44 protein-coding genes (1 of these 44 running past the window's edge) are annotated in these 57671 nt (G+C 69.0%); 18 read left to right on the top strand and 26 right to left on the bottom strand.

Annotated elements, in window-relative coordinates:
* Positions 1–1280: the 3' portion of a serine/threonine protein kinase gene (locus ACJ8AT_RS26410; RefSeq protein WP_407740636.1), read on the top strand. Its footprint begins 226 nt before the window's first position; the window shows 1280 of its 1506 coding nt (coding positions 227–1506); its start codon lies off the left edge, out of view; the stop codon is at positions 1278–1280.
* 276 nt (positions 1281–1556) lie between these two features.
* Here the strand turns inward: ACJ8AT_RS26410 and ACJ8AT_RS26405 are convergent, their stop codons facing one another.
* From ACJ8AT_RS26405 to ACJ8AT_RS26390, 4 genes are all read right to left on the bottom strand, one after another.
* Complete coding sequence (locus tag ACJ8AT_RS26405; protein ID WP_407740635.1) at positions 1557–2873, bottom strand: FAD-dependent oxidoreductase; 1317 nt, start codon at positions 2871–2873, stop codon at positions 1557–1559.
* A gap of 10 nt (positions 2874–2883) precedes the next feature.
* Positions 2884–4338 (bottom strand): UbiA family prenyltransferase, encoded by a 1455-nt coding sequence (locus ACJ8AT_RS26400; RefSeq protein ID WP_407740651.1) that lies wholly within the window; start codon positions 4336–4338, stop codon positions 2884–2886.
* Positions 4339–4428: 90 nt separating this feature from the next.
* Positions 4429–5469 (bottom strand): methyltransferase, encoded by a 1041-nt coding sequence (locus ACJ8AT_RS26395; RefSeq protein ID WP_407740634.1) that lies wholly within the window; start codon positions 5467–5469, stop codon positions 4429–4431.
* Positions 5469–5837 (bottom strand): MXAN_6627.5 family MYXO-CTERM protein, encoded by a 369-nt coding sequence (locus ACJ8AT_RS26390; RefSeq protein ID WP_407740633.1) that lies wholly within the window; start codon positions 5835–5837, stop codon positions 5469–5471. The genes ACJ8AT_RS26395 and ACJ8AT_RS26390 overlap by 1 nt, the downstream gene beginning before the upstream one ends.
* 98 nt (positions 5838–5935) lie before the next feature.
* Here ACJ8AT_RS26390 and ACJ8AT_RS26385 point away from each other — a divergent pair, with 98 nt between their 5' ends.
* The gene (locus tag ACJ8AT_RS26385; protein WP_407740632.1) at positions 5936–7261 is read left to right on the top strand and encodes a response regulator; all 1326 of its coding nucleotides are present in this window, start codon (positions 5936–5938) and stop codon (positions 7259–7261) included.
* 10 nt (positions 7262–7271) lie between these two features.
* On the opposite strand, the gene ACJ8AT_RS26380 is transcribed toward ACJ8AT_RS26385, so the two are convergent.
* Together ACJ8AT_RS26380 and ACJ8AT_RS26375 are read right to left on the bottom strand one after the other, a co-directional pair.
* Positions 7272–8012 carry an acyltransferase family protein gene (locus ACJ8AT_RS26380; protein ID WP_407740631.1) on the bottom strand — a complete coding sequence of 247 codons (741 nt, stop codon included), beginning with the start codon at positions 8010–8012 and terminating at the stop codon, positions 7272–7274.
* A 30-nt stretch (positions 8013–8042) separates the two neighbouring features.
* Entirely contained in the window at positions 8043–8684 is a 642-nt protein-coding gene (locus tag ACJ8AT_RS26375) for a hypothetical protein (protein ID WP_407740630.1), read from the bottom strand.
* Positions 8685–8737: 53 nt separating this feature from the next.
* Between ACJ8AT_RS26375 and ACJ8AT_RS26370 the strand changes: the two genes are divergently transcribed.
* Positions 8738–9262, top strand: coding sequence for a hypothetical protein (locus tag ACJ8AT_RS26370; protein WP_407740629.1), 525 nt, complete (start codon positions 8738–8740; stop codon positions 9260–9262).
* A gap of 51 nt (positions 9263–9313) precedes the next feature.
* A complete protein-coding gene (bcp, locus tag ACJ8AT_RS26365) occupies positions 9314–9895 on the top strand; it encodes a thioredoxin-dependent thiol peroxidase (protein ID WP_407740628.1) in 582 nt (193 codons plus the stop codon).
* 33 nt (positions 9896–9928) lie between these two features.
* On the opposite strand, the gene ACJ8AT_RS26360 is transcribed toward bcp, so the two are convergent.
* Positions 9929–10243 (bottom strand): ubiquitin carboxyl-terminal hydrolase 14, encoded by a 315-nt coding sequence (locus ACJ8AT_RS26360; protein WP_407740627.1) that lies wholly within the window; start codon positions 10241–10243, stop codon positions 9929–9931.
* 261 nt (positions 10244–10504) lie between these two features.
* Between ACJ8AT_RS26360 and ACJ8AT_RS26355 the strand changes: the two genes are divergently transcribed.
* From ACJ8AT_RS26355 to ACJ8AT_RS26345, 3 genes are all read left to right on the top strand, one after another.
* Positions 10505–11893: a sensor histidine kinase gene (locus ACJ8AT_RS26355; RefSeq protein WP_407740626.1), complete on the top strand. Its 1389-nt coding sequence runs from the start codon at positions 10505–10507 to the stop codon at positions 11891–11893.
* A 138-nt stretch (positions 11894–12031) separates the two neighbouring features.
* Positions 12032–12394 carry a hypothetical protein gene (locus tag ACJ8AT_RS26350; protein ID WP_407740625.1) on the top strand — a complete coding sequence of 121 codons (363 nt, stop codon included), beginning with the start codon at positions 12032–12034 and terminating at the stop codon, positions 12392–12394.
* A gap of 102 nt (positions 12395–12496) precedes the next feature.
* Complete coding sequence (locus ACJ8AT_RS26345) at positions 12497–12844, top strand: hypothetical protein (protein ID WP_407740624.1); 348 nt, start codon at positions 12497–12499, stop codon at positions 12842–12844.
* Positions 12845–12859: 15 nt separating this feature from the next.
* Here ACJ8AT_RS26345 and nagZ read toward each other — a convergent pair whose 3' ends face one another.
* Positions 12860–13960: a beta-N-acetylhexosaminidase gene (nagZ, locus tag ACJ8AT_RS26340; protein ID WP_407740623.1), complete on the bottom strand. Its 1101-nt coding sequence runs from the start codon at positions 13958–13960 to the stop codon at positions 12860–12862.
* Positions 13961–14154: 194 nt separating this feature from the next.
* Here nagZ and ACJ8AT_RS26335 point away from each other — a divergent pair, with 194 nt between their 5' ends.
* Positions 14155–15828 (top strand): RIO1 family regulatory kinase/ATPase, encoded by a 1674-nt coding sequence (locus ACJ8AT_RS26335; protein ID WP_407740622.1) that lies wholly within the window; start codon positions 14155–14157, stop codon positions 15826–15828.
* Positions 15829–15845: 17 nt separating this feature from the next.
* Here ACJ8AT_RS26335 and ACJ8AT_RS26330 read toward each other — a convergent pair whose 3' ends face one another.
* Genes ACJ8AT_RS26330 through ACJ8AT_RS26315 form a run of 4 tightly spaced genes read right to left on the bottom strand, consistent with a single transcriptional unit; the run spans position 15846 to position 22444 of the window.
* Positions 15846–18407, bottom strand: coding sequence for an ATP-binding protein (locus ACJ8AT_RS26330; protein WP_407740621.1), 2562 nt, complete (start codon positions 18405–18407; stop codon positions 15846–15848).
* A 15-nt stretch (positions 18408–18422) separates the two neighbouring features.
* Complete coding sequence (locus tag ACJ8AT_RS26325; protein ID WP_407740620.1) at positions 18423–20522, bottom strand: BatA domain-containing protein; 2100 nt, start codon at positions 20520–20522, stop codon at positions 18423–18425.
* Positions 20519–21400: a DUF58 domain-containing protein gene (locus ACJ8AT_RS26320; protein WP_407740619.1), complete on the bottom strand. Its 882-nt coding sequence runs from the start codon at positions 21398–21400 to the stop codon at positions 20519–20521. Before ACJ8AT_RS26320 ends, ACJ8AT_RS26325 begins: the two co-directional genes overlap by 4 nt.
* Positions 21401–21412: 12 nt before the next feature.
* Positions 21413–22444, bottom strand: coding sequence for an AAA family ATPase (locus ACJ8AT_RS26315; RefSeq protein WP_407740618.1), 1032 nt, complete (start codon positions 22442–22444; stop codon positions 21413–21415).
* A 288-nt stretch (positions 22445–22732) separates the two neighbouring features.
* On the opposite strand from ACJ8AT_RS26315, the gene ACJ8AT_RS26310 reads away from it, so the two are divergent.
* Positions 22733–24154, top strand: a complete 1422-nt coding sequence (locus tag ACJ8AT_RS26310; RefSeq protein WP_407740617.1) for a hypothetical protein — start codon at positions 22733–22735, stop codon at positions 24152–24154.
* Between the two features lie 25 nt (positions 24155–24179).
* Here ACJ8AT_RS26310 and ACJ8AT_RS26305 read toward each other — a convergent pair whose 3' ends face one another.
* The 3 genes from ACJ8AT_RS26305 to ACJ8AT_RS26295 all read right to left on the bottom strand — a co-directional run bounded on the left by ACJ8AT_RS26305 (position 24180) and on the right by ACJ8AT_RS26295 (position 27887).
* Positions 24180–25181 (bottom strand): alpha/beta hydrolase family protein, encoded by a 1002-nt coding sequence (locus ACJ8AT_RS26305; RefSeq protein WP_407740616.1) that lies wholly within the window; start codon positions 25179–25181, stop codon positions 24180–24182.
* An 8-nt stretch (positions 25182–25189) separates the two neighbouring features.
* Positions 25190–26728, bottom strand: coding sequence for a tryptophan dimethylallyltransferase family protein (locus ACJ8AT_RS26300; RefSeq protein WP_407740615.1), 1539 nt, complete (start codon positions 26726–26728; stop codon positions 25190–25192).
* Between the two features lie 814 nt (positions 26729–27542).
* Positions 27543–27887, bottom strand: coding sequence for a PilZ domain-containing protein (locus tag ACJ8AT_RS26295; RefSeq protein ID WP_407740614.1), 345 nt, complete (start codon positions 27885–27887; stop codon positions 27543–27545).
* Between the two features lie 218 nt (positions 27888–28105).
* Here ACJ8AT_RS26295 and ACJ8AT_RS26290 point away from each other — a divergent pair, with 218 nt between their 5' ends.
* The 6 genes from ACJ8AT_RS26290 to ACJ8AT_RS26265 all read left to right on the top strand — a co-directional run bounded on the left by ACJ8AT_RS26290 (position 28106) and on the right by ACJ8AT_RS26265 (position 36027).
* Positions 28106–28792: a DUF1684 domain-containing protein gene (locus tag ACJ8AT_RS26290; protein WP_407740613.1), complete on the top strand. Its 687-nt coding sequence runs from the start codon at positions 28106–28108 to the stop codon at positions 28790–28792.
* 233 nt (positions 28793–29025) lie between these two features.
* The gene (locus tag ACJ8AT_RS26285) at positions 29026–32247 is read left to right on the top strand and encodes a TIGR02266 family protein (protein WP_407740612.1); all 3222 of its coding nucleotides are present in this window, start codon (positions 29026–29028) and stop codon (positions 32245–32247) included.
* Positions 32247–33941 (top strand): alpha-amylase family glycosyl hydrolase, encoded by a 1695-nt coding sequence (locus ACJ8AT_RS26280; protein ID WP_407740611.1) that lies wholly within the window; start codon positions 32247–32249, stop codon positions 33939–33941. The genes ACJ8AT_RS26285 and ACJ8AT_RS26280 overlap by 1 nt, the downstream gene beginning before the upstream one ends.
* A gap of 142 nt (positions 33942–34083) precedes the next feature.
* Positions 34084–35193 carry a hypothetical protein gene (locus ACJ8AT_RS26275; RefSeq protein WP_407740610.1) on the top strand — a complete coding sequence of 370 codons (1110 nt, stop codon included), beginning with the start codon at positions 34084–34086 and terminating at the stop codon, positions 35191–35193.
* A gap of 35 nt (positions 35194–35228) precedes the next feature.
* Complete coding sequence (locus ACJ8AT_RS26270) at positions 35229–35447, top strand: hypothetical protein (protein WP_407740609.1); 219 nt, start codon at positions 35229–35231, stop codon at positions 35445–35447.
* Positions 35448–35523: 76 nt separating this feature from the next.
* A complete protein-coding gene (locus tag ACJ8AT_RS26265) occupies positions 35524–36027 on the top strand; it encodes a hypothetical protein (RefSeq protein WP_407740608.1) in 504 nt (167 codons plus the stop codon).
* A gap of 21 nt (positions 36028–36048) precedes the next feature.
* On the opposite strand, the gene ACJ8AT_RS26260 is transcribed toward ACJ8AT_RS26265, so the two are convergent.
* The 9 genes from ACJ8AT_RS26260 to ACJ8AT_RS26220 form a co-directional block, all read right to left on the bottom strand.
* Positions 36049–37029, bottom strand: coding sequence for a glucodextranase DOMON-like domain-containing protein (locus tag ACJ8AT_RS26260; protein ID WP_407740607.1), 981 nt, complete (start codon positions 37027–37029; stop codon positions 36049–36051).
* A gap of 81 nt (positions 37030–37110) precedes the next feature.
* Positions 37111–39297 (bottom strand): hypothetical protein, encoded by a 2187-nt coding sequence (locus tag ACJ8AT_RS26255; RefSeq protein ID WP_407740606.1) that lies wholly within the window; start codon positions 39295–39297, stop codon positions 37111–37113.
* Between the two features lie 89 nt (positions 39298–39386).
* Positions 39387–40193: a glucodextranase DOMON-like domain-containing protein gene (locus ACJ8AT_RS26250; RefSeq protein WP_407740605.1), complete on the bottom strand. Its 807-nt coding sequence runs from the start codon at positions 40191–40193 to the stop codon at positions 39387–39389.
* A 28-nt stretch (positions 40194–40221) separates the two neighbouring features.
* Complete coding sequence (locus ACJ8AT_RS26245) at positions 40222–41100, bottom strand: sugar ABC transporter permease (protein ID WP_407740604.1); 879 nt, start codon at positions 41098–41100, stop codon at positions 40222–40224.
* Positions 41100–43160 carry a carbohydrate ABC transporter permease gene (locus ACJ8AT_RS26240; RefSeq protein WP_407740603.1) on the bottom strand — a complete coding sequence of 687 codons (2061 nt, stop codon included), beginning with the start codon at positions 43158–43160 and terminating at the stop codon, positions 41100–41102. Before ACJ8AT_RS26240 ends, ACJ8AT_RS26245 begins: the two co-directional genes overlap by 1 nt.
* Before the next feature lie 104 nt (positions 43161–43264).
* A complete protein-coding gene (locus ACJ8AT_RS26235) occupies positions 43265–44491 on the bottom strand; it encodes an extracellular solute-binding protein (protein WP_407740602.1) in 1227 nt (408 codons plus the stop codon).
* Positions 44492–44510: 19 nt separating this feature from the next.
* Positions 44511–45605 carry an ABC transporter ATP-binding protein gene (locus tag ACJ8AT_RS26230; RefSeq protein WP_407740601.1) on the bottom strand — a complete coding sequence of 365 codons (1095 nt, stop codon included), beginning with the start codon at positions 45603–45605 and terminating at the stop codon, positions 44511–44513.
* Between the two features lie 53 nt (positions 45606–45658).
* On the bottom strand, positions 45659–47251 hold the full coding sequence (locus ACJ8AT_RS26225; RefSeq protein ID WP_407740600.1) for an alpha-amylase family glycosyl hydrolase: 1593 nt from the start codon (positions 47249–47251) through the stop codon (positions 45659–45661).
* Between the two features lie 205 nt (positions 47252–47456).
* Positions 47457–47894 carry a hypothetical protein gene (locus tag ACJ8AT_RS26220; RefSeq protein ID WP_407740599.1) on the bottom strand — a complete coding sequence of 146 codons (438 nt, stop codon included), beginning with the start codon at positions 47892–47894 and terminating at the stop codon, positions 47457–47459.
* A gap of 360 nt (positions 47895–48254) precedes the next feature.
* Here ACJ8AT_RS26220 and pulA point away from each other — a divergent pair, with 360 nt between their 5' ends.
* Both pulA and ACJ8AT_RS26210 read left to right on the top strand, forming a co-directional pair.
* Complete coding sequence (gene pulA, locus ACJ8AT_RS26215; RefSeq protein WP_407740598.1) at positions 48255–51680, top strand: pullulanase-type alpha-1,6-glucosidase; 3426 nt, start codon at positions 48255–48257, stop codon at positions 51678–51680.
* A gap of 276 nt (positions 51681–51956) precedes the next feature.
* On the top strand, positions 51957–53357 hold the full coding sequence (locus tag ACJ8AT_RS26210; protein WP_407740597.1) for a DUF2254 domain-containing protein: 1401 nt from the start codon (positions 51957–51959) through the stop codon (positions 53355–53357).
* Positions 53358–53417: 60 nt separating this feature from the next.
* On the opposite strand, the gene ACJ8AT_RS26205 is transcribed toward ACJ8AT_RS26210, so the two are convergent.
* Positions 53418–55145: a glycoside hydrolase family 44 protein gene (locus ACJ8AT_RS26205; RefSeq protein ID WP_407740596.1), complete on the bottom strand. Its 1728-nt coding sequence runs from the start codon at positions 55143–55145 to the stop codon at positions 53418–53420.
* 340 nt (positions 55146–55485) lie between these two features.
* Here ACJ8AT_RS26205 and fliB point away from each other — a divergent pair, with 340 nt between their 5' ends.
* Positions 55486–56778, top strand: a complete 1293-nt coding sequence (gene fliB / locus ACJ8AT_RS26200) for a flagellin lysine-N-methylase (RefSeq protein WP_407740595.1) — start codon at positions 55486–55488, stop codon at positions 56776–56778.
* A gap of 6 nt (positions 56779–56784) precedes the next feature.
* Here fliB and ACJ8AT_RS26195 read toward each other — a convergent pair.
* The coding region (locus ACJ8AT_RS26195; RefSeq protein ID WP_407740594.1) for a tetratricopeptide repeat protein at positions 56785–57671 on the bottom strand (887 nt) is incomplete at its 5' end.

Raw genomic sequence — 57671 nt, 5'->3', positions numbered from 1 at the left:
AGAGCCTCCACGTGCCCCGGCTCCATGCGCACGGAGTGTGGCAGCACCCCTCCGGAGCCTTTCCGTACCTCGTCATGGAATGGGTGGACGGGGAGGCCCTGTACGACTGGGCCTCGCGGCGCAACCCCAGCTCGCGCCAGGTGATGCGGCTGCTGGCCCAGGCGGCGCGAGCCCTGGCGGCCACGCATGCGGCGGACGGTGTGCACCGCGACGTGAAGGGCGACAACATCCTGGTGAGGATGGGAGATGGCCGGGTCTTCCTCACGGACTTCGGGGCGGGGCGCTACCGAGGCGCGGGCACGCTCACCTCGAGGCTGCTGCCGCCGAGCACCCCCGCCTACCGCAGCCCCGAGGCGTGGGGCTTCGTGGACGTGTTCCGCCGCCACCCCACGGCGCACTACCCGGCCAGCGCGTGCGATGATCTGTTCGCGCTCGGGGTGACGGCGTACCGGCTGGTGACGGACGAGTACCCACCGCTCACCCAGCCCGGAGAGCCCGGAGCGGAGGTGTGGCGCGAGGGCGGGCCGGGGCCTCGGCCCCCGCGCGAGCTCAACCCGCGCGTGAGCCCGGAGCTGGAGACCGTCATCCAGCGACTGCTGGCGATTGCTCCCGTCGAGCGCTTCAGCGGCAGTGCCCAGGAGGCGGCGCAGGCGCTGGAGCAGGCGGCGGAGGCAGCGGGGCCCGAGGCGGACGCTCCGCTGTTCATGGTGGGGCATGAGCATGGGCGCCGGTGGCGTTCTCCGGGCGGTCTGCATCTCGCCGAGAAGCACGATGCCGCCGCCCGGGAGGAACTGGAGAAACAGCGAGCCAGGGAACGGGAGCGACCCGTGAAGGTCACTCGTCCAGTGGCGTCTCGTGCCTTCGCGCTGACATGGCGAGCGGCATGGGCGGCATGCCTGGCAGTGGGGCTCAGCTTGGTCGTCGCGAGGTGGACTCACCGAGAGCCGCAGAGGGCTCCGGCCCCAACGCCGAGGGAGTCCCGCGAGGATCGCAGCGTCGCCGTGGGAGACAGCGCGAGGATTGCCCCCGCCGAGAGCTCTGCGCCGGAACTCGGAGGGAAGAGTGGAACTCCGGTGGGCCGAGCGCTGCCAGAGAAGCCCTTACCCGGGCAGCTCAAGCCACCATGTAGTCCCAATGGAGAGGTAGTGATCCGCGGCGGGTGCTGGCACCGCATCGCCGACGCCCGACCGCCATGCGGGGAGGACATGTACGACTGGCAGGGAGCCTGTTACACGCCGAGGTTGTCGGGTCAGCGCCAGCCCACCTCGGATCCACCGTGAAGGAGCAGGCTGTTCCCCACGAGTTCAACCGGTTGATTTTCCAAGGCATGCTCCGCCAACACACGTTTCCCTCCGTCCCAGCGGTGAGACAGTGTGAGCGCGGCCCGGGCGTTCCATCGCCGCGGGAGGCCCCGGATCTGACCGGTCAGATCTGGCCCCCCCTGGATCTGACTGGTCAGATCTGGCCCCCCCCCGGATCTGACTGGTCAGATCTGGCCCCCCCCGGATCTGACCGGTCAGATCTGGCCCCGGCCTCAAGGTGCGCACTGCGGACACCTACGTCATCCGCCGCCAGAAGGACGACGAGAAGGCAGGGTCCACGTAGGGCTTGAAGCGCTCGAGCCGCGGGAAGTACGCCGCGAAGTTCTCCGCGCTCATCCGCGCATCCTTCGCCGGGTACACCGCGCCGCCCGCCTGCCGGGTAATGCGGTCCAGCTCCGCCAGCAGCCGCAAGGTGCGCTCGCCCCGGTTGGCGAAGTCCAGCGCCACGGTCACCCCAGGCCGTGGGAAGGACATCCACCCCGGCGAGGGCACGCTCCCGAACGTCTTCAGCACGTTCAGGAAGCTGGGCACCTCTCGCGCGCTGCGCTCCAGGATTTCCCTCAGCGCGTCACGCGCGGTGGAGTGGGGCACCACGCACTGGAACTGGAAGAAGCCCCGCCGCCCGTAGATGCGGTTCCACCGCTGCACCGCGTCCAGCGGGTAGAAGAACGGATCGTAGTGCTGCAGCCGCGCGCCCTGCTTGAGCAGGTTCACCCGGTAGTAGAGCCAGTTGAACGCCGCCACCGACAGCCGGTTGAGGCTGAAGCCCGGCAGATCAAACGGCACCGCCAGCCCCGAGCCCTGATTCAGGTGGCTCTTCTTCAGCGGTAACCCGTCCAACTGGGGCGGGGAGAAGTTGCCGCGGTAGTAGAGCCCCTTGCCCAGCCTGCGCCCTCGGGCCAGCCCGTCCAGCCACGCCACGGTGAACTCGTAATCCGGCTCGGACTCGCGAGACACCTCGAAGAAGGCGTCCAGGTTCTCCAGCGGCACCGTCTCCGTGAGCACGAACGGGTTGTGGATGGGCCGCAGCTGCACCTCGGCCCAGAGGATGAGGCCCGTGAGGCCCAGGCCCGCAATGGTCGCCTCGTACCAGTCCGGGTTCTCCTCCGGAGAGCACACGCGCCGGCTGCCATCCGAGCGCAGCAGCTCGAAGCGCCGCACGTACCGCCCGAACGTCCCCGCCCGGTGGTGGTTCTTTCCGTGCACGTCGTTGGCGATGGCTCCGCCCACCGTGACGAACTTCGTGCCCGGAGTCACCGGCAGGAACCAGCCGCGCGGAACCGCCAGCCGCAAGATCGTGTCCAGCGAGACGCCCGCCTCGCAGCGCACCACGCCCGTGGCCGCGTCGAAGCCCAGCAGCCGATCCAACGTGGCGGTGGTCAGCAGCGTGCCGCCCTCGTTGAGGCACGAGTCCCCGTAGCTCCGCCCCAGGCCATGGGGCAGCAGCGAGCTGCTCGAGACAGGCAGCGAGTCCGTCTGCCAGACGATGGGGTGCGCCTCCTGCTGTGTGACTCGCGGGAAGCGCCCCCAGGATTGATGCGCGTTCGTCATCCGAGCCTGCTCACGTCGCGGCCAGCAGCACCAGCGCCGCCACCAGCCCCACCGCGTAGCTCACCTTGTCCCGCAGCGCAAAGACGAGCGGATCCTCGTTCACCAGCCCCCGGTGCGCCAGCAGCCACACCCGGCTCACCCAGTACAGCATCACCGGGCACAGCAGCCACAGCCGCTCGGGGTGGGCGTAGATCACCGTCACCTCCTTGCTGGTGATGTAGAAGGCCAGCACCAGCACGGAGATGTAGCCGGCCGCCACGCCCAGGCTCGCCAGCTGCTCGTAGTCGCTGGCCAGGTAGCCCCGGCCCGGCGTCGCCGCCTCGTTGGAGAGCCGCAGCCGCCGCACCTCGGACAGCCGCTTCACCAGCGCCAGCGACAGGAACAGGAACATCGAGAAGGTGAACAGCCAGCTCGACGTGGGAACCCCCGTCGCCAGCGAGCCGCCAAAGATGCGCACCGTGTACAGGCCGGCCAGCACCAGCACGTCCAGCACCATCACCTGCTTGAAGTGCAGGGAGTAGGCGAGCGTCGCCACATAGTAGGTGGCCAGCAGCGCGGAGAAGGTCAGCGGCAGCAGGAGCAGCGCCACGGAGAAGCCCGCCACCAGCAGCACGGGCGCCAGCACCGCTCCCACCTTCACCGGCAAATCTCCCGAGGCGAACGGGCGCTGGCGCTTCGTCGGGTGCTGCCGGTCCGAGTCCAGATCCAGCAAGTCGTTCAGCACGTAGACGCTGGAGGCGCACAGGCTGAAGGCCACGAAGCCCAGCACCGCCTCCTTCAGCAGCCCGAGGTGCAGCCCCTTGTGCGCCGCCAGCGCCGGGACGAAGACGAGGATGTTCTTGGCCCACTGGTGCACGCGCAGCGCCTTCACCCACTTGCGCACGCCCGTGCGAGGCGCCTCGAACACGCGCACCTCGCCGCGGCCCAGCGCGCGCACCTTCCGCTGCAGGCCCGGCGAGCCATGCACCACCACCGCCCGGCGAGCCTCGCGCCACAGCGCCAGGTCCACCTCTCCGTCGCCCGCGTAGTCGAACGCGGGGTGCGCCTGCTTCAGCCTCGCCAGCTTGCGCGCCCCCGAGAGGTTCACCACCCCGTCGCTGGCGTACACCTCGGCGAACAGGCCCAGGTGCGCCGCCACCGCCTCGGCGATCGTCTGGTCCGCCGCGGTCGCCAGCACCAGCCGCCGGCCTCGCGCCTTCTCCTCGGTGAGGTAGGCCAGCAGCGGCTCGCTGTACGGCAGGCGCGCGGCATCGAGCCGCACCCTCCGGCCCACCTCCGCCTTGAAGGCCGCCTTGCCCTTGAGCATCCACAGCGCCGCCAGCACCAGCAGCAGCGGGTTGCGCTTGAGGAGCACCAGCAGGCTCTCGTGCAACGTGTCCGTGCGCACCAGCGTCCCGTCGAGATCGACGACGAGCGGCACGTCCACGGCGGAGTCCGAGGCTGGGGCGGGCGAGACAGGGGACATCACGGAAGGCCGGAGGCTACCGCAGTGGGCCCCCGGCGCGGGACCCATTTGGCGCGGGCTGCCGGCCCGCAGGTGGGGGAGCAGGCGGCTTCACTCCGGTTGCGCCAGGATGAGCGTCTGGAGCGGCAGGCGCCGGATGGGCTGCGTGCGGACGATGCGGTAGCCCGCGTCATCCAGGAAGCCCTCCATCTCGGCAGGGGTGTACGCCGCCGCCTTCGAGGTGAGGAAGTAGTGCAGGCCAATGAGCGCCGAGGCGCTCGGCTCCGCCTCTACCTCTTCGCGCAGGTACTCCAGGACGGCGAGCGTCCCCTTGGGCGCCAGCGCGGTGCGCACCCGGCGCAGCAACGCCACGTTCTGCGCGGGCGACAGGTGGTGCACCACCTGGAAGAGCAGCACCGCGTCATAGGGGCCGCCCAGCTCGGCGGTGAGGATGTTGCCCTCGCGGTGCGTCACCAGGTGCGACAGCCCCGCCGAGGCGATGATCTCCCGCCCCACGCGCACGCTGCCCTCCAAGTCCAGCACCGTGGCCTTCAGCCCGCGGTGGCGCTGGCACAGCTCCGCGGCGAACCAGCCATGCGCGCCGCCGAGATCCAGCAGGTGCTTGGCGCCCCGAGGCAACGCAATGGCCGAGGCCACCTCCGGCGCCGCCAGCCGCGCCAGCTGGTGCATGGCGTGGATGTAGTCCCGCCAGCGCGGATCCTCCGGAGCAAACCCGTGGATGTCCACGGACTTCCCGGTGCGCACCATGTCCTCGAGCTGGCTCCACCACTCCCACTGGGAGTAGTTGAACTCGATGAAGCCGCCGATGTACTGCGGCGAGCGCGGATCCAACCAGCGCCGCGCCCGCTCATCCAGCCAGTAGCGGCCCCGCTTGCGCTTCACCACCTCGCAGGACACCAGGCCCTCCAGCAGCACGCGCGTGCCCTCGGTGGAGAGCTTCAACCGCTCGGCCAGGGCCTCCGCGGTGCTGGGGCCGTCCGCGAGCGCCGCGTACACTCCCAGCCGCACCCCGGCCATCATCGTCCGGGAGCTCATCATCCCGAAGAAGACATGCACCACGGGCAGCGGGGCGAGGTTCAACCAGTTCGCCACGCGCTCCAGCAGGTTGTCCGCCCGGAAGCCGAGTCGCACTACCTCCTCCTCCGCCACACCGACACCAGCCCCAGCCCCGCCAGCACCAGCGCGCCCTCGGGGCCGAGCAGGCATCCCACGCGCGTCGCGTCGCGAACGCCGGTGTAGCGGCACTTGCCATCGTCGCAGCTGAAGCGCGGGGAGCAGTCATTGCTGCTGCGGCAGTTGGTGACGACGCGGCCCGTGTTGTCGTCCCCCTCGGGGTTGTCGCGATCGGCGCCGCCCCCGCCCACCGAGGCATCCGGGGTGGAGACGCCTCCATCCTCGTCGGTGCCGGCATCCTGGGCCCAGGCCAGACTCGGCGCTCCCAGGCCCAGGCCGAGCAGGATCGCAAGCAGGCAGGTACGCAAGGGGGTGAGGTGCGTCATGGGGGGCTGAACCTATACCCGCCCGGCGGCCCGGATGCACCCTTTGGGATCAGACTTTCCTGATCCTGCCCCGGGGTTTTGATAGGTTACGGCCACCGATGGCCCCTCGAATCCTCGTCGTCGACGACAACCAGGAACTTTTGTCCCTGCTCACGCAGCTGTTCGAGGATGCCGGCTACGAGGTGACCGCTGCCAGCCGAGGCCGGCAGGCCGTCGAGCTGGCTCGGGGGCAGCCTCTGGCCGCGGCGGTGATCGATATCCTCCTGCCCGACATGATGGGCTACCACCTGGCGGACACGCTCCGGAAGGAGCTGCCCCAGCTGCCGCTGATCTTCATCACCGGTGTGTTCAAGGGTGGGAAGCACGCCCTCGAGGCGCGGCAGAAGTACGCGGCGGCGGGCTACTTCGAGAAGCCCTTCGAGGCGCAGAAGCTGCGCGAGGCGGTGGCCAAGCTGGTGCCTGTGGAGAAGAAGGCGCCGCCCGCGGCCAAGAGCCCGGACGCCTTCGAGGTGGAGCTGGACATCGACGTGGAGGAGGAGGGGCCGCAGGACGCGATGGAGCTCACCGGCCGCATCAAGGTGACGGGGGGCGGCAACCTGTCGGCGGAGATCCGCGGCGCCAACCTCACGGCCAACCCGATGCAGAAGGGGCCGGTGACGGTGGTGCGAGCGCCTCCGCCGGGGCGGCCCGCGGAGCCGGTGCCCGCGGGAGCGGGCGGGCCGGGCCTGCGCCGGGGCGAGCTGACGGACAACCTACCCTCGCTGATTACGGCGTTCTACCTCTCGCGAGAGACGGGCGAGCTGGGCGTGCAGCGCGGCAAGGTGAAGAAGGTGGTGTACTTCGAGCACGGCACGCCGGTGTTCGCGCTGTCCAACCTGCTGTCGGACCGGTTCGGCCAGTTCCTGGTGCGGGTGGGCAAGATTCGCCCCGAGCAGCTCCAGGACGCGACGACGGTGGCGACGCAGACGCAGCGGCGCACGGGAGACGTGCTGGTGGAGCGCGGGCTGCTGAAGGACACCGAGCGGCTGTACTACGTGGGCCAGCAGGTGAAGGCGATCATCTACTCGCTCTTCTCGTGGGAGGACGGCACCTACGTGATGAGCTTCAAGGAGAAGGCGGCCGCCGAGTCCATCAAGTTGGACTTGCACCCGGCGAACCTGATCGTCCGCGGAGTGAAGAAGCTCTACAAGCCCGAGCGCCTGCGAAGGTTGCTGCGGCCGGAGGATCGGCTGATCCCGGCGGTGGCCCCGGCCTACAACCTGAACGAGGTGGAGCTGGAGCGTTGGGAGGCGGAGCTGCTGCCGCGCATCGACGGGAACCGGACGGTGGCGGAGCTGCTGGCGTACGCCAACCGGCCCGAGCAGGTGGTGTACGGCTTCCTGGTGGCGATGCTCTCGCTGGGGATCCTGGACCGGCGCACGTAGGCGGCCGGGCTCACGCTTGAGCCGCGAGCCGCGGGGCAGGGTGCGCCCAGCGCTCGCGCAAGCGGAGGAAGGGACGCTCCACTCCCAGGTGCAGCAGCGTGGCCACGGCGAGGATGCACGCCGCGGACGCCAGCAGCGTGACGGGGTGATAGGGGCCCAGCTCGTACTTCGCGAGCGCCCCATGCACGGCATGGATCACCAGCTTGTGCGAGAGGTAGAGGCAGTACGTCACGCTCGCCAGCCACCGCGCTCCGGGCACCCGCCCGAGGAACCGCGAGCCCACCTCCGTCGCGAGGTAGAACTGCTCCTCGATGCACAGGGACCATGCGTGGGAGAACGCGCCGCCCTCCAGGTTCAGGTTCTGCGTGAAGGTGAGCATGCTCCAGAGCGGCGCCAGGTTCGGCTGCTCTCGCGCATCCGGGACGAGGGCGTAGACCGCCAGCACCACCCAGTAGGCTGGGACGACCCGCATCAATCGGCGCATGCAGAAGACGCCCAGCCGCGGCCGCTCCCCCACCGCGAGGGGCGCCAGCAACTGCCGGCCAATGAGGAAGCCGCTGAGGACGAAGAAGAGATCAACGCCAATCCACCCGAAGTGCGCGACCGACTCGAACCACTCCGGCGCCCCATCGTGCGGATAGTGAAAGCTGACCACCATCAGGATGGCGAGCGCCCGGAGCGTGTCCAACCCGGGCGCGTGGCGAGCAGGCTCCCCGAGGCGGGAATCACTGAACGTGGGCTCGCCAGCCATGAGAGGAAAGATCCTCAAGCGCGACGGTGGCTACAGCCGCGAGCCAATCCAGAAGAGGCCCAGCGCCCCGGAGCCCACGGCGACGGCGCGGTGCACCCAGAGGGCCAGCCGGCTGCCCAGGCGGGACATGCCCTCGGCGAAGAGCAGGCCCACGGCGCCCATGCCCAGGAGGATTCCCAGGGCGAAGCCCGGCAGGTAGCTCCACGCGCCCAGGCTCATGCTCCCGCCCATCAGCAGCGGAGGCAGCGCCAGCAGCAGCGAGCGCACTCCGCTCACGGCCATGAGGGCGCCCGCCGCGGTGCTCACGCCCTCGTGGGCGTGCGAGTGGGGATCCTCGGTGTGGCCGGGCAGGTGCGGGTGGCCGTGACGCAGGCTGTTGGGGAACAGGAGCGCCGTGACGGCCAGCGCGATGAGCACTCCGCCGCCGAACACCTCGGCCCAGCGCTCGAAGGCCTCGGACAGGCCCACCCCGGCCAGCAGGCAGACGGTGGCCACCCCGCCCAGCACGGCCGCATGCCCACAGGCGAAGCGCAGCGCCGTTCGCATCGCGGCTCGGCGGCGGCCCTCGCCCAGGGTGTTGAGCGTGGCCATGGCGGCGCAGTGGTCCGGCCCCACCGCGTGGAGCAAACCCTGGCCGAGACCGACGGCGAATGCGAAGAAGGTAGGAGACACTTGGCGGCGCACCCTACCCGTCCGCCGCTTACGTGGCCAGCATGGGAGAGACCATGGTTTCCAATTCTTCGCATCGCCGCCTTGCCGCCCTCCTGTGCGCGCTGGGCCTGCTGGTGTTGCCGGGCTGTGACAAGGGGCCTGAACAGCTCGCCAAGGCCGAGGCCCAGTACTCGGAGCTCGTCCAGCGCGGGGTTCCTCCGAGAGACCCGGCCTGGGACGCGGTGATTGCCGCCTATGACGCCATTCCAAAGGACTCGAAGGCCCGGCCCAAGGCGGACATCCGGATCGCGGCGCTGCGAGCGCTCCGAGGCAAGCTGCCTCCCCGGCCGCTGGCCACCCCGGGAGGCCTGGTGGGCCCGGACGTGGAGGCGGTGGTCCAACAGCGCGCCGAGTGCGAGAAGCTCGCCCGGCTCATGGGCATGGAGAAGGAGGAGCGGCGGGACCAGGTGCGGCAGCAGCTCGACGCCTGCCGGGAGAAGCTGGTCCGCCTGGAGGCGACGGCGCACCCGCCCGGAGAAGGCGGAGAGGAGCACGAAACCGTCGGCGGGCCGGAGTTAGGGAGGGAGCGCCAGAGGTGACCTGCAACGTAGTGCTTGCGCGAGCCGGGGGAGGGCGCTAGCAGAGGGGCCATGCCCATCCCTCAACTCGGCAGCCAGGCGCCGGATTTCCAGCTCGCGGACCACTCCGGACGGACGGTGTCGCTCTCCCAGCTCGCGGGGAAGAACGTCGTCCTCTACTTCTACCCGAAGGATGACACCCCGGGGTGCACGGTGGAGGCGTGCAACTTCCGCGACGAGCACTCGGCGCTCGAGAAGGCCGGCGCGGTGGTGCTGGGCGTGTCGCCGGACGACGCGAAGCGCCACCAGAAGTTCATCACCAAGTACAACCTGCCGTTCCCGCTGCTGGTGGACCCGGACCACAAGGTGGCCGAGGCGTACGGCGCCTGGGGCGAGAAGTCGAACTACGGCCGCAAGTTCATGGGCATCATCCGCTCCACGTTCCTGATTGATCCAAAGGGGAAGGTGAAGCAGGTGTGGCCCAAGGTGAAGGTGAACGGCCACGTGAGCGAGGTGCTCTCCGCGCTGACAGGTGGAGGTTCGGCGCCCGCGAAGAAGGCTGCCGCCAAGAGCGCCCCCGCGAAGAAGGCCGCGGCCAAGAAGGCGCCCGCGAAGAAGGCGCCCGCGAAGAAGGCCGAGCCTCGGAGCCGCTGAGCCCCGGAGGCGTCAGCCGTCACTCACCAGCCGTTACGGTCCGGGCGTGTGGGATGGAGACGAGGGCCGCAGCTCCGAGCCCTCCAGCTCCACCTCATCCACGTAGCACCAGCCCCAGTCCTCACCCGGCTCCAGGGAGCGGATGAGCGGGTGACTGGATTGATGGAAGTGCCCGGTCGCGTGCCGGTTTGGCGAGGAGTCACAGCACCCCACGTGGCCACAGGCGAGGCACATGCGCAGGTGCACCCAGCTTCCGCCCATGCGCAGGCAGTCCTCGCAGCCCCGCCGGGTGCTGGGTTGAACGTTCGCGATACTGTCCAGGTGCGTGCACTCGGGGATGTTGCTCATGGCCAGGTCTCCTGGAGGCGCGCTGCTCCCTGCCCACGCGCTCCCTGAGTTCAAGGGTAGCGATGAGCCAGTCCGCGAGGCTGCTTGCCCGCATGGCTGCGCGGCGGTGCTCCTCGTCCAGGAGGCAGGCATCTGCCAGGCCGAAGCGAACGGATCGCCGCGAGCCCGGCTCCTCGCTTGCTTTCCCCTGTAGTGCTCCAGGGATATCACCCCCTTGTGAGTGCGACAGCGCGTGAGAGAGCTACGGGCCGGCGGTTGACCATGCTGCATGACTCCATCGACACCCGCCTCTTCTCCTCCTTCCCACCGGAGGTGATCCAGGAGGCCGAGCGCGAAGGACGGGTCCGCGCCCTTCAGCCGGGCGAGACCCTCTTCGCCGAAGGCGAGCTCGACTCCGACATCTTCATTGTCCTCTCGGGCGAGCTCCGCATCACCCGGCGCTCGGGAGACGCGGAGGAGCTGCTCGCCGTTCACCGGCAGGGAGAGTTCGTCGGAGAGCTCTCGCTGCTGTCGGGTGAGCCCATGGAGGCCACTGCCCGGGCGGTGAAGCCCGCGAGAGTGCTGCAGGTGGAGGCCGGCGTCTTTCGGCGCATGCTGGCCGAGGGCACGCCCCTGGCGAGGTTCGCCCTGCGAGCCCTGGCGGCACGCCGGCAGGAGCTCGAGGCCCAGCTGCGCCAGCAGGAGAAGTGGGCCACGCTGGGGCGCCTCGCCGCGAGCCTCTCGCACGAGCTCAACAACCCCGCCGCCGCCGCGAGACGCGCGGCCGAGCAGCTCCGAGAGGACTGTCTGGCCGCCCAGCACCGGGGGCTCACGCAGGATTGCCGGCTGACGGATCCTCAGCGCAAGGCGCTCATGGAGCTGCTCCAGGCCCTGCGCGTGGCCCCCGCCCCGATGCTGGATGCGCAGACCCGGAGCGATCGGGAAGACGATCTGATCGAGTGGCTGGGAGACCACGGGATGCGTCAGGCCTTCTCACGCGCTTCGATCTTCGCCAGCGCGGGGGTGAACCTCACGCACCTGGAGGAGCTCGGGGCCGTGCTGGACGGACCAGCGCTCCCGGCCGGGCTGGGCTGGCTGGAGACCACGCTCTCGCTGGCGCAGCTCGGAGACGTGGTGGAGGCGAGCGCCGATCGCATCACCTCGCTCATCGCCTCGGTGAGGCAGTACACGTACATGGATCCAGGCGCGCTCCAGGAGGTGGACGTGCACACCGGGCTCGAGGCGACGCTGGCCATGTTCGCTCACCGGCTGCGCGGCGGCGCGACGGTGACGCGCGACTACGACACCTCGCTGCCCAAGGTGTGGGCTCTCGGTGGCGAGCTCGCGCAGGTGTGGACCAACCTCATCGAGAACGCCCTGGACGCCATGAAGGACCGGGGCAACCTGCACGTGAGCACCTGCCGGCGCGGAGACGAGGTGCACGTCGAGATCACCGATGACGGCCCCGGTATCCCCGAGGAGCTGCAGGAGCGCATCTGGGAGCCGTTCTTCACCACCAAGCCCCTGGGGGAGGGGACGGGGTTGGGGCTGGACATCTCGCTGCGCATCATCGAGCACCGGCACGGGGGGCGCATTTGCCTGCTCCGCTCCAAGCCCGGAGAGACCCGCTTCCGCGTGGAGCTGCCCCTCAAGCCAGAGCTGCCTCACTGAGCCGAGGGGAAGCTCGCCTGCTGGCCCCAGGCACGGACTGACTCGCGGTGGAGCCGCTGCTCGGTGGGTGGTGGGAGCGCGGGAGGGTGCTCATCCCTTGAGGCAAAGGGGGGCTCGTGTGTCCCTCGGGGGGTGGGCATGAGACAGAGCGGCTTTCGAGCATGGAAGGCGTTGGGCGGGCTGGCGGCGGTGGCCCTGCTGGGCGTGGGGTGCGGAAAGCTCCCCACCACGGGCGGGCGACGGCCGGATGATCCCCCGCAGAGCATCCTCGCCACGGAGGTGCGCCACGAGCCTGCTGGCTTCTACCAGCGGTTCCAGTACTCGCCGGACCGGGGCTACAACGGCACCATCGCGCAGCTGGGTTCGAGCATCGACCCGCGCACGCCCGAGAAGCAGGGCGTGCTCAATCGCAGCCTGCCGGTGGATGTGACGGGCCGGCCCGCGCCCTCGACCTCCGAGTCCGCTCTGGGCATCGGCGGCAGTGGCCTCCAGGCTCGGTGACCGAGCGGGCGGGTGAGCGCACCTCACCCGTCTGCTGGGTTCACGGGCCATGAAGGGGTGCCCATCCCTCTAGGACCGCACTTGGAGCTGAGGGGAATGCACATGACTGACAGGAACATCCGACGGTGGGCGCTGCTGGGCGCGCTGGTCTCGACCGCGCTGCTGACTCCCGCGTGCGACAGGAAGATCCCGAAGGAGGGCAGCAGCTACGAGGGCAACGTCAACGAGGCGCAGAAGGTGGAGACGACCGGCACGGGCGGCTCGGGCCTGCCTCGGGCGGGGCAACAGCAGGCGATCGGCGCTCCTGGCTACTCGAGCCCGGCCGAGAGCCCGCTGATCTCCCCGCTGCCCGCCGAGCCGCAGCCGCAGCTCAGGGAGTCCGGTGGCAATCGCAAGGCTGATCAGCGGCTGAAGATGCCCAGCGGCGAGCGCTCCAACACGAAGCAGTGAGGCCGCGGAGCCGGGCTACGTCAGCACCTCGGTCGGGTCCTTCCCGGCGAAGGTGCTGGCGAGGCCTTGGGCCAGCGCGCGGTGCTCGGCGCTGCCCAGCGTGGCGACCCGGTCCTCGGGGGGGTGGGCGAAGCGCGCCTCGAGCTGGCTGAGGCGCCGGTGAGCCTCGGTGATGCGCTCGCGAGGGATGCGGCCGGACTCCACCGCCTTCACCACCGCCTCGATGGCCTTGCGCTGCACGTCCCAGCGGTGGCACACGAGGAACAGATCCACGCCGGCCAGGGTGCCCAGCACGGCGGCCTCCTCCACCGAGTAGTGGTCCGCGATGGCCTTCATCTCCAGGTCGTCGCTGACGAGCACGCCATCGAAGCCCAGCTCCTGGCGCAGCACGCCGTGGAGCACCTTGTGGCTCATGGTGGCGGGCACGCCCGGTTCAATCGCGTCGAAGAGCACGTGCGCCGTCATCAGCGAGGCGAGCCCCGCCTGGCCGAAGGCGCGGAAGGGAACCAGCTCCACGCGGCGCAGGCGCTCCAGATCATGCGGCAGCCGGGGCAGCGTGAGGTGGCTGTCCGTGGTGGTGTCTCCGTGGCCGGGGAAGTGCTTGCCGCAGGAGGCCACGCCGCCGGCCTCCAGCCCGCGCCCGAGCGCCACGCCCAGCCTCGCCACCACCTCCGCGTCCCGGCTGAAGCTGCGGTCGCCGATGACGGGGTTGGCGGGGTTGGTGTCCACATCCAGCACGGGCGCGAAGTCCCAGTCGAAGCCCACCGCGCGCAGCTCGTGCGCGAGCAGGCGCCCCACGCGCTCGGCGGTGGCCTCGGTGCCGCGCTGCCCCAGCTCGCGCATGGAGGGCAGGGCGGTGAACGGAGCGCCGCGCAGCCGGGCCACCCGTCCCCCTTCCTGGTCCACCGAGAGGATGAACGGCCTGCCCGCGCGCTGCTTCACCTCCCGGCACAGCGTGGCGGTCTCCTGCGCGGTGCCCACGTTCCGCTTGAAGAGGATGGCCCCGAAGATGCCGTCGTCCATGAGCGAGGCGAACTCGGGATCCACACGGGGGCCGGGGAAGCCCACCATGAAGAGGCGGGCACAGTCTCGGTAGAGGGCGGAGGCGGTCGTCACGGGCCCACCTTATCCCCGGCGTTCGCCTGGAATTCCAAGGCTTTCTACCCCAGGAGTGAAGCAGCCAACCCAGCGGGGGGGCGGGCGAGGAGATGCCTCCTGATTCGCGGCCCTTTCCACCGTAGGATGGGAGCGAAACGGAACCCAGGAGGTAGAACGAGCAACGGGTTCCACATGGTAAACACCGGTCAACTATGCACGCAGCGCTTGAAGTCCTCCTCGCCGATGGCGTGATTGATGAGGTCGTCGCCCGCCTCAAGAGCGGTAAAGAGGCGGACGTCTACATCGCCACGCACGGCGGCCAGTACGTGGCGGCGAAGATCTACAAGGAGCGCAGCCAGCGCAACTTCAAGAACAACGCTGGCTACAAGGAAGGGCGGCTGGTGCGCAACAGCCGCACCCGGCGAGCGATGGAGAAGGGCAGCCGCTTCGGCCAGGAGGCCGAGGAGGAGGCCTGGAAGACCGCCGAGTCCGACGCGCTCTCCAAGCTGCACACCTCGGGCGTCCGAGTGCCCGCGCCGGTGATGTTCTACGAGGGCGTGCTGCTCATGGAGCTGGTGGTGGACACGGAGGGCCAGCCCGCGCCGCGCCTGATTGACGCGCTGCTCACCCCGGAGCTCGCGGTGGAGTTCTATCGGGATCTCCGGCAGCAGGCCGTGAGGATCCTCTGCTGCGATCTCATCCACGGCGACCTGAGCCCCTACAACATCCTGCTCGGCGCCAGCGGCCCCACCATCATCGACTTTCCGCAGACCGTCGCCGCGGCGGCCAACAGCCAGGCGGAGTTCTTCTTCAAGCGGGACGTGGACAACCTGCTCCAGTTCTTCGCGGGCTACGACCGGAGCCTGCTGGGACGAGCGGGAGATGCGTCGGAGATCTGGCGGGCCTACGTGCGCCGCGAGCTGACGCCGGACTTCGAGCCGAGCGGCCGCGGCATGCCGGATGCGCGCGGTCCTCGGGCCGGAGGCCGTCCAGGTGGCAGGCCTCAGGCAGAGGGGCGGCCCCTTCCTCCCCGCGAGCGCCCACACGCCGAGGCTCACGAAGCGCCCGCGGCCGCGGCTCCCGAGGTGGAGGACGAGTTCGCCCTGCTGCGCCAGGGCGGTGGCGAGCGTCCCAAGGTGGCCCAGCTCGCGAAGAATGCACGGGGCGGAGAGCGCTCGCACCGAGGCGGCCCAGGAGGCGGTCCTCGGGGCGGCCATCACCCCGGGCGTCCGAACGGAGGCGGGAAGCCGGGGGCTCCGGGTGGGAAGCCGGGGGCTCCGGGTGGGAAGCCGGGGGCTCCGCACGGTGGGCGGCCGCCTCATGCAGGGGGCCAGGGTCCGTCGCGCGGGGGACATCCTCGGAACGGCGGCCATGCTCCGCCCGCCGCGAACGCTCGACATGGGGGCACTGCTGCGCAGGGAGGTCATGCCCCCCAGGGTGGACAGGCTTCGCACGGCGGGCATGCTCCCACCCGTGAGCACGCTCCGCACGGCGGGCATGCTCCCACCCGTGAGCACGCGCAGCAGGGCAATCACGCCCAGCACGGCGGCCATACTCAGCACGGCGGCCATGCTCCGCACAGTGGAACCCCCCACCCGCAGCAGGGTGGGCACCCCGCGCATCGCGGCAGTCATCGCCGAGGTGGGCCTCCTCAGCACGGAGGACAGCCTCAATCCGCGGCGGGAGGGCCGGGCCACCGAGGAGGAGATCGCCCCCCGAGAGGCCCCCGTCCAGAGGCCGCGCCTCGCAACGCTGAGCCTCCAGGGCCTCGTGGCGGGCGCCCTCCGCGTCAGGGTGGGGCTCCACGGCGCGGCACCGCTCCGGTCGTCACCTACGTGTCCCGAAACGCGGGAGCCCCTTCGGGGGGTTCCACGGAAGAGCCCTGATTCACCCGCCCCCGCTCTCAGGCCGAGAGCGGGGAAGGCAGAGCGTCGGGCTGCCTCCGGGGGAGCACCACCGTGAACGTAGCGCCCTGGCCGAGCGTGCTCTCGACCTGGATGCTGCCGCTCATCGCCTCCACGATGGTGCGAGTGATGTAGAGGCCCAGCCCCAGGCCTCCATAGTGCCTGTCGGACACCGCGCGCTCGAAGCGGTCGAAGATGCGCGACAGGCTCTCGGGCGCGATGCCAATGCCCTCGTCCTTCACGCGCAGCAGGGCCCGGCCCGCCTCCGCCTCGAGCTGGATGTGGATGGGCTTTCCAGCGCCGTACTTGATGGCATTGTCGACCAGGTTGGTGATGACCTGCTCCAGCCGGAGCTTGTCCCAGTGCCCGGCCACGGACTCAGGGGCCTCCAGCACGAGCGGGGAGCCGGCCCGTGCCGCCTCCAGCTCATGGCGTGCCACCACCTCCCGCGTGAGCAGGCCCAGCTCCACCTCCTCGAACTCCAGGCGGAACCGCCCCCCGGCAATCCGGGCCACGTCGAGCAAGTCCCCCACCAGCTCGGACAGCTTCTTCACCTGCCGGGAGCCGACGGTGACGTAGTCCTCCACTGTTTTTCGGAAGGGAGAGTCGGGCTGCCGCCGCGCCTCGCGTGAGAGCATCTGCAGCTTGAGGCTCAGCGGGGTGAGGGGCGTCTTCAGCTCGTGGCTGGCGATGGAGAGGAACTCGTCTCGCAGGCGGATGGCATCCTGGGCCTCGCGGTACAGCCGCGCGTTCTCCACCGAGAGGGCCGCGCGCCGCGCCAGCTCCTCCAGCAGGGTCAGGTGCGTCGTCGTGTAGCGCCGGCCGGAGTGAGACGTGAAGAAGCTGAGCACGCCGAGCGCGCGCCCTCGCATCATCAGGGGCACCACGATGTACGAGACGGCACCCAGGGCGGAGATCAACCGCCCATGTGCCTGGCTCTGCGCGCCCGGCTGGCCGAGCGAGCCGGTGACGTCCTCGAAGAGGAGGGACCTGCCCTGCCTGAGCGCCTGGAGGGACGGAGAGCCGGGGTTCGAGGAGTTTCCGTCCTCCTGGACCAGCCGCGCGAGGCCGGCCTCGTCCGGCGCGGCGCTCACCGTCTCCACCCGCTTGAGCGTCCCGTCCGGTTGCAGCAGGTCGACCATGCACCAGTCCGCGAGCGCCGGCACGGCGAGCCGGGCCACGTTGCGCAGGGTGGACTCGTAGTCCAGGGACGAGGCCAGCACACCACTGGCCTCGGCGAGGAAGCGTGAGTGCGACTCCGCGCGCAGGAGCTCCTCCTCGGCATGGCGCTGCTCCGTCACGTCCCGCTGGATGCCCCAGGCTCCCACGAGGAGCCCACCCTCGACGATGCCCACCAGGTTGTTGAGGAAGATCCGGGGCGAGCCATCCCGAGCCACCTCGCGGGACTCCGCGTTCTCGAGCCGGTAGCCGCTCTGACTGAAGGCCCGCAGGAACTCCACGTTGCCTGGATCCTCGCGCACCAGCAGCTTCGTCAACGCAGTGCCCTGGAGCTCCGCCGCGCTGTCGAAGCCATACATCCGAGCCATGGCGTCGTTGCACTCCGCGATGTACGAGTCCTGGAACATGCGCTCGATCTGCTCGTCCTCGGGCAGCGAGGTGGGGATGGGAGCGGTGGCGACCCGGTAGATGCCCTCGGTGCTCTTGCTGACGAAGCCGCGGTAGCGCTCCTCGCTGCGCTGGAGCTCGGTGGCCAGCGCCTCGGCTTGCTGGCGCGCGCGGACGGTGGCGGTGACGTCGAAGCCGAAGTGGGCAATCCCGTCGATGCGGCCCTGGGCGTCGCGCGTCGCCTGATAGATGAGCGTGATGAAGAGCTCCCGCTCGGTGCCATCGGGCCCGGGGAGCTTGACGGGCACCTCCCGAGCCGTGAAGGCCGTGCCGGTCGCGTACACGCGATCGAGCTGGGCCACGAAGCCCTGGGGCTCCACCTCGGGCACGGCCTCACGGATCGTCTTGCCCAGCACCGGCCTGTGCCCCAGCGCATCGTTGTTCAGCGGGTTGGACAGTGTGTAGACGTGCTCGGGCCCGCGGAACAGCGCCACGAAGGCGGGGGCCTGCATGAGCAGCTCATGCAGGCGAGCCCGCTCGGCCTCCAGCTCGAGCCGGGCCTGGCGCTCGAGCTCCAGCAACCGGGTCCGCTCGGCGCTCCTCCGCCGTAGCGACAGGTTCAGCCGCGTCATCACGGAGCCAATCACGACGAAGAGCCCGAGCGAGACCGCCTGGCCGGGGTAGAGCTTGAGCGCCTGGAAAGGCGGCAGGAAGTAGTAGTCGGTCGCCAGCGCGGACAGGCCCATGGACAGCAGCCCCGGCCCTGCTCCTCCCCACCAGCCCGAGAGCATCACCGCGCCGAAGAACAGCAGGAAGGGCGTGGCGAGGATGTAACTGCCGAGGGTCTTCTGGAGCAGGAGCGCCAGCGCGGTGCTCAGGACGGCAACACCGTAGCGTCCCGGCGTGGAGCTCGCGAAGGGGGAGAGGTTCGCGGCCAGGCTCGGAAGGCTTCGCAGCGGCTGCCCTGGGTGGAGCTCTCGGGAAGGGTGCATCATCGCGGGTGGCGCTGACTACTTCCGCAACAGCGTACCCTCGAAGAAGAAGGCAGCGCACGCGGCGACGATGAGCCATGTCCAGAGCGGAACCTTTGGGCGCTCGGCGTCGTTGCTGGAGGCCTTGACCGTCTCCTCGCCGAAGTAGGCGGTGAGCGTGTCCGAGGGGACGCGCGTGAGATCGCTCTCGGCCGGGTCCAGCGTCACGGGGAAGTCCAGCGCCTGGAGCGGCTTGCCATCGGCGCCCAGCACGGCATGCAGGCCCGGCTCCACCAGGGGGCCGGCCACCACGGTGCCATCCTGCTGCGCCTTCACCGGCAGCTCGGCCCCGTCCGGCGCGCGCACCGCGGCGAGCGTCTGTCCTTGCTCGGGCCGCAGCGTCACCGTCTCACCCACGCGCACCCGCTGCTCCTCGCGCTCCTCCAGCGAGCCGGTGAGGTACGCGGCGAAGCGCTGCATCAGCGGCAGGAAGCTGGTGCGGATGGCGAAGTCACTCCAGTCACGGTCCACGGTGCTGGTGAAGAGCGCCACGCGCCCCTTGCCCCGCCGGGCCACCGCCACCGCCGGGGCGCCGTCCTCATAGGTGGCCAGCACCTGGCTGGTGCCAGCGGCCGCGGGGTTGTCCGCCTCCAGCAGCATGTAGCGGTAGAAGCGAGCCCCCACCAGGCCCTCCTCGGCGCGGCCGGTGAAGGGAGAGAAGAGAGGGTGCTCCAGCTGCACCTGCGCCAGCTTCGCCGCCTTCGAGTCCGAGTCGGGGTCCTCGCGCTCCACGCTGGTGCGCACCACCCGCAGCGGCCGAGGCAGCAGCGCGCCGAGCTGGCGGTTGTACGCGTCGGGGTCCACGCGGTCGCCCATGCTCATGAAGAGGCCGCCGCCCGCCTTCACGAAGGCGGCCAGCCGCTCCGAGTCCTCCTTGTTGGGCGCGGGCACGTTGAGCAGGAGCACCAAGTCATACGTGGAGAAGTCCTCGCGCAGGCCCGCATCCGTGTCGCGCACGGACGCGTCCACCGGCGAGCCCGGAGCGGACAGGGCGGCCTCCACGAAGAAGGCCTCGTCCCGGTAGCGCGTGGCGTGGGGCGAGCCGTTGACGACCAGCGCCTTGAGCGTCTTCGGCACCGGCAGCACGAAGGGCCGCCGGTCATCCTCCGGCAGCGAGTCCGGCGCGAGCACCACCATGCCCTCCACCGTGCCGCCCTGGGGGAAGCGCACCGTGAGCGTCTTCTGCGCGGTGCCATTGGCGGGCACGTCCACGAAGCCCTTGGCCAGCGTGGACTCGCCCACGCGCACCGTGGCCTCCAGGTCCTTCACCGCCTGTGGGCCGTAGTTCTTCACCGTGAAGGTGAACTGGAAGGCGCGCGGTCCGGCCTGCAGCGCGGGCTCCATCTTGAGGTCCACCAGCGCGTGGTTGGGCAGCGCCTCGCGGCCCGAGGCCACGTCCCGCAGCACCACCTCTGGCCGCACCAGCTTGCCGGTAGGGTCCTTCACCGTGGGCGGCGGCGCCTCCAGCCGGAAGGCCGTGGCCGTCATGTCCGAGACGAGCACCAGCCGCTTGCCCGGCGTGGGGTTCTCCTCCAGCGCCCGCGCCGCCATGTCCATGCAGCGCGAGAGGTCCGCGGTGCCATAGGTGGGCTTGGCCTCGTCGATGATGGCTCGGAGCCGAGCGCGATCAAAGCCGAGCGGCGGAGGCGTGGCGGGCGCGTTGGTGCACACCAGCACCGTGGAGGGCTCGTCGGCCTGTAGATCCTTGAGGGCGTCGCGCGCCTCGTCCTGCCCGCGCTCGAAGAGCGAGGTGCCGTCCGACCACCGCATGGAGAGCGAGGCATCCAGCACCACGGCGGTGGCGGCCGGACCCTTCACCACCGCGGCGGCCTGCGCGTCCTTGCGCAGCTCCGGCCGGGCCAGCGCGATGGGGATGGCCAGCAGGATGAGGGTGCGCAGCGCGTACAGCAGCAGCCGCTTGAGCTTGAGCCGGCTGGCCGTGCGCTTCTGGCTGCGCAGCACGAAGGCCATGGGCGGGAACGGGTGCGGGCGGGGCCGCCGCCGATCAAACAGGTGCACCAGCAGGGGAATGAGCGCCCCGAGCGTGCCCCAGAGCATCAACGGGTTGCCGAAGATCAACGCCGCCTCCCGCGCCGCGCCAGGAAGCGCAGCAGCACCTCGTCCAGCCGCTCGTCGGTGCGCACCAATTCGTAGTCCACGTCCGCCTCGGCGCACGCCGACTTCACGCTCGCCAGGAAGGCACCGAACTCCTCCAGGTAGCTCTCCTTGATCTCGCGCGGGTTCACCTCGACACGCGCATCCCCCTCCATGTCCAGGAAGAGGGTGGGATCATCGAAGGGGAAGGTCAGCTCCGCCGGATCCACCACATGGAAGAGCACCACGTCGTTCTTCCGCTGCCGCAGGGCGAGGATGCGCTTGAGCGCGTCCTGCCGCTCGTCCAGCAAGTCCGACAGGACGATGACGGAGGAGCGGCGCGGGAGCACCTCGGCCAGGTGGTCCGCCGCGCTCACCAGGTTCGTCCCACCCTGGGCCTGCGCGTGCTCCAGCGCATCCAGCAGCACGTTGAGGTGCCCGGCGGAGGCGCGCGGAGGCACATCCCGGAAGGTGTCGCCCGCCATGACGGCCAGGCCCGCCGAGTCCTGCTGGCGCACCAGCAGGTAGCACAGCGCGCCGGCCAGGATGGTGGACACCTCCAGCTTGGAGAGCGCCCCGCTGCGGTAGCCCATGGAGGCGGACGCATCCACCACCATCACCGAGCGCAGGTTCGTCTCATGCTCGAAGCGCTTGATGTAGTACTTGTCGAACTTGCCGTAGGCCTTCCAGTCCAGGTGGCGCAGCTCGTCGCCGGGCGCGTACTCCTTGTGCTCGGCGAACTCCACGCTCTGGCCCTGGTGGGGGCTCTTGTGCAGGCCAGAGAGCACGCCCTCCATGACCGCGCGGGCGCGCAGCTTCACTCCCTGCAACCGGGACAGCGTCTGGGCATCGAGCAGCGCCATGGGACCTTGCGCTTATCCCTTCACCGTGGCGACCAGCTGATCCACCAGCTTGACCGAGGTGATGCCCTCGCTCTCGGCGGTGAAGTTGGGCAGCACGCGGTGGCGCAGCACGGGGCGGGCCAGGGCGCGCACGTCCTCCACCGTGGCCACGAAGCGCCCGTTGAGGATGGCGCGGGCCTTGGCCGCGAGCACCAGGTACTGGCTGGCGCGAGGGCCGGCGCCCCAGGACACGTTCTTCGCCACGAACTCGGGCACGCCCGGCTCCTTGGGGCGGGTGTTGCGCACCAGCTCCACCGCGTAGCGCACCACATGGTCCGGCACCGGCACCCGGCGCACCAGCTCCTGCAGCGCGAGGATGCGCTCGGGCGAGAGGATCTTCTCCAGCTTCGGCTGGGCCCCGCCGGTGGTGCTCTTGACGATCTGCACCTCCTCCTCGGCGGTGGGGTAGCCCACGTCCACCAGGAACATGAAGCGGTCGAGCTGCGCCTCGGGCAGCGGGTAGGTGCCCTCCTGCTCGATGGGGTTCTGCGTGGCGAACACGAGGAAGGGCAAGTCCAACGGGTAGGTCCGGCCGCCGGCGGTGATGCGGTACTCCTGCATGGCCTGGAGCAGCGCCGCCTGCGTCTTGGGCGGGGTGCGGTTCACCTCGTCCGCGAGGATGATGTTGGCGAACAGCGGGCCCTGCACGAAGCGGAAGGTGCGGTGCCCGGTGGCCTTGTCCTCCTCGAGGATGTCCGTGCCGGTGATGTCCGAGGGCATCAGGTCCGGCGTGAACTGGATGCGGTTGAAGGACAGGTTGAGCACGTCCGCCAGCGTGGAGATGAGCAGCGTCTTGGCCAGCCCGGGCACGCCCACGAAGAGGCAGTGGCCTCGGCTGAAGAGGGAGATGAGCAGGTGCTCGACGACATCCCGCTGGCCGACGACGCGCTTCTCAATCTGCTCGACAATCTGCGCCCGGGCCTGGGCGAGCTCATCGACGGCGCGGAGATCCTCGGTGGGCAGCGGCTCCTGCGCGGTCATTGGGGTGGTGGCGGCACGTTCCATAAGATCGGTTCTCTTAACCGGGGTAGGGCGCGGGGACCATCGGTTTCCGCACCTCACGTCCATGGCGGACGTGGGGTGGCAAACCTTCCAGGGGGGCGGCTATTCCGGCCCTCCGTCCGGGCAGGGGCTGCCGCTGGAGCCGCCAAGGGGCTCGGGCGCCTGCTCTCCAAGGGGAGGACAGGGGGGGATTCACCCTGGAATGCGCTTCGAAAACACGCTGCTTACGTTCTCTGACCCGTCTTCCCGGGTAGCCAATGTCGGGCGGCGAGGAAGGGGCTGGGAGCGTGCATGCGCTGTAAGAGTGGTGGCGGAAGTCGGTGGACGGTGATGGCTCCGGTGGCGGCGCTGATGCTGTGGGGCGCGGGTTGCGGACAGGAGGGCGGAACTCCGCCCGTCGCGGACTCGGAGGCACCGTCTGAGCCCGGGCCGACGCTCGCTGTGCCCGCTCCCCAGCCGCCAGCTCCTCAAGAGTCCCAGACGCCCGAGCCCCTTCCCTCCGAGCCGGCTCCTGGGCCCTCAACGCCTCCCGAGCGGCCGCCCGAGCGGACGATGCCTCCCGCGCCTCACCCCTGGTCCCACCAGCGAGGCGGCCCCCAGGACGACACGGGGATGGCAGTGGCCGTGGATGGAGCGGGCCACGTGTCGTGGGTCTGGCTGTCCACGCCGCGCGAGGATGCGGATCGCCCGCCGGTGGACGGCCAGCAGCGCGCGCTCACGCTCTCGCGGTACACGGTGGCGGGGGGGCCCGAGTGGACCCGGGAGTTCCAGAGGAACCAGATCTCAGAGCCGCACATTGGCGCCTCGGGAGACGGAGCGGTGTACCTGGGCGGGAACGCGTTCCTGTTCCCGGTGGACTTCGGGCTGGGCGACGCGGAGGACGGCTTCCTGGTGCGCTTCTCTTCGGCGGGTGAGCCCGAGTGGCAGCGGCGCGTGGGCCAGAAGATCCACGGCCTGTCGGTGGGAGCCTCGGGCGAGGTGCTCATCTCCGGCGAGGAGTGGACGGCGGAGGCGCATGTGCCCCTGCTCACGCGCTACGCGGCGGATGGAAGCGTGCGCTGGACGCGGCGGCTCGTTTGGGCGGGGGAGGGCACCGAGCTGGGCGCGGTGGCGCTCACGCCCACGGGACGGGCGGTAGCCACGGGGGCGCTGGACGGTGAGCTGGAGCTGAGTGATCAGCGGTTCGGAGCCGCGGGGGCTCCGAGCCTCGCCGTGTTCATGTTCGAGCCGGATGGGAGCCTGGCCTGGGGGCGGGTGCTGAGCGGCGTCGAGGGCCGCATCACCGGCGTGGCGGTGAGGGCGGATGGCTCGGTGGTGGTGGCGGGCGAAGCGCAGGGCGCCCTGCGCTGGGGCGGCACGACGCTGCCGGAGGGCGGTGCCTTCCTGCTGACGATGGATTCGCAAGGCCACGAGGGGTGGTTGCGGCGGCCCGGGTGCGATGCCCTGGGCTTCGTGCCCTCACTGGCGGTGGGAGCGTCGAGCGAGGTGGTGGCGGCCTGCGGGAGCACGCTCTCCTTCTACGCGCCGGATGGAGCTTCCCGGGGGGAGCGCACGCTCCAGCCCGAGTCCTGCGAGAGCGGCGCCTGCACGCTCACGAGCACGGCGGTGGGCTCGGTCGCGGGAGGGGCGCTGGTGGTGACCGGGCACCAGCGCGACGGAGTCACGACGGACCACTGGAACCAGGACGCGTTCCTCCGCTTCGTGGTGCCCTGAGACGGCGGAGCCGCGAGCACGCCTTTCAGCTGGCCGCGGGGGCCTCGTCGGGCAGCTGGAGGGCCTCGATGCGGGAGAAGGCGTCGAGCACGGCCTGGGTGATGATCCGCCGCCCGGCCAGCAGGCCGCTCACGTGGCCTCCCTGGACGTAGCGAAGCTCGGCGCCGCGCCAGTGCTGCAGCAGCCGCAGGGTGGAGGCGGAGGGAACGAAGCCATCCTGGCGCGCGGCGACGATGACGGCGCGGCGCGGGTTGGACAGCGGTGGAAGCTGGGTGATGGCGAGGCCCTCCAGAACCTCGGCGAGCCGTTGGCGCGCCGCCTCCACGCCTCCACACGTGCGTCCCAGGGCCTCCCAGTCGGGCAGGGCCGACAGCACTCCCTGCGTGAACACGGGAGCCGCCGAGTGCGCCACGGCCAGGGGAATGACGGCGGCGGGCAGCGGGAAGAGCGCCGCGGAGTACGCGGCCATGCTGCCTCCCATGCTGTAGCCGGAGATGCCCACCTTGGGGTGGCCCCGTGCCAGCAGCCAGCCCAGCAGCGCGACGGCCTCCACCGCCGTGGCCCGGAACATGAGCAGCAGCTCCGCCACCGTGCGCAGCGCCTCGCCCTGCTGCCCGGGAGGCCGGCGCGATCCATAGAAAGGGTTCTCCAGCAGCAGCGCCCCCAGGCCCTGGGAGACGAGCGGCCGGGCCAGGAAGCGCCGCAGGCCATAGCCGTGATCTCCCGAGGCGGCCAGGAAGACGCAGATAGGAGGGCGAGGCCCGGCGTTCGGAGGCAGCAGCAGTTGGAAGCGGGCCTCGGCGCTCGAGGCGGGCAGGGGGCCTACCGCCGCGGGGCTGGGAAACCGCCCCTCTTGAACGAGGAAGCGCCCCTCTCGCCTCGCGGCGCTCAGCGTCACCTCGTGGAGCTCCGGCAGAGCGAAGCCCTGGGGGCTGCGCGAGAGCCGCTCGAGCAGGGACTGAGTGCCCCACCCGTCCGAGAAGAAGCGAGGGCGGCGGCCGATGAGCCGCGCGGCGATCGAGTCCATCCAGTGCATCACGCGTTGAGGCGCTGCTCGGAGCCGTGCACCGCCGTGGCCAGGGGCCGGGCCGGTGCCACGAGCTGCGTCGAGGAAGCGCCGTAGGCCTCCGTGGCCAGGTAGAAGGTGGTTCGCACCCTACCATCCTGCCGCCGCATGGAGGCCCACTGAATGAGGCCCGTGCCCGCCGCGAGCGGACGATGCGCCAGCGCGTACACCGCCTGCTTCAGCATGACCTGGGCTCGCGGCTCCTGGAGGAAGCGGATGCGCTCCATGGACTCCTCGTCGTTGCGCGTGTAGCAGCGCACGGGCACGTGCAGCGTCACGCTGCTGGGGCGCTCGTCATCATCCGAGGTGAACGCCAGGCACGTCAGCACCGAGCGCGCCGTCCCGAACCGCCCGCGCCGCCCCCTCAGCGCCTGGCAGAAGACCCAGGCCTCGCCGGGGACGTACTCGGGCCCCAGGGACATGACGGACTCGAGCTCCTCCGCAGTCGTGTCCTGGTGCGCGACGTAGAGCTTCACCCGGGCCGCGCGGTGCGCCGACAGATCCAGCGAGAAGTAGATGAGCTGATCCCGCTCGTCGCCGCGCATGACCCGCTCGGTGAGGCAGCGCCAGGCGCCAGCGAAGCCCAGCCGCTCCAGGGCGTTGCGGACCACCGCCTGGGCGTGCCGGCGGCCTCGCGCCGCGGGGTTGAGGTAGGCCTTGATGTCGGGCCGCCCCTCCTTCAGGAAGAAGGCGTGCCAGAGCGCGAAGCGGGCGTCCGGATCCACCGGCTCGAACAGCTCCTTCACCTGCTCGAACCGCTCCAGCCGCACACCGAACTCCCGGTTCAGCCGCTCGTTCAGCGCCAGCCCGTTCTCCCAGGCCGAGCGGAGCGTGGTGGGGCCAGGCAGCGGGTTCTGCGCCTCCATGAGGAAGCGGACCTCGGGCCGCTCGCCGTCGATCGACAGCGAGAGCTCGAACGGCGTGTGGTCATCGGTGATGTCCGAGCTCCACGGCGGGGTGGTGCCGATCAACCGCGAGCCCCAGGGTTGGCTCATGAAGGTGAAGAAGCGCTTCACCGTCTCGGTGTCCTGTGCGCTGTAGCCCACCGCCTCGCACAGCGCCTGGATGCGCGCGGTGCCGAACTCCTCGAACGTGAGCAGCGAGGGCGGCTCCCAGGCGGACTGGGCCTGCTTCACCTCGAGCCGGCGCCGGGCGTGGCCCAGCAGCTGATCGGCCAGCGCACCCAGGAGGCGGAAGGCCTCGTCGATCGACTCGAGGAGGTCCTGCTCCTGCTCGGGCCGCGGGTCCAGCTCCACGGCGCCGGGGGCCCAGGAGCTCCGCGGGAGCTGCGCGCGCAGGTGGAGGAGGCCGGCCAGCTTCTTCCCCGTGCGCGCCTCGTACGCGTGGGCCACCGGCTCGAGCGCCCCCAGCGTCACGCTCCCCGCCATGTGGAGCGCCATCCTCAGGACCTGGCTCTTGGCCGGGCTGGCCCCTGTCGACAGCTCGATCAGCTCGTAGATCGTCCGCCGGGCGAAGCTGCCGTCCGCCCCCCACAGCAGATGCAGCATGCCTGTAAAGTCAGGAGGGGGACTTAACCCCAGCACCTGTAGGTCTTGGAGGTACAGCGCCCAATGTGCGCTTTCGTGGGAGAGCTCAGGGATGGGGTTGTTTTCACCCTCCCGAAGGGCGCGGTGCAGGTCCGCAAAGCCCAGGACAAACGGTGCGAGGCACGGCAGAAAGCTGAGCCGATCCTGGGGGGTATAGCGCGTGTCCTGAAGGAAGCGGATGAAAGCGGACCTACCCAGAATGTCTTGTTTTTCGCTGAGTTGATCCAGGACCCGCTGCATCACCTGATTTCGGACCGGATGCGCTGGAATCCCATGCTTTGCCCCCGAGGACGCGCCGCATTGGTTGGATAACCCCCCGGATTTTCTCGGAGTCGAGGGGGTTTTTATATACCCCCTGGGTGGGTTCCGACGCATGTGCGAGGGGCGCATTTTTTTTATTGGGGTCGAATAGCGTGGGTAAAAAAATCTCTAGCTGCTGCCGTTCTTTCGCAAGGGCTCGGATCTCCAGCCGTTGAGTTTCAGCTGCGGCCAAAGCGAGCGTAAAGTTGGATACAGGGGTTTTACCTGACCCACAGGGATGAAATGACCCAGGGCTAATGGACAGGTGAGCCCGTCAAAAAGCGCACAATGGCCCCGATCCTGTTCGTGCATTGAACGGAAGAGGGGTCTTTGGATCGCCCTGCCGTGCGAGACAGCGAGCGCATCTCAGTCCCCGACCGGACCGTTTATCGGTCTCCGGTCGGGCGCGAGCGTATGGGCTCAACGGAAGCCAGCCCTCGCGGGCCGGCTCCGGAGCTCACCGCCCAGGGGTGAATCAGTTCAGCCAGCGAGGCATGGAAGCCTCGGGCCGGCTCTCATCCGAGAAGAAAGGAATGGGGGACTCGTCGCTCATCGCCGCATCGAAGTACGCGGCCACCATGTACCCCGAGGGCGTCGCCTGGCAGCGCAGGATGTGGAGCTTGGTCCGGGGAATCAGCAGCTCGGGGATGCTGGCCTCGAGCTGCTGGCCCGGCTCCAGCGGCAGCTCGCTCAGCAGCAGGCACCCGCTGGACGAGGCGTTGATGATGTCGGCGTCCAGCACGTCACGCCCCCGGTGGAGCTTGATGGACAGTCGCAAGGGGTACCGCCGGGGCCGCCGCTGCTCGTTGTCGAAGGACACGGTATGGTCTCCTCAAGCGCGCTGCCCGGGCACCAGCGGGGGCAGAGTTCAAAATGACATGCTTAAAGCATACCGCTCCCCGCTGACCTTTGTTGAGCCGCACACACTGTAATTTTTATCTTACAAAGACCTTCATGAATGGCGCCACGGAGCAGCGGGGGCCTGAGGCGCGTTGGGGATTCCCGAGGCCCCTTCGGGCCTGCCATCTTCGCGCGCCTATGAGATGGAGTCCTCTGCTCCTGCTGGCCCTGGGGGCCTCGCCGACCATGAATGATCCTTCCGAATTCGAAGCCCAGACTCGCGCCTGGCACGCGAAGCGTATCGCCCGGCTGACCGCGGAGGATGGCTGGCTCACCCTGGTGGGGCTGCACTGGCTCAAGGAGGGCCCCAACCGCTTCGGCTCGGCCGTGGACAACGACTTGCTCTTCCCGGCCCCCATGCCGGCCCACGCGGGCACCTTCACCCGCAAGGGCAGCACGGTGAGCCTCTCCCTCGAGCCCGGGGTGGCGCTGACGTTGGAGGGCAAGCCCTTCACTGGCGGCACGCTGCGCAGCGATGCCGAGGGGCCTCCGGACACGCTGGCGCTGGGGACGCTGCGCTTCTTCGTCATCCGTCGCGGCGAGCGGCTGGGCGTGCGGGTGAAGGACTCGGAGGCGCCCACGCGCAAGGCGTTCCACGGCATCCCCACCTATGCGCCGAGCCCCGCCTGGCGCGTGGAGGCGCGCTTCGAGCCCTCCACCGCCGAGCACAAGTTGCCCGTGCCCAACGTGCTGGGCGAGCTGGAGGAGCTGAGCTCTCCGGGCACCGTCGCCTTCACCTCGTTCGCCACCTGCCCGCTGCCGCCCACGCAGAACCGGCTGAAGCTCCGCGTCGAGGCCGGAGAGAAGCGCTACGGCAACCACTGAGCGGGCCGCGCTCACGCCACTCCAACGGTCCAGGTAGGTCTGTCACCGCGCGGCGAAGAGTGCGGCCGCCCTGCGCCTCGTGGTGCGGGCGGCCCGTCAAGGATGCCATGGGGTAGGTGGATCCGCTGGGTGAGGCATCGGCCTACACACATGGGTCGATAACCAAACGGGCAGGCAGGGCTCGTAATAAGAGCTTGAGCCCGGGGCACCGGAGCCGCGACAGTTCTGATCCTATGGAACAGGGGCGGCGCGCGACAGACCGGAAGGCCGTGGGTCTGCTGGTGAAGCTCAAGCACTCGGATGTGGGGAGCTTCGCTGAGGAGTTCGCCACCAACTTGAGCCCTGGCGGCATGTTCATCCGGTCGCGGACTCCGCAACCGGTGGGCACGCTCGTCAAATTCGAGGTGCAGATCGCCGGCGGCGTCCGAGTGCTGCGCGGCACGGCCGTGGTGCGCTGGGTGCGCGACGCCAACAGCACCGAAGGGCCTCCGGGCATGGGCCTCCAGTTCCAGGAGCTGGATCCGCTCACCCAGAACCTCATCGACAAGATGCTCCAGCTCAACAGGGCCGCGGCTGAGGCGAACTCCGCGGATGCCGATGCGCTGGAGAAGGAGATGCTGGCCAAGGGGATGCTGGATCGCGTCGGCAAGCGCGTCACCGCCTCGAGGCTGCCGGCCATCGCGCCCTCTGTCGCGCCCGTGGCTCGCTCGATTCCCGCTGTTCCAGTCGCTCCGCCCGCTCCCGCGGCGCCTCCCAAGGGTGCGCCCGCGAAGGCTCCCGCCCCGAAGCCTCTCGCGCCTCCCATCGAGGCCGATGAGCGCATGGAGGAGAGCGCGGATCTGTCCGCGCTGCTCGATGATCTCGCGGACCTTGGCGCGCCGGTTGGGGGGAAGCCCCCCTCGGCTCCGGTCCCCGCCGTGCCCTTCTCTCCCACGCCGGTGCCGCTGGCCATTCCGCCGCCTCCCGAGGGGGATGTGGACATCGGCGTCGACGAGCTGCTCGAGGCGGCTCCCTCCGCGCCGATGCCGTCCGAGGTGAAGTTCGAGGTCCTCGACGAGCCCATGCCCGACATCGACTTCGAGATGGAGTCGCTGGGCGGGGAGCTCCCCGTCGCCGTGGGGATGCCGCTGGACGAGGCAGACTCCCTGCTGCCGACGATCGAGGCGACTCCCGTGCCTCAGGCCGCGCCCGTCATCGCCGTGCCTCCACCGGCCCGCCCCGTGGCGCCCGCGCCGCAACCACCTCCAGCGCCCGTGGCTCAAGCCCGGCCCGCCGCGCCTCCGCCGCCCGCAGCTCCGGTGCCTCAGGCCCCGCCTCCTGCTCCTCCGGCGCCTCCTCCCGCCGCGCAGGCCCCGGCTGGGCGTTCGGGCGCCGACTTCGATGTGGACCTGGGCCTGCAGGGGCCCAAGCTCCGCTCCGCGGCGGATACCACGGAGGAGGTCTTCAAGCCGGGCGGAGGCGTGGAGTTCGAGCTGGATCTGGGCGATGGCGCCGACCTGGAGATGGACAAGCCCGGTCATCAGCGAAAGGGCAAGGCTCCCGGTCGAGCACCCGCACCTCCCCCCAGCCCCAAGCCGCCCGCGCAGCCCGTGGCGGCACCTGCCGCGCCTGCCGCGCAGCGTCCGATTCCAGCGCCGGCCCCGAGCCCACCAGTGGCCCGGGCCGAGGCGCCTCGGGCCCCCGAGCCGAAGCCGCCCGAGAGTGCCACCCAGGTGCTGCCGTCTCCTTCCGTCCGGCCCGTGCCGCCCGAGCCTCCTCCCAGCAGGATGGCCATGCCGCCGACCGTCTTCCTGCCGCCGCCGGTGCCGGTGGCGGGCACGGGGCAGATCGTCGGCATCGATCTGGGGACCACCAACTCGTGCGTGGCCATCATGACGGGCGGGCGCCCCACGGTGCTGCGTTCGAAGGAGGGCTACAACACCATCCCCTCGGTCATCTCGCTCACGGCGCAGAGCAAGCTGCTGGTGAGCCACCGGGCGAAGAACCAGCTCGTCATGCGCCCCACGCAGACCATCTACGGCGCGAAGCGGCTGGTGGGCCGCCCCTACGAGAGCGCCGTGGTGAAGCAGGTCCGCGAGCGCTTCCACTACGAGATCGTCCCCGACACGCTGGGCCGCGCGGCGGTGCGCCTGGGCGACCATGTGCTCTCGCTGGAGGAGGTGCAGGGCCTCATCCTCAAGGAGTGCAAGGAGATGGCCGAGCAGCACCTGGGGCAGAAGGTGGAGCGCGCGGTGGTGACGGTGCCCGCCTACTACTCCGAGCCCCAGCGCGAGGCGGTCCGCAAGGCCGGCGCGCTGGCGGGCCTCAAGGTCGAGCGCATCCTCAACGAGCCCACCTCCGCGGCGCTGGCCTACGGCCTCAACCGCGAGATGAACAAGCGCGTGCTGGTGTACGACCTGGGCGGCGGCACCTTCGACGCGACGGTGCTGCGCATCGAGAAGAACGTCTTCGAGGTGCTGGCCACCGGCGGTGACATCTTCCTGGGCGGCATCGACTTCGACAACGCCATCGTCGACTTCCTGCTCGAGCGCTTCCAGCAGCTGGAGAACGTGGCCTTCCAGGGAGACGGCGTCGCGCTGTCGCGCATGAGCGACGCGGCCGAGCGCGCGAAGATCGCCCTCTCGGAGCGCAACCACTACGAAGTCCACATCCCCATGCTCGTCACCGACGAGATCGGCCGCCCGAGGGACTTGCGCTTCACGATGACCCGCGCGGACCTGGAGCGCATCTGCGAGGGGCTGGTGACTCGCACGCTGGATGTGGTGCGGGACGTGCTGCTGGACGGGCGGCTGAAGCCCAGCGACATCGACGACATCATCCTGGTGGGCGGCCAGGCGCGCATGCCGCTGGTGCGCGAGAAGATCAAGGCGCTGTTCGGCAAGTCGGCGCACTCCAGCGTGAACGCGGACGAGGCGGTGGCGCTGGGCGCGGCGCTGTACTCGACGGCGCTCGAGAAGGTCAGCAGCGTGGTGCTCATCGACGTGCTGCCGATGACCATCGGTCTGGCGATGCCGGGCGGCGCCTTCCAGCGCGTCATCGAGCGCAACTCGCCGCTGCCGGCCCAGCGCTCCTTCGCGGTGTCCACCTCGCGGGACGACGAGGAGGTGCTGGAGCTGTCCATCTTCCAGGGAGAGGACAACCACATCTCCGCCAACGAGTACCTGGGCACGGTGCGGCTCGAGGGCCTGCCGCCGGGGCCGAAGGGCTCGGTGCGCGTGGCGGTCACCATCAAGCTGGACGCGGAGTGCGTGCTGTACGTGGAGGCGCGCGAGTACCAGACGCGCAAGTCCGTGCGCGCGACGCTGGCCACGCGCTACACGTCGGATCAGCTGGCCAAGCAGCTCAAGGTGGACGTGAACGCGGCGCGGGCGGCCGAGGAGCGGCGCGGCGCGGATCTGCGCGAGCGAGCGGGCCGCTTCTGGGGCTTCCTCAAGAAGGTGGTGGGCCGGTCCTGATGCGCGCTTCGCGTCTTCATGCCTCGGTGCTCGTCGTGGCGCTGTCCGGGTGGGCTTGTGGCTCGGGCTCTGGGGGAGGCTCTCCGGAGACGCCGGGGAAGACTCCGGACACGCAGCCGCCCCCGAGCGAGATCGCCCCGGCCGCCGGCGACGAGTGGTACCGCAAGGCCGTCTTCTACGAGGTCTTCGTCCGCAGCTTCCAGGACTCGAATGGGGACGGGAAGGGGGACCTCCAGGGCCTCATCTCCCGCCTGGACTACCTCAACGACGGGGACCCCAACACGACGCAGGACCTGGGCGTGGACGCGCTGTGGCTGATGCCCATCTTCGAGTCGCCCAGCTACCACGGCTATGACGTGGTGGACTACGAGCGCGTCGAGCCGGACTACGGCACCGAGCAGGACTTCGAGCAGCTCTGCGCCGAGGCCCACAAGCGAGGCATGCGCGTCATCCTCGACTTCGTGATCAACCACTCGGGGGTGGACCACCCGTGGTTCGTGGACTCCGCCTCTTCTCGCACGTCCGCGAAGCGCGACTGGTACGTGTGGCGGGATCAGGATCCAGGCTGGAAGCAGCCGTGGGATCCGTTCAACAACACGCCCTCCTGGCACCTGCGCAACGGCGCTTACTACTACGGCGTCTTCTGGGAGGGGATGCCGGACCTGAACCTTCAGAACGCGGAGCTGCGCGCGGAGGTGAAGCGCCTGGCCTCGCTGTGGCTCTCGCGAGGCGCGGATGGCTTCCGGCTGGATGCCGCGCGCTACCTCATCGAGACAGGCGCGGGCGGTGGGCAGGCCGACACGCCGGAGACCCATGCGTTCTGGAAGGAGTTCGCCGCGTACGTGCGGCAGGTGAAGCCGGACGCGGTGCTCGCGGGCGAGAACTGGACCACCACGCCCCTGATCGCCCCCTACTACGGCTCGACGAAGGACGTGCCGGGCGGGGATGAGCTGCCGTTGAACTTCAACTTCCCGCTCTCGGAGCAGATCCTCGCGAGCCTCAATGGGGGCAACGCCGCGCCCATCGCCGCGAAGCTGGCGGAGATGGCGGCCGTGTACCCAGCGGGCATCAGTGACGCGCCCTTCCTCACCAACCACGACATGGTGCGAGTGGCCACGCAGCTCGGCGGCAACGGGGGCAAGCTGGCCAACGCGGCGGCCCTGCTGCTCACCCTGCCGGGAGCGCCCTTCCTCTATTACGGCGAGGAGCTCGGGCTGGCCAACGGCGCCGCGAACAACGACGAGGCCAAGCGCACGCCCATGCCGTGGGATGGCTCGGCGGGCGGCGGCTTCACCACGGGGACGCCCTGGTACGGCTTCGCGCCGGGGTATACCTCGGGCCGCAACGTGGCCACGGAGACGGATGCTCCTGGCTCACAGCTCTCGCGCTACCGCGCGCTCATTCACGCGCGCCACGCCTCGGAGGCGCTGAGCCGCGGAGGGCTCAAGCTCTTCACGTCCACCAAGGGTGTCTCGAGCACGCTCGCCTTCGTGCGCACGCTGGGGGACGAGCGGGTGCTCGTGGTGCACAACCTCACGGACTCGAGCGTGACCGCGGGCCCGTTCGCCGTGGCGGGCACCACGCCCGAGGTGCTCTTCGCAGACAGCAATGTCGGCACGCTCTCATCCACCGCGAGCGGCTGGCAGGTGACCCTGCCCGCGCGAGCCACGGGCATCTGGCGCCTGAAGCCGTGACGGTGAGAGGCGCCACATCCGCATGCGCCAGAGCGCTCTCATCGAGACGTGGCGAACCTAGAGTCTAGGGATGGCAAGGATTGGATCCCAGGCAAGACCAGGTCCGTCGCTGACGCTCTTGCGTCATGAACTGAGGCGGTACTTGTCGGCTGTGCTCCCGCTGATGGCCCTCCTGTGGGTGACCGGCTGCGCGACTAGCGGTGCCGCAGGCCGCCCTCCCGCCTTCCGGGACGAAGCGCTCGCGCCTGAGTTCGCGCAGGGCAGTGGTGCCCTCGGCTTCTTGGAGAAGCAGGATGACTTCCAACTCCTGCAGCAGTCGGCGGGCCTGGAGGAGGGCTCCTGGCACGGGGTGGGAGACGAACGGGAGACCAAGGACGCGCAGAAGCTGTGGGAGGCGCTGGCGCGAACGCGGACGACCCTGGCCAGCTTCGGCCCGCGTCGCTCCCTCATCTACCTGCTTCGCCAGGTGCGCACCCGGAATGAGGACGTGGCTTATGCCGAGCTGCTGCAACGCCTTCGCCCCTTCCAGTTCCTGGTGGTGATGCGGCCGGATGGCTATCTGGTCAGCGCCCTCACGGGAAAACCGCTCCAGCGCATGGGCCGGGTGGAGCTGCGCGAGGGCAAGCTCATGGCGGGCACCTTCGAGGTGGGGGCCTTCTACAGGGACAGGGGTGGTGTCTTCTATCCGGTGGATGACTCGCTGCGCCCCTCGGGGCCGCTGCTGGGAGAGCTGGGGCTGGAGCGCGACTGGTTCAACGCCGCGCTCGATGGGAGCCAGGATGCGCTGGGGGAGATGGGGCTGGCGCTGGCTCAGTTCGTCACCTCTCCGGTGCGCAGCGTCCAAGGGCTGCAGCAATTGCCGTCCGCGGTGGCGGCCCTCATCGCTTCCTCGCCCGAGTACTTCGCGCGCTACTCCACGCTTCCGTTGCAGGAGCAGATTCGCGAGGCGGCCCGGCTGTCCACGCACCTGCTCATGCTCTACGGCAGTGCGGCCGGTACAGCCTCGCGTATGGCCACGGCGGGCGCGAGACTGCCGGTGCTGTCACTCACCGCCGAGGGGACACTGGCGGTTGAGCAGGTGGCGGTCCCCGCTGGCGCCACGGCAACAGCGCTGGGCACAGGAGTCGGTGCCCTCTACGTCCTCATGGAAGCCCCCAAGGCTCCAGAGGAGGGCTCCGGGGACTCAAAGAAGGCGGGTAACGGCTTCAAGCCCTTCACGGAGGGCAACTTCGGGAAAACCTCGCGCGTTTGACGGGACGGATGCCCAAGGATGCGCACGCCCATCACGTGTTCCCTCAGGAGTTTGCAGAAAAATTTCAGAAGGCAGGGATCAACATCCACGACCCGAAGTACGGCGCATGGTGGGAGCAGTCCAGCCACCTCAAGAACGCGTTCAAATACAACGGGCGATGGAGGAGGTTCCTTGGTGGTAGTCCTACTGTCGAACAGATCCTGCAGTTTGGAAGAGAGCTGGGAGGCGAGTTTGGGTTCCAAGTCAACTTCTAAGGGCTTCCCTGGCTTCGACAAGCTCTTCCTCCTGGAGGAGTCAGGGAGCACCAGAGCGTTCAGGGGTAGAATGGACGTGGGGACCGATGACTTCGGCTTGATCCGTGCCGAACTGCAACCGGCCCACCCAATCACAATCCAATGGGCGATGGGGAGCGCAAAACCGTCGGCGGTGATGTGGACGACGCATGCAGTCCCGCTCATTGTCGCTGATTCCGTGGTGCAACTGCTGCGCGCGCACGGGTTCACCGGGTGGGCTCTCTACGAGGTCTCCGTCCACGACAAACAGGGGCAGCCTGTTCCTGGCTATCACGGTCTTGCCGTCACGGGCCGGTGCGGAAACATCGATTGGGCCCAAGGTATCGAGGTGCCCCGAATCTTTCCGGCCGGCATCTTCCCCGTGTGGAAGGGACTCTTCTTCGATCCCGATTCCTGGGATGGCTCCGACTTCTTCATTCCCGGTGAGAGGGTTGGGTATGTGCTCGTGGTGGAAGAGGTCAAAAAGGCTTTCGAGCGGGCGAAGATCAAAAACGTGAGCTTCACGCCCTTGGATCAATTCGAAAGAAATTGGAGGATCTGATCGCGCCCTCGGCGGCGCACGTTACTCGCCGGAATGGGGTGAGCCCGCCTCTGGCACGGGCACTACCGCTGGCCACGACGGACCGCTTGGCCCGAGCACCTGCTCCTGAGTCACTCCCGGCGGCACCACCAGGTCCACCACGGGCGACTGGCTCGGATCTCCAATCCGCCCGCCCCCGAACCGCTCCTTCGAGTCGCCCGGAGCAATCGGCAGCACCATCAGCCCCTGCTGCGGCGCCGACTTCCCGAAGATCGCGGGCATGTCCACCTTGTTCTCGATCGACGCCCCCGTCACCGCGAGCGCGTAGCCCCAGTCCGGCCGAGGCTGGCCCCCGAAGAAGTCATTCGGCACGAAGAACTCCACCGTCGAGCCGGTGACCCGCACCCGGGTGGGGAAGAAGACCCGCGTCGCCAACTCGCGCTCCACCGCCGTCTCCACCTCGCGCTCCGCCGCCTCGCCCAGCGGACCCTGGTGGCGCTCCCGCTCCGCCCGGGCCGCCTGCAGCCAGAGCCCTCGTAGCTGATCCCTCGCGTCATAGGGCCGAGGCGTGAGCAGGATGACCCGCTCCCACGCGCTGCCGGGGGCCAGCGTGAGGTTGCGGCCCGGCAGCGTGTCCGTGCGCCCGGAGCCCTCCACCCGGTCCATGTCCACGTACAGGTCCAGGTTGAACGTGTAGAAGCCGAACCTCGCCCGCTGCGCCTCCGTCTCTCCGGCGATATCCACCGTGCGCCCGGCCTGGGGCTTCGCGATGGGGCGGGCGAAGGTGGCCTCGAAGCGCGTCCCGTTGTCCTCCGCGTACGCATTGAGCAGCAGCAGGTCCAGCGAGCCCGGCCCCAGGTCCTCCCGCAGCGGGTAGCGCAGGTCCCCATCTCCATGGTCGTCCCCGCGCGGGTCCGCCAGGGTGAACAACGGTGAGGCGCCACGCGCGCCCCGGGTGAGGCAGGCGCTGAGCAGCACGGCCCCCAGCGCCAGCAGCAGCGTGGAGCGGCGAAGCAGAGACATGGGAGGAACCCCTGGGAAAAAGAAAGGCCCGGCAGCGTCGCCGCGTGCCGGGCCCAGCTCAAGCAAGAAGCGAAGGGCGGACTAGAACTGCGCCTTCATGAAGACCTTCGCGCGGTACTGCTCGAAGTTGCGCGTCTCCAGGCTGTTCCAACCGTTGTAGCGGTTGAAGAAGCCCTTCGAGCCCACCGGCACGTTGTAGTCCTTGGCCGTCTGCTCATCCGCCTCGGTGGCGATGAAGCCGTCGCCGAAGTCCGGCTTGAACGAGCCGAACGCGTACTGGGCCTCCGCGCCGAACTCCACGCCCGCCAGGATGTACTTCGCCTTGAGCAGGATCGAGTTCTTGTTGTGGAAGCCCGAGGCCATCTCGTGCAGGTTGTACGCCTGGAAGGCCGTGTTGCCGTCGAACAGGTCCGCCAGGTACTTCGTGTAGCTCAGCGAGGCGTACAGATCGTCCGACAGCTGGTAGCCCGCGCCCGCCGTGAAGGCGTAGTAGCGCAGCAGCCGGTCGTCATCGCTCAGGCTGTCGAACGGCTTCCACTGGTAGCCCCTCACGCCATTCACGTCGATGACGTTCGGGTTGCCGTAGGTGTCCGCCGTGGAGAAGCCCGGGGAGTACTCGTTGCGCAGGTCCTTGCAAGGCGTGCCATCCCCGGTGCACGCGCCCGCCTGGTACGGCAGGAAGCGCGCGTCGTTGATGCGGTGGTCCGTCTCGTGGATGAACTTGGCCTTGCCGAAGATGTCGATGCCGCGCGCCACGTCCAGCACGTAACGGCCCTTGAGCACCGCGATGTGCGTCTGCTTGTCCTGGAAGGGCGCGAACGCGCTGCGGAAGTTGTGGCCCACGCCCGTGTCCAGCTCCGCCGTCGGGTAGTCCGTCTTCAGGTACGAGCGGCTCGGATCGCCGTACGCCTGCCAGTTCGTGTTGTAGGTGATGTACGAGTACTCACCGGACAGGTCCAGGTTCCCGTTGCCGTAGACCGGGTTCACCGTGACGCCCTTCCAGCCAATGGCCGTCTCCGCGAAGGGCTCGTCGAAGTCCGTGAACTCGTTGTCCACGTTGATCGTCGCCACCTGCTGCGCCTCGCTCGTCCACCCGCCGTAGCCGATGCGCGTGGGGTTGCCCTTGAACACGCCGTACGAGGCGTTGGAGGGGCCCGGGAAGGCGAAGCTCGGATCATGCCCCTCGGTGAGCAGCACGTCCGACTCGCGGCGCGCCGCCATGATGGCCACGTAGTCCGAGCCGATGCTGAAGCCCTGCAGGTTCACCGACAGGCCGATGTCCAGCGGATCGCTCAGCGTCACGTCCACCTTGAAGGTGTTGTCCTCGTGCCGGCCCGCGATCACCGGCGAGTAGCCGTTGAGCCCGAAGTCGGCCGGCGTGAGCACCGGGTCCGCGTTGGAGTACGAGTGATACAGCGAGCCGCGGATGTCCACCTTGTCGGCCAGCCGCAGGTTGGCCTTCACGCCGCCCACGCCGTTGCGGAAGCGCGGCGTCAAGTCCCGGCCATCATCCAGGTTGGTGTCCTTGGGAGAGATCTCCGCGTCGTGCACGTAGCTGAAGATGCCGCCCACATCCAGCGTGTCGCTCAGCGTCCACTTGGTCTGGAAGCCGTACGCCGCGTCCGCCGCGTGGAACGCGCCCGTGCTGAAGGACGGGCCGGCCCACAGGCGCGGCAGGCTGATGCGCGTGGCGTCCCAGGTGATCTTCCGGCTGTAGCCGGAGCCCTGGAGGAGGATGCCGTTGGCGTTGTCGCGGTCGATGTAGCGGATGCGGCCGATGACGTACGGATCAAACTGGCCGAAGTCATTGGCGCCGATGGTGGCCGAGTCAATCAGGTAGCCCGGCGTGAGCACCACCGCGATGCCGCGCAGCTTGATGTACTGGTTGGAGCGCGGATCGAACTCGCCGCAGTCGCCGTTGACGCACGGCTTGGACGGGTCTCCACCGAAGCCGCCGAAGTTCGTCCAGAAGTTCTGGCTGAAGCGGCTGTGGATGCGGCCCCTCACCTCCACCTGGCTGGAGAGCCGGGCGTTGAGCAACAGCTCGAGCTCGGTGCCCTGGCCATTGTCGCCGTAGCCCTCGCCGGGCACGGTGGTGAAGTTGTAGAGGGCGCCCTGATCCCGCAGGTTGCCATACAGCCACTTGGTGTAGGTGGTGCCGCCAATCTGCAGCTTCGGAGCGTCCTGGGCGATGGCGGGCGCCGCGGGCAGCAGGGTAGCGGTCGCGGCGAGCGCCAGCGCGCTCCTCCGCAGGAACTTCTTCGACATGATGTGAACCCCTCCTCCAGGGCCGGCCGCGGCCGCGGAGGACTGTCTCCGCGGCCACCCGGCCATTTCCTTGTGAATCAGCGGCTGCGTTACTTCGCGTGCACCATCGTCAGCGTGGCCTTGGTCTTGGCGCTGCCGTCCGCGGCGCACTCGTACTTGAGCATGTCGTGCTGGGCCTTGATCTCGGTGGCGTCACCCTTGGCGTCACCCGCCAGGATGTCGATCACCTGCGGATCGCAGTCCGCGTCATTGCCGCCGCCGAAGCGGTGCTGGCCCTCGTACTCGTTCACCTTGCGGGTGAGCAGATCATTGCCGGAGGGGAAGCCCTCGTTGGACTGCATCACCACCTGGAAGCCCCACTGGCTGGGATCGCCCTTGATCGAGGCGGCATCCACCGCGCCGCTGATCTTCTTGCCGGCGCCCTTGGTGCGCTCGGGGATGAGGATGTCGCCCTTCAGGCCGGGGGCCTTGGTCTCCACCTCCTTGCGCACGCGTGCGGGCTCCTGCGGCGAGAGGATGACGAGCTTGTCCCAGGCGGAGGCCGGGGCGAACTGGACGTTGAGGCCCGGCGGGCTGTCGGTGTGGCCGCTGCCCTCCTTGCCGTCCGTGTCGATGAAGATGAACACCATCTGCGTGGAGAACCCCTTCTTCATGTTCCAGGGATCCTCGAGCGCGGCGTTCACGCCGACGGTGAACTCGAGCTTGTCGCCCTTCTTCTCCACGTTGACGTCGGTGATGTCGAACGAGCCCTTCTTGTAGACGGTGTCCGTCGGGTACTTGTAGGTGCCCGGGCCGTCGTCGTCGCCGGTGGGGTCCTTGAAGGAAACCTTGTCCGCGGCGAAGGCGGGGAGGCTGAGCAGCGAGGCGGCGAGGGTGAGGCTTGCGAGGGTCTTCATGAGGCTCTCTCTCCTTGGGGAAACGACTTCAACCTTTCACGCTTCCGGCGGTGAGGCCGGACACGAGGTACTTCTGCAAGAACAGGAACAGGAACACCACGGGAACGGAGACGATGATGGAGCCGGCGGCGAAGTAGCCCCACTGCTGCGAGAAGCCACCCACGAAGAAGCGAAGGCCCACCGGTGCCGTGTACATCGCCTCCTGGTCCATGAACGTAGCCGCCAGGATGAACTCATTCCAGGCGGTCATGAAAGAAAACAGCGCCGTCACCGCCACGGCGGGCTTGGCCAGGGGAAGGATGATGCTCCAGAAAATCTTGCCTACCGAGGCCCCTTCCATCAGCGCGGCCTCCTCCAAGTCCTTCGGGATGGTGTCGAAGTAGCCCTTGAGCATCCACACGCTGAAGGGGATGGAGGTGGTGGCGTAGACGATGATGAGGCCCAGGCGCGAGGAGCCCAGGCCCAGCCACTGCACCAGGATGATGAACAGGGGGATGAGCATCAGCGTGCCCGGGAACATCTGGGACACCAGGAAGGCCATCATGCCGGTGCGCTGGCCGGGGAACTTGAAGCGGCTGAAGGCGTAGGCGGCGGTGCAGGCCAGGAACACGCCCACCACGGTGGTGCCCACGGCGATGATGACGCTGTTGAGCATCCACCGGGCGAAGGGCTGATCCGTCATCACCGAGGTGAAGTTGGACAGGGACCACGTCTCGGGCCACGGGGTGATGGCGCGCAGCCGGTCCGTCCACGTGGGGTCGGCCGGGAGCGTGGCGATGGCCAGGTTCTGCCGCCCGGAGAAGGCGATCGTCGCCACCCAGAGGACGGGGTAGAGGGTGAAGAGGGTGAAGAGCACCAGCACCAGGTGGAGCGGCAGGTGCGGGACGCCCTCGCGGCGCGTGGCCATCAGGTCGCCTCCGTGGCGCGGGAGATGCGGTTCTGCACCACGCTGTAGAGCAGCAGGATGCCGAAGATGACGGTGGAGTAGGCGGCCGCGTAGCCGTAGCGGTAGCGCTGGAAGGCGAACTTGTACGCCTGGGTGACGAGGATCTCCGTGGAGTTGCCTGGCTCGCCCTCGGTGACGAGGAAGATGATGTTGAACATGTTGAAGGTCCACACCACCGACAGGATGATGGCGGGCACCAGCGCGGGCTTGAGCGAGGGCAGGGTGATGGAGACGAACTGCTGCCAGCGGTTGGCCCCGTCCACGCGCGCCGCCTCGTAGAGCTCCATGGGGATGGACTGGAGCGCGCCCAGCGACACCACCATCATGAAGGGGAAGCTCAGCCAGCCGTTGGTGGCCAGCGCCGTGAGGTACGAGGTGAAGGGGGACTCGAACCAGGACAGGCCCTGGCCGCCGAACATGCGGATGATGTGGTTCACCACGCCGAACTGCTGGTGGAACATGCCCTTCCAGATGAGCGCGGTGATGTAGTTGGGCATGGCCCAGGGCAGGATGAGGAGCACCCGGTACAAGGGCCGCAGCGCCAGGTTGGGCGTGTTGAGGATGAGCGCCAGCAGCAGGCCCACCGAGACGCCGATCGTCACGTTGGTGATCGTCCAGACGATGGTGAAGAACAGCGTCCAGTAGAAGTTCAGGTAGTTGAAGACCCAGACGCCGCCCTCTCCGCGGTGGGCGACGTTGAAGTCACCGAGGATCTCCACGTAGTTGCGCAGGCCGATCCAGATCTCCGAGAGCGGGAGGCTGGTGTTGTAGAGGTTGGCGTCGGTGAACGAGAGGGTGATGCCGTAGAAGAAGGGGAAGAAGACGAGCACCACCATCCCGATCATGGCTGGGAAGATATAGGTGTACGCCTCGCGGTGCTCCACCACCGTGCTCGCCACGCGGTTCATGCCGCCCATTCCAACGAAGAGCAGCAACCCCAGCCCCACCACGCCCAGCAGGTAGAAGGCCCGCGAGGCTTGGCCCTGCAGCTCCACCACGCGCTGAGTGACAGCCGCCTCGGTCACCGTGCCCTGGGCCGTCAGGATCCCCAGCGGCCGGCGGTAGAAGTCCGTGTCCCACGTCTCCGGCTTGAGCGCCGGATCCGCCGCGAGGTTCTGCGCGGCAATCACGGCCCGGGCCTTCTCGGCCGTGGCGTTGAGGTGCCGGGCCACCGCCTCCTGCGAGCCGCGCACGCCCTCCTCGAGCGAGCGCATCGAATATCCGGCGTAGCCACCCAGGCCCGCCACGAAGGCCACCGCCGCCACGGCCACCAGCTGCCACTGGCGGCGCAGCGGCGCGAAGGACACGGCGGCCAGCAGCAGCAGCGGCAGGAGGAAGGCCAGCAGCACAGGCCCCGGTCCCGGGCGCGCCTGGGCCTGGGCCTTGGCTCCAGCGGCATCCTGCGGAGGCGTGGCCAGCTCCACCATGCCCACCACGGATCCATTCACCTCCACCGGCGCCGAGAACAGCAGTGCGCCAGTGGGCTGCTCCGCCTTCGCGGCGCTGGGCTGCTGTTGCGCCTTGTCACCCTCGGCCTGCTCCGGCGGCTCGCTCCCGGTGAGCTCCGCCCGCTCGATCTCCGGCTTTCGGGCGTTGCCCTCCTCGCGGTTGGTCTCCACCGCCGCGCGCAGCCGCTGTCCACGGTCGTAGAGGGGCTTCTCCTCGCGCGACAGCCGCCGCGGCGCGGCCTTGTCTCCCTGATCCGCCGGGAAGGTAGAGGCCTCCAGCTTGATGCCGGAGAAGGCGATCACCCGCGCATTTCGTCCTGGGAGGAGCTGCTCCTTCTCGGAGGCCACGACGGAGCGCACCCCGTCACCACTGCCTCCCGCGCGCTGCACGAGCTCCACCAGCGCGTTCAGGGAGATGAGATCCTGCCGCTGCTCGCGCCCGCTGTCGGCGTCCTGGCGCGCACGGACCAGCAGGACGTGGGCGAGCGCCAGCCCCAGGCCAAGCGCCAGGGCCAGCCCCACCAGCGCGCGTGGCCGTCGCAGGCCGGGGGGAGTGTTCTGAGGAGGAGTCAAGGAGGAGCCTGCTGCGTGGGGAAGGGCCGGAGCGCTGTGCGAGTCGGGCCCGGAAGAGGCGGCGCGAGAGGGAGCGCCGCCTGGGGGCTGGGGTGAAGCGGTGCTCACTTCTTGCGCAGCCCAGCGACGTCCTTGGCCACCTGGGCCTGCGCCTTGTCGAGCGCCTCTTTCGGCTTGGAGGCCTTCTTGAGGATGCCGTTCATGGCGCTGGTGGCCGGCGACCACACCATGGTCATCTCCGGCACGTTGGGCATGGGCACCGCCACCTCCACCTGATCATGGAAGGCCTTGAGCTGCGGATCCTTGGAGACCTGGGCGTCGCTGTAGACCTCGGAGTTGGCGGGGTTCTGGCGGCCCTCGAGCGCCATCACCTTGGCGGCCGGCACGTCAGTGAGGAACTTGGCCACGTCGAAGGCGGCCTCCTTGTTCTTCGAGGGCGCCGTCACGTACACGCCCTCCACCGTCATCCACGGGCGCATGGGCTTGCCGCCGTTCTCGTCCAGCGTGGGCAGCGGGGCGATGCCGTAGTCGATGCCCTTGGCGATCTCGCCCAGGAACCACGGACCGGAAAACACCATGCCCGCCTTGCCGTCATTGAAGAGCGAGGTGATCAACGCCGAGGAGGGCTCGGCCGGGAGGATGCCGTCCTTGTCGATCCACTTGAGCAGCTGATCGACGGACTTCACGTTCTCCGGCGAGTTGAGCGTGGGGTTGAACTTGGCGTCGAACACGCCGCCACCGAAGCCGTTCATCAGCGCCGCGTGGTAGTAGAAGTCGCCGTACGAGTACGCCAGCCCGAAGGTGCCGGTCTTCTTGTTGGTGAGCTTCTTGGCCATGGCCACCAGCTCGCCGGACGTCTTCGGCGGGGTGGGCACCAGCTTCTTGTTGTAGATGAGCGCGATCGTCTTGTAGTTGAGCGGCAGCCCGTACACGGTGCCCCGGTACGTCATCGCCTGCATCGTCGTGGGGATGAAGCGCTTCTTGAGCGCGTCATCCAGGTAGAAGTCGATGGGCTCGATGGTGTTGCCGGCCTCGATCCAGCCGCCCAGGCGATCCTGCGCGAAGATGAAGAGGTCCGGCCCCTTGCCGCGCGGCACGGTGGCGGTGATCTTGTCCGCGAAGGCGTCATAGGGAGTGGCCTGCGCCGTGACATGGACCTTGCCGGCGTTGGCCTTGTTGTACTGCTCCACCAGCTTCTCGATCGCGGCCTTCTCCTCGGCGCGGTACGAGTGCCAGAGGACAATCTCCTTCTGCTCGGCGGAGGCAGTCAGGGGCAGCAGGCCGAGCGCACCAAGGCACACGGCCGCAATCAGCAGTCGCAGGTTCTTCATGAGGGGAGGCTCCGGGGAATCAAGCGGTGAGGCGCTGCTCGGTTTCAGCGTCGAAGAGGTGCAGGCTGTCCGTCTCCACCACGACGGGGACCGTCGCGCCGGGCTCGGGCGGGCTCTGCGGGGGCATGCGGAAGACGAGGCCGAACTCGCCCAGGCGCGAGTGGACGATGAGCTCATTGCCCAGCGGCTCGACGATCTCCACCTTGGACTCCAGCTTCGCGGACTCGCCGCGGGCGGTCTGGCCCGGCTGCAGCAGGTGGTCGGGGCGGATGCCCACCTTCATCTTCTTGCCGCCCTTGCCCGCCGTCACCGCGCGCAGGCTCTGGGGCACCGGGAGGCTGAAGCCCTGGCCCACCAGCGTGGTGCCGTTGGCGTCCAGCGTGGCGTCCAGGAAGTTCATGGGCGGGCTGCCGATGAACTGGGCCACGAAGATGTTGGCGGGGCGCTCGTACACCTCCAGCGGCGTGCCGAGCTGCTGCAGCTTGCCCTCCTTGAGCACGGCGATGCGGTGCCCCATCGTCATCGCCTCGATCTGATCATGCGTCACGTAGACGCTCGTCACCTGGAGGCGCTGCTGGAGCTTCTTGATCTCCGCGCGCATGGCCACGCGCAGCTTGGCGTCCAGGTTGGACAGCGGCTCGTCGAAGAGGAACACGGCGGGCTTGCGGACGATGGCGCGGCCCAGGGCCACGCGCTGGCGCTGACCGCCCGACAGCTGCTTGGGCTTGCGCTCCAGCAGGTGGGTGATGCCGAGGATGTCCGCCGCCTCGTTCACCAGCTTGTCCATGTCCGGCTTGGGCGTCTTGCGGATCTTCAGGCCGAACTCGAGGTTCTCCCGCACCGTCATGTGGGGATAGAGCGCGTAGTTCTGGAAGACCATGGCCACGTCCCGCTCCTTGGGGGGCAGGTCGTTGACCACTCTGCCGCCAATGGAGACGGCGCCGCCGGAGATCTCCTCCAGGCCGGCGATCATCCGCAGCGCGGTGGACTTCCCGCACCCGGAGGGGCCCACCAGCACCAGGAACTCATGATCACGAATGTCGAGGTTGAGCCCCTCGATGATCGAGACCGAGCCGTACCGCTTCGCCACGTCCTTGAACGTTACTTCGGCCATCAGGCCCTCGTCCCCGAGACAGCTAGGGTGGTTGGGGTTGGTCGTCTTTTGCGTTATCGGGCCGCTGAGCCCGGTCTTCCCAGGATGCTCGCCGACAGCGGCTCGACGGTGAGCTCCAGGGTGGGGCCTTCCAGCCGGCCCCCGTTCAACAAGTCCTCCGCGGCCGTTCCCCCCCAGGGGGCGGGCCACGGAAGCGAGAGCTTCGCCGGCTGCTGCCCGCGGTTGATCGCCACGATCACCGCGTCGCCGGAATCCACGTCATGGCGCAGGAACAGGTACAGGTCTCCCTCGGTGGACAGCCCTTGATGGGTGCCGCGCGAGAGCGCCGGGTGGGCGCGGCGGATGGAGATGAGCTTCTGGTAGAGCTTGCGCAGCTCCTCGTCCCGAGGCTTGCCGGCGCCGGGCTTCACGTCGCGCGAGCCCCAGGGCATGTCGCTGCGGTTGGCGGGCCAGTCGCCGCCGGGCCGGCCCACCTCCTCACCGTAATAGATGGTGGGGATGCCGGAGGTGGTGAGCTGGAGCACCGCCGCCAGGCGGAAGCGCTTCACGTCGCCCTCGAGCTGGAAGAGCGCTCCGGGCACGTCGTGCGAGGACAGGAAGTGCGCCAGCAGGTAGCCCGGATGCACCTTGCCCCGGGACTTGAGGTACTTGTCGAAGGCCACGGTGCGGCCTCGGCCCTGAACGAAGGCGAGCGTGCTGCCCTGGAAGCCGAAGTCGAAGCCGGCATCCATCTCGTCCCCGGAGAACCACGGCTCGAGCGACTCGGCATCTCCGCCCCACACCTCGCCCAGCAGGAAGAAGTCCTTGCTCACCTCTTCGCGGGTGCGGCGGCGGTGCTCCTTCCAGAAGGGGTGATCCACGTGCTTCACCGTGTCCAGCCGGAAGCCGTCCACGCCGGAGCGCCTGGCCCACTCCAGCTGCGCGTCCAGGAGGAACTTCGCCACCTCGGGCTGCTCCGTCTTGAAGTCCGGCAGGCCGGAGACGCACAGCGTCACGTCCTCCTGGCCGCAGGTGCCCCGGTCCTCCGAGCGCAGCCAGGTCTTCGTCTCGGGGTTGGTGAGGTAGTGCGAGTTGTAGCCCGCGTGGTTGTAGACCACGTCCAGCAGCACGCGGATGCCGCGCCGGTGGGCCTCGTCCACCAGGGCGCGCAGGTCCTCCTCGGAGCCGAAGCGCGGATCCAGCTTGTGGAAGTCGTCCGCCCAGTAGCCGTGGTAGCCCCAGTCCGGGAAGCCCGCGCCGGTGACGAAGCTGTCGATGTTCTTCACCACCGGGGTGATCCACAGCGCCGTGACGCCCAGCGAGCTCAGCTCGTCCAGCTGCTGGCGCAGGCCCTTCAGGTCTCCGCCATGGAAGGCGCCCTGGGCGGCCGTGTCCACCGCGGCGTTGTTGGCCGAGTCCCCATCCGCGAAGCGATCCACGATGACGAAGTAGAGGATCTCGTCGGCCCAGCGGCGCGGCGCCACCTTGGGAGCAGGCGGCGGTGCGGGCGGCTGGACGGTGGCCGCGGCGGGACTCGCCGGGGTGGCAGCGGGTTCGGTGGACGCAGGGCTGTGCGCGCAACTCGCCAGGTGGAGCGTGAGCAGCAGCGTCAACGCCACATGACGCATGCGCTCAACGGCCAGGCTGCGGGGCTGGGGGGCCTGCATTCCGGCGGGACTTTTTCATAGAACGGTGTGGAGGTGAACTATCGATCTCTCTGACTTGTGGACCTCCACGGTCGGATCCATCCGCGCGGCACTCATGATGCGCCGCGTTGTCGTTGCCCGAGTGAAATGACAGGCACACGAAGTCTGACGCGGCGCGTAGGAGTGCGGGAGGCTGATGCTCCCGGTGTGTCCGAGGCCCCCTACCTTATGGGTCGCGGCGGTAGGGCGAGGGATCCTCGGGCCACGAGTTCGGCTCGCACTGGGCCGGCTCCTGCTCGATGACGACCTCGCGAGCGATGCGCTCCTTGTCGTTGTAGTCGAACGAGGTGCGCACCTGCGAGCCAGGCGTCAGGTAGGCCCGGGCGATGATGTCGCCGTCCGGATTCTTGTACAGCGTCTGCTCATCCACGCGCATGGCTCGCTCGAAGCCCTTGTTGTCCCGGACGATGAGGGTGTCCTTGTAGTCGGCGACGACCGTGGCCTTGATCAGCGGTCCGTTGTCTCCGCGAGCGATGTCAGGGTTCTGGGCGATGCGTGTGGGCGGCGCCACCTCTGACGAATAGCCCGCCACGCTCGTGTCCGTCTTGCACCCCATCAGGCACGCTGCCCCCACCGCCGCCACGCCGATGATCAATTTCTTCATGTTCGGTCACCCCGGTTCGGCGGAACGCTCCGCCCATCTACGGGCAGGGTGGCGATGCAACTCGGCGCCTCGCAACCCTGGCTCGGACCGGAGGCGACCGGGGCGCGAGGCATGGGCCCGGCCCGTCCCCCAAGGAGCAGGCGAGCGAAATCCTCCAGGGATTCCGTGCTTCTCGTGGAGCTTCCCGGTGAGGATGGCTCGGGGCGGGAAGGAGAGGCGAGGGGAGGTCTGGACGCCTGCTCTGGCCACCCTGCTAGTGTGCGCCCACCGTGCTGCCACGCCGGCTCCCGGCTCGGTGCAGCAGCCCTTTTCAACCCCCGGAGGTGTGTCCTGAGAGTCCCAGTTCGTTCCCCGTTACAGGTGCGCCCGCTCGTGCTGAGCGCGTTGCTGGCCACCCTCTTCGCGCCGTTGGCCGCCGTCGCGGCGACCACCGTGACGCTCGTCGGTGATTTCCAGAGCAAGCTCGGCTGTGCGAGCAACAATGATCCGACGTGTACCGCCACCCAGCTCGCTCTCGATAATGATGGCGTGTGGCAGAAGGCCTTCACGATTCCGGCCAGCGCCACCGCCTACCACTACCAGGTGGTGTTCTCCAACGGCACGCAGACGCAGACCTACCCCGCGGCGCCGCTCACGCTCACCCAGAGCGCCAACGGCTCGGTGAAGTTCTACTACGATCCCACCAGCCACTACGTGCGCGACGATGTGGCGCGGATCGCCGTGGCCCCCGGCGACTTCCAGAGCGAGCTCGGCTGTCCCGGCGATTGGCAGCCGGATTGCCTCAAGTCCTGGCTGCAGGATCCGGATGGGGATGGCATCTTCACCTTCACGACCACGGCGATCCCGCCGGGCGCGTACCAAGCGAAGGTGGCCATCAACGAGAGCTGGAACGAGAACTATGGAGACCAGAGCGGCAACAACATCGGGTTCACCGTCTCGGCCGCGGGCGAAGAGGTGGTGTTCTCCTGGAACTCCACCACCAAGAAGGTGACCATCAAGCCGGCGAACGCAGCCACCGGTGACATCCTCCTGGCCCGGGCGCACTGGCTGACGCCGGACACGCTGGCGTGGAGCCCCCAGGTCGACTCCGTTCCGGCGGACGCGACCTTCCGGCTGCACTACCAGCCGGATGGCTCGATGCGGCTGACCGACACCGGCATCCAGGGCGGCACCGTCATCACGCTTCAGCAGGATGCGTCAGGCCTGAGCCCCGCGCTGAAGCAGCGCTTCCCCCACCTGGCGGACGCGCTCGTCCTGAAGCTCCCCACCACCGAGCCGGCCAAGGTGCAGCAGCTCCTCCAGGGGCAGATCGCCGTGTCGCTGACCTCGTCCGCCGGCAAGGTGCTGGACGCCACGTCCGTGCAGCTCCCCGGCGTGCTGGATGAGCTCTACACGTACACGGGGCCGCTGGGCGTGTCCTTCAACGCGGGCGTGCCCACGCTTCGTGTCTGGGCCCCCACGGCGCGCAGCGTGTCCCTGCTGATCTTCGATGACGCGACCGCGACGGAGCCGTCTCAGACGGTGACGATGCAGGCGGGGGAGAAGGGCGTGTGGTCCGCCACGGGCGACGCCTCGTGGAAGAACAAGTTCTACCTCTACGAGGTGCAGGTCTACGTCCGCAAGGAGCAGGCGGTGAAGACCAACCGCGTGACGGATCCGTACTCGGTGAGCCTGGCCACCAACAGCACGCGCAGCCAGATTGTGGACCTGAGTGACGCGGCGCTCCTGCCGTCGGGCTGGGCCAAGCTGGAGAAGCCGGCGCTGGCGGCGCCCGAGGACATTGTCCTCTACGAGCTGCACGTGCGCGACTTCAGCATCAGCGACGCCTCGGTCCCGGCCAGCGAGCGGGGCACCTTCAAGGCCTTCACCGAGGCCTCCAACGGCACCAAGCACCTGGCGCGGCTGGCCAAGGCGGGCGTGACGCACGTGCACCTGCTGCCGGTGTTTGATCTCGCCACCATCGAGGAGAACCGCGCCCTGCACCAGCAGCCGGCGGGGGATCTGTCGGCGCTGCCGCCGGACTCGGATCAGCAGCAGGCGGCGGTGGGCGCGGTGAAGGACGCGGATGGCTACAACTGGGGCTATGACCCGTACCACTACACGGTGCCCGAGGGCAGCTACTCCACCGACCCGAACGGCACCCCGCGCATCGTCGAGTTCCGCCAGATGGTGCAGTCCATCAACGGGCTGGGCCTGCGCGTGGTGATGGACGTGGTCTACAACCACACCAAGGCCTCGGGGCAGGATCCGCAGTCGGTGCTGGATCGGATCGTCCCCGGCTACTACCACCGGCTCAACGCGGACGGGAACGTGGAGACCTCCACGTGCTGCCAGAACACCGCCACCGAGCACGCCATGATGGAGAAGCTCATGGTGGACTCGATCGTCACCTGGGCCAGGCAGTACAAGGTGGATGGCTTCCGGTTCGATCTGATGGGCCACCACATGAAGTCCAACATCCTCAAGGTGCGCGCGGCGCTGGATGCGCTGACGCTCGAGAAGGATGGGGTGGATGGCAAGGCCATCTACCTCTACGGCGAGGGCTGGAACTTCGGCGAGGTGGCCAACAACGCGCGGGGAGTGAACGCCACGCAGCTCAACATGCCGGGCACGGGTGTGGGCACCTTCAGTGACCGGCTCCGCGACGCGGCGCGCGGCGGTGGCCCGTTCAGCGGCCTGCAGGAGCAGGGCTTCATCAGCGGCCTCTTCACGGATCCGAACGGGACGAACCAGGGCTCGTCGGCGGAGCAGAAGAACCTGCTGCTGGCGCACCAAGACCGGCTCCGCGTGGGGCTGGCGGGCAACCTGCGCGACTACACCTTCACCAATGTGGAGGGCGCGGTGGTGAAGGGCTCGCAGATCAAGTACGGCGGCGACCCCGCGGGCTACACGCTGGATCCGCAGGAGGTCATCACCTACGTCTCGGCGCACGACAATGACTCGCTGTTCGACGCGGTGCAGGTGAAGGCGCCGCGCGGCGCGAACATGGACACACGGGTGCGGATGCACAACATGGGCATCAGCCTGGTGGCGCTGGGCCAGGGCATCCCGTTCTTCCAGGCGGGCGACGAGCTGCTGCGCTCCAAGTCGGGAGATCGCAACAGCTTCAACTCGGGGGATTGGTTCAACAAGCTGGACTGGACGTACCAGTCCAACAACTGGGGCGTGGGCCTGCCGCCCGCCGGGGATAACCAGAACAACTGGACCGTCCTCAAGCTGCTGCTGGCGGATCCTTCACTCAAGCCGACGCCGGCCCACATCCAGCGGGCGCTCGAGCACTTCGAGGAGATGATCCGCATCCGCAAGAGCACCAACCTGTTCCGGCTGCGGACAGGGGCGGAGGTGCAGCAGCGCGTGACGTTTGAGAACACCGGGCCGCAGCAGATCCCCGGGCTCATTGTCATGCACATCGGCGGCGAGAAGTATGTCGCCGAGGGGGCGTACTCGGACGCGGTGGTGATCTTCAACGCGAGCGACAAGGAGCAGAAGTTCGCGTCGGACACCTTCAAGAACACGACCCTGGAGCTGCACCCGGTGCTCAAGGAGTCCACGGACCCGGTGGTGCGCAGCGCCTCGTTCGATTCGACCACGGGTGCGTTCACGGTGCCCGCGCGGACCACGGCGGTGTTCATGGGCAAGACGCCTCCGGGCTCTCCGAGCTCCATCCCCGGTGGTGGCTCCAGCAGCAGCTGCGGCGTAACGGGTACGGGGAGCGCGGCGCTGAGCGCCCTGGCGCTGGTGCTGGGCTTCATGCTGCTGCGGCGTTCGCGCCGTCGCGAGCAGTAGTCCTCGCGGCTCTGGTGCCCTGCCTTCGAGCGGGGCAGGGCGCCATCAGCGTTAGGCGATGGGGGCTACGAGTGCCGGTGCGCGCTGCACCGAGCTTGGCCAGTCTCAGCAGAAGGTGGAGGAGTGGACGCAGCGGAGCAACCCGCGCTCTCGGGCTGCCGGGTGTGGACCGCGCGACGTCTGAGCGCATTGCATTGCCAAGAGGGAGCGCGCGGCCCAGCTTTGAGCCCTGGGGCAGGTCGCGGCAGGCACTCCGCCCCGAGTGGAGGTGGGGACATGCGGGTGGCAGAAGAGCCAGCGCTCCGGGGGCTCGGAGCGCTGCCCGTGAGGCCGTGGCCCGGCCGCTTCCGGAGCAGGCTGCACTCAGCGCGGACAAGTGCCCGCGACAGCACGTGGCTCCTCCCCGTGGTGGGCGCCGTGGTGGGCGCCGGACTGGCGGTGCTCTTCGTGGTGGAGCCCTTTGGCATCCGCCCCTCTTGGATTCGCGGCCTGGCCTGGCGCGCCTCCATGGAGGACTCACGGCGGATCCTCGCCTCGATGCTGGGCATCGTGATCACGACCCTGAGCATCGCCCTGTCGCTGTCCCTGATCGTGCTGCAGAACACCAGCAGCAACTACTCTCCGCGGCTGCTGCGCCTGTTCATGAGGGACAGGGGCTCCCGGCTTCTCCTTCCCGTGTTCGTGGCCACCGGCGTCTACTGTCTGGTGGGAGGGTATGCCTTCGGCTTTGTCGAGGAGCCCGGTGAGCAGCCCCGCCCGGCGCTCGGCATGGCCATGTTGCTGCTCGTCTGCTGTGGCGCGGCGCTCGTCTTTGAAACGACGTACACGCTCTCCATGGTGCGCGCCGAGCAGATCGTCCGCCGGGTGCGGAGATCCTCCCTCGAGGTCGCGCGCACGCTGGACCTGCTGCGCCGTAGGGAGACGGAGGCCTCGGCGCTACCCCCCGTTCCCTCGGGCGCGTGGCAGGTCGCCGCTCCCTGCTCCGGCTTCGTGGTGGATGTCGACACGCGGGCCCTGCTCGTGCTGGCCGTGGCCCGGGGGCTCTCCATCCACCTGGACATCGCCATCGGCGAGCCGGTGGTGCGCGGGGCCTCGCTCGCCCGGCTGGTCTCGGAAGGAGCGCCTCGGGAGAAGGAGCAGCTTGCCCGGTGCGTGGAGCGCGCCGTGCTCATCGGCCCCTGGCGGACGCCGGACAGGGACCTGGCGCTGGGGGTGCGGCAGCTCGTGGACGTGGCCATCAAGGCGCTCTCACCGGGCATCAATGATCCCTCGACAGCCGTCGAGTCCGTGGACCAGCTCACCGTCCTTCTCTGCGAGCTGTGCCGGCTGCGGCAGGGACCGCGCGTCCTGGCCGATGCCCAGGGGCGTCCGCGTGTCTTCCTGCGTGCGCTGGAGCTGAGGGATTACCTCGTGCTGGCCACCGAGCAGATCGGCCGCTATGGCGCGGGAGAGCCGGCGGTGGTGCTGCGGCTGCTCCGGCTGGCTGGCGAGGTGGGGCTGCGCGTCTCGGGGGAACCGGACCAGCGTGCCGTCCGCGAGGTGCTCCACCAATTGAGCGCGAGCGCCAAGGCGGCCAGCCCCAGCTTGTCGGCGCTGATGCTGCGCTACGCGGAAGAGGTGGAACGGGCCCTGGAGCGCCAGGAGCCCCTTCCACCCCTGCCTTCGCTCGGCTACTGAGCCCCGGAGATTCATCCTATCGCTGAGGGCTCCCTGCGATGCGCCATGGAACGCTCAGCTTCACGGGAGCGCCGCGGCGGCTCTCGGCACCACGAACAGGGTGATGCTGCTGGCCGGCACGGTGGCCGTCAGCCGCGTTCCTGACAGCGTGACGTCCGTCAGGCGCGTCAGCGTGTTCGCCGCCGTGAGTTGCCATACCTGAGCTGTCCCCGCGGGCGCGAAGCCGGCCAGATCCACCGTGAGGCCCGCGGTCCCCGTCAGGAACTTGCCCACGACCATGATCGTGAGCGCTCCATCCGACGAGCGCACCGCCGCGAACGCCGACACCGTGTCTGGATCCGGCACCTGGGCCAGCACGCTCGTGTCCCCGAACGTCGAGCGCTTGCCGTCATAGTTGCGGTACAGCTTGATGGCCTTGTACGTGGGCGTGGCCGCGTCCGGAGTGCCCCAGCGCACCGCCATGTCCAACCCCTCGCGGCCGAAGAGGCCCAGCAGCTCGGCCTGGGCCGTGGCGCCGTTGATGTGGCCCTCGGCGCCCCAGTTGTACTCGGTGATCGCGATGCGCGTGCCCGGGTAGTAGGTGTTCACCCAGCTCCGCAGCCGGGGGATGAGCTGGACCGGGGCGTTGATCCACGACGCGTCCACGTAGTTCGGATCCCACAGCGAGCGCGTGGAGCGGTTGCGCTTGAGCTGCATGCTCGAGCTCGTGTCGTCGCTGTACTCGCCGCCCTGCGGGTAGTAGTGCACGCTGAGGACGTCCAGCGTCCGCCGGCCCGTGCCCTGGGCCTCGCTCCGGAGCTGATCCAGCAGCCAGGGCAGGTAGTCCCAGCCGCCGTGCGCCGAGCGGTCCGGCAGCGTCGAGGGCGCCGGGTAGCCATGCTGCTGGCTGTACTGCTGGTCGTACCCGCTGAAGAGGTAGCCGCTCCAGCCCCACTCCTCCGGGCCCACCACGAGCGCGCCCGGGTCCACGGCTTTCACCGCGGCGCCGTAATCGAGCATCCGGTCACGCACCTCCTCCATCGTCGCGCCCGTGGGGTGCACGTCCCGGTGGGTCATATGCCAGACGCTCGGCTCGTTATCGAGGATGTAGTAGCGCAGCCCGCCCTGGTTCGCCCTTCCCCACCGGCTCACCAGATGGCTCACCCAGCCCCGTTGGAAGGCCGGATCCGCGGGCTGGTTGGCATCATGGGGGTCATTGTTTGTGATTATCGAGTTATCGAGCCGCACGCCGCTGCCCGCATCCGCCAGCCACTGCCAGTCCTTGGCGAGCTGTGGCCCATACTTGAGGATGGAGAAGCTCGACAGCTTCATGCGCGCCAGCCCGAGCTTCGCCACCCAGCCCATCATCGGCACCGTGAGCATGGGCTGGACGCCCGCGTTGCGGGTCATCACGAAGAAGTCATCCGCGGACTGGCCCGGCGTGCCGGCGGACTGGGGCACGCTCTCGAAGTACCAGTCGCTACCCCGGTTGGAGGCATCGAGCAGCCAGTTGTACCGGCTGGTGGCGTTGCCGCCATTGCGGTTGAGTGAAACGTTGAGATCCATCATCTGGGCAGCGGTGGCAAAGGCAACACCGTAGATCTCCGGTGAGATCGCGCGCCGGTTCGCTGCCGCGTTCACCTGGATGTTCACGGAGAACGTGGGCGGTGGTGGCTGGCGGCTCTGTTGAATCAACGCCTCTGCATCGGTGCTCAGGGAATCCCGCGGAGAGGCTGCCCACCCCTGTCCGCCGAAAGAGTTGATCAAAATGACACACGCTCCGCGCCACGTGAGCGACCGAGCCTTCATGCGCAACACTCCTTGAGAGGGGGCGGTCTTCTCAGACCGTGAGCAAAGCGATGCGCACGTTCTTGGAAGCCTGGAAGCGGTGGGCGCTGGTGCGCGTGCGCGATGGCTCGCGCCAGCAGACAGCTTTCATGCAGGCGCGGGAGAAAGTTCTCCGAGCTCGCCTGAAGAAGAGATCCACGTGGGGGCGTTGGCGGGAGAGTGCTCCTGGAGCGGACATCCTGAACAGGCTATTCACCAGCGGACGCACTCTTGGACTGGAGTCCCATGCCGTGAGCAAGGGAGCGCGAAGTCCGAGGGCACGGTATCGTCTCGGGAATCCCTCGGCCGCGAGCACTCTCGAATGGATGCGCCTCCCCGCTTCGTCAAAAAAGTCCTCGAGTTCCGCTGCCTCGCCGATCAGTGCGAGGACACCTGCTGTGTCGGGCTCCGGGTGCCCGTGAGCGAGGAGCGGCTGGGGCGGATGCGGGAGGTGGTGGCCGGCACTCCGGACGCGGAGCGGTTGGAGTCGAACCTGCTCCCCAGTCCCAGCGCTCCTCCCGCCGAGCGGGCGTACATCCAGATGCGCTCGAATGGGAGCTGCCCGTTCCTCGATACCGAGCGGCTCTGCTCCCTCCACCGCCGTCATGGAGAGCAGGCCCTGCCGGATCCCTGCGTCACCTTTCCTCGCATCGTCTGGAAGTGGGGCGAGCGCGTGGAGGTCGCGGGCTCCCTGGCGTGCCCGGAGATGGCGCGGCTCCTGCTATTGGAGGAGGGCGCGCTGGAGCAGGTGCCCGGGCCGCTGGAGCAGGTGCCTCGGCTGGAGGCGGCGAGGCCGCTGTCGGGCGGGCCGGGAGATGCGTACGCCGCCCACGCCGAGCCCATCCGCGCCGCCGCGCTGAGAATCCTGAACCGTAGCGAGTTCTCCATCGCCTCGCGGCTCTCGCTGCTGGGGCAGATGGCGTTCCGGCTGGACTCCGTCTTCCGGAGCGCCGAGCCCTTCCCAGGCACCGTGGCCGAGGCCGGCGAGGTGCTGGAGGCGCTGCTCCGGCCGTTCGATGCGCCCGAGGTGCTGGAGATGATGCACCGGGACTTCTTGGCGCTGGAGATTCCGGGAGGCCCCTGCGCCGGGCTGCTGGCCTCGATGCTGAAGTCCCGGAAGGCGGTGGCGCGGGGCGAGCGCTTCGGTCCGTTCGTCCACGGCGTGCTGGTGTCGCTCTGGGGCTCCGAGGAGGCCACGGGGGACACGGAGGGCGCGTGGCGCGAGTACGTCACGCGGTGGCAGCGGCTGGAGGCGGCGCACGGAGCCCGGGTCGAGCAGTACTTCCGCCACTATGGTGTGGCGCAGTGGCTCCGCTCCCCCTTCACCGAGTCTCCCAGCCTGCTCGCGTACGTGTTCCGGCTGGTGCTCCGGGTGGCGCTGCTGCGCCTGACGCTGGTGGGGCACCCGGAGGTGGCGGCGCTCTGCGCGGCGGAGCAGGGTGGGGCGCCCGAGGCCTCCCAGGCCGTGCTGGATCGGGCCGCGGTCGAGTGCTTCTACCTCGTATCCCGGCACGTCGAGCAGGCGCCCGACATCCTCGCGCTCGTGAAGGAGCTCACGGGCGTGGGAGGCGGGGAGACGCTGGGCAAGGCGCTCGTGTTCGCCAAGTTCTGCTGAGGCCTGCTACTTCCCGCCGTCCTTCGGGGTGGACTGGGGCGCGGGCCCTTCCGTGGCCTGGGGGTTGTTCACGTTCGCGCCGGCCAGCTCCCGCTCGTCGCGCATGAACTTCCAGGCCGCGTTCTCGACGCCCTGGGGCGTCAGGCCCGTGAGCAGCGCTCCCGCCTCCTTCGTCCGCGCCATGAGCGCCGTCTCCCCGAGCTCGTCGTGGATCTTCGTGAGCGCCACGTGGATCTCCGGATCAAACGGGTTCGTCGACAGCGCCTCCATGTACGCCGCCTTCGCCTTCTCCCAGTCCTTGCGGAACAGCATGATGCGGCCCAGGTGCACGTTCGTCCCCGGCATGCCCGGGTGGACTCGCAGCGAGCCGCGCAGCACCTGCTCCGCCTCGTCCAGCCGCCGCAGCTCCAGCAGCGTCAGCGCGTACTTGTTGGACACCGACTCGTACTTGTCGCCGACGATCTGGTACGCCTTGGCGTACTCCGCCGCCGCGGCCTTGGTGCGGTTGCGCTCGCGCAGCACCTCGCCCAGGTGCGCCAGCTTGCGCGCGGGCAGCTCCTCCACCTCCTCGAAGTCGCCGAAGGAGATCTCCCGCCCCTTCTTCGCATCCTCCTTGTCCTTGCCCTTGGCCTGCTCCTTCAGCACCACCTCTTCGCGCGGCACCAGCTCCTTGGGGAAGGACTGCTTCTTGGTGAACGCCAGCCACGACTTCTCGAAGAGCGGGAAGGGCATGCCCATGGCTGCCTCCACCGCCTTGCGGTCCGTCTGCCCGTTGCGCAGCTCCTGGATGATGGTGCGGAAGCCCGCCGTGCCCTTCGTGTCGTGCACGTAGTCGATGGCGTAGAAGACCTCCGCGAACGCCAGCGCCGCGTCCTCCGCGTTGGGCAGCATGG

This window comes from Hyalangium sp., assembly GCF_045802625.1.
Taxonomy (GTDB): Bacteria; Myxococcota; Myxococcia; order Myxococcales; family Myxococcaceae; genus Hyalangium.
Note: the sequence above shows the minus strand (reverse complement) of the source record. Positions and strands in the feature narration are given on the sequence as shown.

Coding starts and splice junctions, on each gene's coding strand:
- ACJ8AT_RS26235 (WP_407740602.1), bottom strand. CDS start 44,491: ATGAAGAACCTGCGACTGCTGATTGCGGCCGTGTGCCTTGGTGCGCTC.
- ACJ8AT_RS26280 (WP_407740611.1), top strand. CDS start 32,247: ATGCGCGCTTCGCGTCTTCATGCCTCGGTGCTCGTCGTGGCGCTGTCC.
- ACJ8AT_RS26205 (WP_407740596.1), bottom strand. CDS start 55,145: ATGAAGGCTCGGTCGCTCACGTGGCGCGGAGCGTGTGTCATTTTGATC.
- ACJ8AT_RS26400 (WP_407740651.1), bottom strand. CDS start 4,338: ATGTCCCCTGTCTCGCCCGCCCCAGCCTCGGACTCCGCCGTGGACGTG.
- ACJ8AT_RS26290 (WP_407740613.1), top strand. CDS start 28,106: ATGAGATGGAGTCCTCTGCTCCTGCTGGCCCTGGGGGCCTCGCCGACC.
- ACJ8AT_RS26230 (WP_407740601.1), bottom strand. CDS start 45,605: ATGGCCGAAGTAACGTTCAAGGACGTGGCGAAGCGGTACGGCTCGGTC.
- ACJ8AT_RS26355 (WP_407740626.1), top strand. CDS start 10,505: ATGCTGCATGACTCCATCGACACCCGCCTCTTCTCCTCCTTCCCACCG.
- ACJ8AT_RS26405 (WP_407740635.1), bottom strand. CDS start 2,873: ATGACGAACGCGCATCAATCCTGGGGGCGCTTCCCGCGAGTCACACAG.
- ACJ8AT_RS26330 (WP_407740621.1), bottom strand. CDS start 18,407: ATGATGCACCCTTCCCGAGAGCTCCACCCAGGGCAGCCGCTGCGAAGC.
- ACJ8AT_RS26210 (WP_407740597.1), top strand. CDS start 51,957: ATGCGGGTGGCAGAAGAGCCAGCGCTCCGGGGGCTCGGAGCGCTGCCC.
- fliB (WP_407740595.1), top strand. CDS start 55,486: ATGGATGCGCCTCCCCGCTTCGTCAAAAAAGTCCTCGAGTTCCGCTGC.
- ACJ8AT_RS26335 (WP_407740622.1), top strand. CDS start 14,155: ATGCACGCAGCGCTTGAAGTCCTCCTCGCCGATGGCGTGATTGATGAG.
- ACJ8AT_RS26390 (WP_407740633.1), bottom strand. CDS start 5,837: ATGACGCACCTCACCCCCTTGCGTACCTGCCTGCTTGCGATCCTGCTC.
- ACJ8AT_RS26245 (WP_407740604.1), bottom strand. CDS start 41,100: ATGGCCACGCGCCGCGAGGGCGTCCCGCACCTGCCGCTCCACCTGGTG.
- ACJ8AT_RS26285 (WP_407740612.1), top strand. CDS start 29,026: ATGGAACAGGGGCGGCGCGCGACAGACCGGAAGGCCGTGGGTCTGCTG.
- bcp (WP_407740628.1), top strand. CDS start 9,314: ATGCCCATCCCTCAACTCGGCAGCCAGGCGCCGGATTTCCAGCTCGCG.
- ACJ8AT_RS26360 (WP_407740627.1), bottom strand. CDS start 10,243: ATGAGCAACATCCCCGAGTGCACGCACCTGGACAGTATCGCGAACGTT.
- ACJ8AT_RS26380 (WP_407740631.1), bottom strand. CDS start 8,012: ATGGCTGGCGAGCCCACGTTCAGTGATTCCCGCCTCGGGGAGCCTGCT.
- ACJ8AT_RS26255 (WP_407740606.1), bottom strand. CDS start 39,297: ATGTCGAAGAAGTTCCTGCGGAGGAGCGCGCTGGCGCTCGCCGCGACC.
- ACJ8AT_RS26350 (WP_407740625.1), top strand. CDS start 12,032: ATGAGACAGAGCGGCTTTCGAGCATGGAAGGCGTTGGGCGGGCTGGCG.
- ACJ8AT_RS26370 (WP_407740629.1), top strand. CDS start 8,738: ATGGTTTCCAATTCTTCGCATCGCCGCCTTGCCGCCCTCCTGTGCGCG.
- ACJ8AT_RS26385 (WP_407740632.1), top strand. CDS start 5,936: ATGGCCCCTCGAATCCTCGTCGTCGACGACAACCAGGAACTTTTGTCC.
- ACJ8AT_RS26305 (WP_407740616.1), bottom strand. CDS start 25,181: ATGGACTCGATCGCCGCGCGGCTCATCGGCCGCCGCCCTCGCTTCTTC.
- ACJ8AT_RS26220 (WP_407740599.1), bottom strand. CDS start 47,894: ATGAAGAAATTGATCATCGGCGTGGCGGCGGTGGGGGCAGCGTGCCTG.
- ACJ8AT_RS26315 (WP_407740618.1), bottom strand. CDS start 22,444: ATGGAACGTGCCGCCACCACCCCAATGACCGCGCAGGAGCCGCTGCCC.
- ACJ8AT_RS26225 (WP_407740600.1), bottom strand. CDS start 47,251: ATGCAGGCCCCCCAGCCCCGCAGCCTGGCCGTTGAGCGCATGCGTCAT.
- ACJ8AT_RS26310 (WP_407740617.1), top strand. CDS start 22,733: ATGCGCTGTAAGAGTGGTGGCGGAAGTCGGTGGACGGTGATGGCTCCG.
- ACJ8AT_RS26345 (WP_407740624.1), top strand. CDS start 12,497: ATGACTGACAGGAACATCCGACGGTGGGCGCTGCTGGGCGCGCTGGTC.
- ACJ8AT_RS26300 (WP_407740615.1), bottom strand. CDS start 26,728: ATGCTGCATCTGCTGTGGGGGGCGGACGGCAGCTTCGCCCGGCGGACG.
- ACJ8AT_RS26260 (WP_407740607.1), bottom strand. CDS start 37,029: ATGTCTCTGCTTCGCCGCTCCACGCTGCTGCTGGCGCTGGGGGCCGTG.
- ACJ8AT_RS26320 (WP_407740619.1), bottom strand. CDS start 21,400: ATGGCGCTGCTCGATGCCCAGACGCTGTCCCGGTTGCAGGGAGTGAAG.
- ACJ8AT_RS26250 (WP_407740605.1), bottom strand. CDS start 40,193: ATGAAGACCCTCGCAAGCCTCACCCTCGCCGCCTCGCTGCTCAGCCTC.